Origin of the sequence: Sulfuricurvum sp. PD_MW2, assembly GCF_002633015.1 — a bacterium.
Taxonomy (GTDB): Bacteria; Campylobacterota; Campylobacteria; order Campylobacterales; family Sulfurimonadaceae; genus Sulfuricurvum.
In genome coordinates, this window is record NZ_NSIU01000003.1 from 1 (window position 1) to 57,671 (window position 57,671).

General features: G+C 42.2%; 52 protein-coding genes and 1 tRNA gene (1 of these 53 running past the window's edge). 18 read left to right on the forward strand and 35 right to left on the reverse strand.

Going from position 1 to position 57,671, the window contains the following annotated elements; translation table 11 throughout:
• Positions 1–289: 289 nt before the first annotated feature.
• The gene (locus CJD30_RS02565; protein ID WP_294916009.1) at positions 290–694 is read right to left on the reverse strand and encodes a hypothetical protein; all 405 of its coding nucleotides are present in this window, start codon (positions 692–694) and stop codon (positions 290–292) included.
• Between the two features lie 194 nt (positions 695–888).
• Here CJD30_RS02565 and CJD30_RS02570 point away from each other — a divergent pair, with 194 nt between their 5' ends.
• From CJD30_RS02570 to CJD30_RS02585, 4 genes are all read left to right on the forward strand, one after another.
• Positions 889–2,958, forward strand: coding sequence for a TonB-dependent receptor (locus CJD30_RS02570; RefSeq protein ID WP_294916011.1), 2,070 nt, complete (start codon positions 889–891; stop codon positions 2,956–2,958).
• Positions 2,959–3,072: 114 nt separating this feature from the next.
• Positions 3,073–4,503 carry a HAMP domain-containing sensor histidine kinase gene (locus CJD30_RS02575; protein WP_294916013.1) on the forward strand — a complete coding sequence of 477 codons (1,431 nt, stop codon included), beginning with the start codon at positions 3,073–3,075 and terminating at the stop codon, positions 4,501–4,503.
• A gap of 8 nt (positions 4,504–4,511) precedes the next feature.
• Positions 4,512–5,027 (forward strand): YfiR/HmsC family protein, encoded by a 516-nt coding sequence (locus CJD30_RS02580; protein ID WP_294916015.1) that lies wholly within the window; start codon positions 4,512–4,514, stop codon positions 5,025–5,027.
• Between the two features lie 49 nt (positions 5,028–5,076).
• Positions 5,077–5,337: a hypothetical protein gene (locus tag CJD30_RS02585; RefSeq protein WP_294916017.1), complete on the forward strand. Its 261-nt coding sequence runs from the start codon at positions 5,077–5,079 to the stop codon at positions 5,335–5,337.
• 2 nt (positions 5,338–5,339) lie between these two features.
• On the opposite strand, the gene CJD30_RS02590 is transcribed toward CJD30_RS02585, so the two are convergent.
• Both CJD30_RS02590 and CJD30_RS02595 read right to left on the reverse strand, forming a co-directional pair.
• Complete coding sequence (locus tag CJD30_RS02590; protein WP_294916019.1) at positions 5,340–5,561, reverse strand: hypothetical protein; 222 nt, start codon at positions 5,559–5,561, stop codon at positions 5,340–5,342.
• Positions 5,562–5,590: 29 nt separating this feature from the next.
• Positions 5,591–6,235 (reverse strand): ParA family protein, encoded by a 645-nt coding sequence (locus CJD30_RS02595; RefSeq protein ID WP_294916021.1) that lies wholly within the window; start codon positions 6,233–6,235, stop codon positions 5,591–5,593.
• Between the two features lie 133 nt (positions 6,236–6,368).
• Here CJD30_RS02595 and CJD30_RS02600 point away from each other — a divergent pair, with 133 nt between their 5' ends.
• Entirely contained in the window at positions 6,369–6,770 is a 402-nt protein-coding gene (locus tag CJD30_RS02600) for a hypothetical protein (protein ID WP_294916024.1), read from the forward strand.
• Between the two features lie 2 nt (positions 6,771–6,772).
• The gene (locus tag CJD30_RS02605) at positions 6,773–7,075 is read left to right on the forward strand and encodes a hypothetical protein (RefSeq protein ID WP_294916026.1); all 303 of its coding nucleotides are present in this window, start codon (positions 6,773–6,775) and stop codon (positions 7,073–7,075) included.
• 28 nt (positions 7,076–7,103) lie between these two features.
• On the opposite strand, the gene CJD30_RS02610 is transcribed toward CJD30_RS02605, so the two are convergent.
• Both CJD30_RS02610 and CJD30_RS02615 read right to left on the reverse strand, forming a co-directional pair.
• On the reverse strand, positions 7,104–8,171 hold the full coding sequence (locus CJD30_RS02610) for an AI-2E family transporter (protein WP_294916028.1): 1,068 nt from the start codon (positions 8,169–8,171) through the stop codon (positions 7,104–7,106).
• Positions 8,172–8,181: 10 nt separating this feature from the next.
• On the reverse strand, positions 8,182–9,945 hold the full coding sequence (locus CJD30_RS02615; protein WP_294916038.1) for an ABC transporter ATP-binding protein: 1,764 nt from the start codon (positions 9,943–9,945) through the stop codon (positions 8,182–8,184).
• Positions 9,946–10,000: 55 nt separating this feature from the next.
• Here CJD30_RS02615 and CJD30_RS02620 point away from each other — a divergent pair, with 55 nt between their 5' ends.
• The 4 genes from CJD30_RS02620 to fetB all read left to right on the forward strand — a co-directional run bounded on the left by CJD30_RS02620 (position 10,001) and on the right by fetB (position 14,162).
• Positions 10,001–10,333: a hypothetical protein gene (locus tag CJD30_RS02620; protein ID WP_294916040.1), complete on the forward strand. Its 333-nt coding sequence runs from the start codon at positions 10,001–10,003 to the stop codon at positions 10,331–10,333.
• Positions 10,334–10,389: 56 nt separating this feature from the next.
• Positions 10,390–12,612: a 5-methyltetrahydropteroyltriglutamate--homocysteine S-methyltransferase gene (gene metE, locus CJD30_RS02625; RefSeq protein WP_294916042.1), complete on the forward strand. Its 2,223-nt coding sequence runs from the start codon at positions 10,390–10,392 to the stop codon at positions 12,610–12,612.
• Between the two features lie 150 nt (positions 12,613–12,762).
• On the forward strand, positions 12,763–13,359 hold the full coding sequence (locus CJD30_RS02630; RefSeq protein WP_294916044.1) for a peroxiredoxin: 597 nt from the start codon (positions 12,763–12,765) through the stop codon (positions 13,357–13,359).
• Between the two features lie 59 nt (positions 13,360–13,418).
• Entirely contained in the window at positions 13,419–14,162 is a 744-nt protein-coding gene (fetB, locus tag CJD30_RS02635; protein ID WP_294916046.1) for an iron export ABC transporter permease subunit FetB, read from the forward strand.
• On the opposite strand, the gene CJD30_RS02640 is transcribed toward fetB, so the two are convergent.
• Genes CJD30_RS02640 through CJD30_RS02655 form a run of 4 tightly spaced genes read right to left on the reverse strand, consistent with a single transcriptional unit; the run spans position 14,146 to position 18,689 of the window.
• On the reverse strand, positions 14,146–15,384 hold the full coding sequence (locus CJD30_RS02640) for a DEAD/DEAH box helicase (protein ID WP_294916048.1): 1,239 nt from the start codon (positions 15,382–15,384) through the stop codon (positions 14,146–14,148). The two genes, fetB and CJD30_RS02640, sit on opposite strands and share 17 nt — an antisense overlap.
• Complete coding sequence (locus CJD30_RS02645; protein WP_294916050.1) at positions 15,377–16,453, reverse strand: VWA-like domain-containing protein; 1,077 nt, start codon at positions 16,451–16,453, stop codon at positions 15,377–15,379. Before CJD30_RS02645 ends, CJD30_RS02640 begins: the two co-directional genes overlap by 8 nt.
• Positions 16,450–17,442, reverse strand: coding sequence for a MoxR family ATPase (locus CJD30_RS02650; protein WP_294916052.1), 993 nt, complete (start codon positions 17,440–17,442; stop codon positions 16,450–16,452). The genes CJD30_RS02645 and CJD30_RS02650 overlap by 4 nt, the downstream gene beginning before the upstream one ends.
• Positions 17,442–18,689, reverse strand: a complete 1,248-nt coding sequence (locus CJD30_RS02655) for a hypothetical protein (protein ID WP_294916053.1) — start codon at positions 18,687–18,689, stop codon at positions 17,442–17,444. Before CJD30_RS02655 ends, CJD30_RS02650 begins: the two co-directional genes overlap by 1 nt.
• A gap of 78 nt (positions 18,690–18,767) precedes the next feature.
• On the opposite strand from CJD30_RS02655, the gene CJD30_RS02660 reads away from it, so the two are divergent.
• Positions 18,768–19,028: a hypothetical protein gene (locus CJD30_RS02660; protein ID WP_294916054.1), complete on the forward strand. Its 261-nt coding sequence runs from the start codon at positions 18,768–18,770 to the stop codon at positions 19,026–19,028.
• On the opposite strand, the gene CJD30_RS02665 is transcribed toward CJD30_RS02660, so the two are convergent.
• The 14 genes from CJD30_RS02665 to CJD30_RS02730 form a co-directional block, all read right to left on the reverse strand.
• Positions 19,025–19,765, reverse strand: coding sequence for an exonuclease domain-containing protein (locus CJD30_RS02665; protein ID WP_294916056.1), 741 nt, complete (start codon positions 19,763–19,765; stop codon positions 19,025–19,027). The two genes, CJD30_RS02660 and CJD30_RS02665, sit on opposite strands and share 4 nt — an antisense overlap.
• Complete coding sequence (locus CJD30_RS02670) at positions 19,765–20,109, reverse strand: hypothetical protein (protein ID WP_294916058.1); 345 nt, start codon at positions 20,107–20,109, stop codon at positions 19,765–19,767. The genes CJD30_RS02665 and CJD30_RS02670 overlap by 1 nt, the downstream gene beginning before the upstream one ends.
• A gap of 108 nt (positions 20,110–20,217) precedes the next feature.
• Positions 20,218–20,302 (reverse strand) — tRNA-Leu (locus CJD30_RS02675).
• A gap of 49 nt (positions 20,303–20,351) precedes the next feature.
• Positions 20,352–20,729 carry a F0F1 ATP synthase subunit C gene (locus CJD30_RS02680; RefSeq protein ID WP_294916059.1) on the reverse strand — a complete coding sequence of 126 codons (378 nt, stop codon included), beginning with the start codon at positions 20,727–20,729 and terminating at the stop codon, positions 20,352–20,354.
• A 93-nt stretch (positions 20,730–20,822) separates the two neighbouring features.
• Positions 20,823–23,000, reverse strand: a complete 2,178-nt coding sequence (locus CJD30_RS02685; protein ID WP_294916061.1) for a polyribonucleotide nucleotidyltransferase — start codon at positions 22,998–23,000, stop codon at positions 20,823–20,825.
• Positions 23,001–23,014: 14 nt separating this feature from the next.
• Positions 23,015–24,412 carry an MlaD family protein gene (locus tag CJD30_RS02690; RefSeq protein WP_294916063.1) on the reverse strand — a complete coding sequence of 466 codons (1,398 nt, stop codon included), beginning with the start codon at positions 24,410–24,412 and terminating at the stop codon, positions 23,015–23,017.
• A gap of 10 nt (positions 24,413–24,422) precedes the next feature.
• On the reverse strand, positions 24,423–26,564 hold the full coding sequence (gene lptD / locus CJD30_RS02695; RefSeq protein WP_294916065.1) for an LPS assembly protein LptD: 2,142 nt from the start codon (positions 26,562–26,564) through the stop codon (positions 24,423–24,425).
• Positions 26,557–27,006 (reverse strand): RDD family protein, encoded by a 450-nt coding sequence (locus CJD30_RS02700; RefSeq protein ID WP_294916067.1) that lies wholly within the window; start codon positions 27,004–27,006, stop codon positions 26,557–26,559. Before CJD30_RS02700 ends, lptD begins: the two co-directional genes overlap by 8 nt.
• Entirely contained in the window at positions 27,006–28,274 is a 1,269-nt protein-coding gene (purD, locus tag CJD30_RS02705) for a phosphoribosylamine--glycine ligase (RefSeq protein ID WP_294916069.1), read from the reverse strand. Before purD ends, CJD30_RS02700 begins: the two co-directional genes overlap by 1 nt.
• A 365-nt stretch (positions 28,275–28,639) precedes the next feature.
• Positions 28,640–29,290: a uroporphyrinogen-III synthase gene (locus CJD30_RS02710; protein ID WP_294916071.1), complete on the reverse strand. Its 651-nt coding sequence runs from the start codon at positions 29,288–29,290 to the stop codon at positions 28,640–28,642.
• 10 nt (positions 29,291–29,300) lie between these two features.
• Positions 29,301–30,845: a glutamine-hydrolyzing GMP synthase gene (gene guaA, locus CJD30_RS02715; protein WP_294916073.1), complete on the reverse strand. Its 1,545-nt coding sequence runs from the start codon at positions 30,843–30,845 to the stop codon at positions 29,301–29,303.
• 81 nt (positions 30,846–30,926) lie between these two features.
• Positions 30,927–32,243 (reverse strand): sodium:proton antiporter NhaD, encoded by a 1,317-nt coding sequence (gene nhaD, locus CJD30_RS02720; protein WP_294916075.1) that lies wholly within the window; start codon positions 32,241–32,243, stop codon positions 30,927–30,929.
• Between the two features lie 2 nt (positions 32,244–32,245).
• Positions 32,246–33,697: an L-aspartate oxidase gene (gene nadB / locus CJD30_RS02725; RefSeq protein ID WP_294916077.1), complete on the reverse strand. Its 1,452-nt coding sequence runs from the start codon at positions 33,695–33,697 to the stop codon at positions 32,246–32,248.
• Positions 33,687–33,812, reverse strand: coding sequence for a hypothetical protein (locus CJD30_RS02730; RefSeq protein WP_294916079.1), 126 nt, complete (start codon positions 33,810–33,812; stop codon positions 33,687–33,689). The genes nadB and CJD30_RS02730 overlap by 11 nt, the downstream gene beginning before the upstream one ends.
• A gap of 71 nt (positions 33,813–33,883) precedes the next feature.
• Here CJD30_RS02730 and uvrC point away from each other — a divergent pair, with 71 nt between their 5' ends.
• The 5 genes from uvrC (at position 33,884) to CJD30_RS02755 (ending at position 41,530) form a co-directional block, all read left to right on the forward strand.
• Positions 33,884–35,692, forward strand: coding sequence for an excinuclease ABC subunit UvrC (gene uvrC / locus CJD30_RS02735; protein ID WP_294916081.1), 1,809 nt, complete (start codon positions 33,884–33,886; stop codon positions 35,690–35,692).
• 67 nt (positions 35,693–35,759) lie between these two features.
• Positions 35,760–36,176 (forward strand): PAS domain-containing protein, encoded by a 417-nt coding sequence (locus CJD30_RS02740; protein WP_294916083.1) that lies wholly within the window; start codon positions 35,760–35,762, stop codon positions 36,174–36,176.
• A 9-nt stretch (positions 36,177–36,185) separates the two neighbouring features.
• Positions 36,186–37,832, forward strand: a complete 1,647-nt coding sequence (locus tag CJD30_RS02745) for a hypothetical protein (protein WP_294916086.1) — start codon at positions 36,186–36,188, stop codon at positions 37,830–37,832.
• A gap of 13 nt (positions 37,833–37,845) precedes the next feature.
• Positions 37,846–41,133, forward strand: coding sequence for an ATP-binding protein (locus tag CJD30_RS02750; RefSeq protein WP_294916087.1), 3,288 nt, complete (start codon positions 37,846–37,848; stop codon positions 41,131–41,133).
• 19 nt (positions 41,134–41,152) lie between these two features.
• A complete protein-coding gene (locus tag CJD30_RS02755; protein ID WP_294916089.1) occupies positions 41,153–41,530 on the forward strand; it encodes a response regulator in 378 nt (125 codons plus the stop codon).
• A gap of 51 nt (positions 41,531–41,581) precedes the next feature.
• On the opposite strand, the gene CJD30_RS02760 is transcribed toward CJD30_RS02755, so the two are convergent.
• The 4 genes from CJD30_RS02760 to CJD30_RS02775 are packed head-to-tail and all read right to left on the reverse strand — an operon-like array spanning position 41,582 to position 48,210.
• A complete protein-coding gene (locus CJD30_RS02760; protein ID WP_294916090.1) occupies positions 41,582–42,037 on the reverse strand; it encodes a type II secretion system protein in 456 nt (151 codons plus the stop codon).
• Complete coding sequence (locus CJD30_RS02765; RefSeq protein WP_294916091.1) at positions 42,024–42,959, reverse strand: type II secretion system protein; 936 nt, start codon at positions 42,957–42,959, stop codon at positions 42,024–42,026. Before CJD30_RS02765 ends, CJD30_RS02760 begins: the two co-directional genes overlap by 14 nt.
• Positions 42,956–43,600, reverse strand: coding sequence for a hypothetical protein (locus tag CJD30_RS02770; RefSeq protein WP_294916092.1), 645 nt, complete (start codon positions 43,598–43,600; stop codon positions 42,956–42,958). Before CJD30_RS02770 ends, CJD30_RS02765 begins: the two co-directional genes overlap by 4 nt.
• Positions 43,601–43,632: 32 nt before the next feature.
• Positions 43,633–48,210: a hypothetical protein gene (locus CJD30_RS02775; RefSeq protein WP_294916093.1), complete on the reverse strand. Its 4,578-nt coding sequence runs from the start codon at positions 48,208–48,210 to the stop codon at positions 43,633–43,635.
• A gap of 284 nt (positions 48,211–48,494) precedes the next feature.
• Between CJD30_RS02775 and raiA the strand changes: the two genes are divergently transcribed.
• Positions 48,495–49,031 carry a ribosome-associated translation inhibitor RaiA gene (gene raiA / locus CJD30_RS02780; RefSeq protein ID WP_294916094.1) on the forward strand — a complete coding sequence of 179 codons (537 nt, stop codon included), beginning with the start codon at positions 48,495–48,497 and terminating at the stop codon, positions 49,029–49,031.
• Here raiA and recG read toward each other — a convergent pair.
• The 8 genes from recG to CJD30_RS02820 all read right to left on the reverse strand — a co-directional run bounded on the left by recG (position 49,028) and on the right by CJD30_RS02820 (position 56,684).
• The gene (gene recG / locus CJD30_RS02785; RefSeq protein WP_294916095.1) at positions 49,028–50,812 is read right to left on the reverse strand and encodes an ATP-dependent DNA helicase RecG; all 1,785 of its coding nucleotides are present in this window, start codon (positions 50,810–50,812) and stop codon (positions 49,028–49,030) included. The two genes, raiA and recG, sit on opposite strands and share 4 nt — an antisense overlap.
• A 96-nt stretch (positions 50,813–50,908) precedes the next feature.
• Positions 50,909–52,195, reverse strand: a complete 1,287-nt coding sequence (locus CJD30_RS02790; protein ID WP_294916096.1) for a pitrilysin family protein — start codon at positions 52,193–52,195, stop codon at positions 50,909–50,911.
• On the reverse strand, positions 52,192–53,238 hold the full coding sequence (locus tag CJD30_RS02795; RefSeq protein WP_294916097.1) for a dehypoxanthine futalosine cyclase: 1,047 nt from the start codon (positions 53,236–53,238) through the stop codon (positions 52,192–52,194). Before CJD30_RS02795 ends, CJD30_RS02790 begins: the two co-directional genes overlap by 4 nt.
• Positions 53,239–53,244: 6 nt before the next feature.
• Positions 53,245–53,643 carry a transcription antitermination factor NusB gene (gene nusB, locus CJD30_RS02800; protein ID WP_294916098.1) on the reverse strand — a complete coding sequence of 133 codons (399 nt, stop codon included), beginning with the start codon at positions 53,641–53,643 and terminating at the stop codon, positions 53,245–53,247.
• Positions 53,643–54,110, reverse strand: a complete 468-nt coding sequence (ribH, locus tag CJD30_RS02805; RefSeq protein WP_294916099.1) for a 6,7-dimethyl-8-ribityllumazine synthase — start codon at positions 54,108–54,110, stop codon at positions 53,643–53,645. The genes nusB and ribH overlap by 1 nt, the downstream gene beginning before the upstream one ends.
• A gap of 2 nt (positions 54,111–54,112) precedes the next feature.
• The gene (gene kdsA / locus CJD30_RS02810; RefSeq protein ID WP_294916100.1) at positions 54,113–54,913 is read right to left on the reverse strand and encodes a 3-deoxy-8-phosphooctulonate synthase; all 801 of its coding nucleotides are present in this window, start codon (positions 54,911–54,913) and stop codon (positions 54,113–54,115) included.
• A gap of 36 nt (positions 54,914–54,949) precedes the next feature.
• On the reverse strand, positions 54,950–56,113 hold the full coding sequence (locus tag CJD30_RS02815) for an aminoacetone oxidase family FAD-binding enzyme (protein ID WP_294916101.1): 1,164 nt from the start codon (positions 56,111–56,113) through the stop codon (positions 54,950–54,952).
• A gap of 1 nt (position 56,114) precedes the next feature.
• A complete protein-coding gene (locus tag CJD30_RS02820; protein ID WP_294916102.1) occupies positions 56,115–56,684 on the reverse strand; it encodes a hypothetical protein in 570 nt (189 codons plus the stop codon).
• Between the two features lie 63 nt (positions 56,685–56,747).
• Here CJD30_RS02820 and rimO point away from each other — a divergent pair, with 63 nt between their 5' ends.
• Positions 56,748–57,671 carry the 5' portion of a 30S ribosomal protein S12 methylthiotransferase RimO gene (gene rimO, locus CJD30_RS02825; protein ID WP_294916103.1) on the forward strand. Its footprint extends 393 nt past the window's final position, so the window shows 924 of its 1,317 coding nt (coding positions 1–924); its start codon is at positions 56,748–56,750; its stop codon lies off the right edge, out of view.

A 57,671-nucleotide genomic window follows, 5' to 3' on the forward strand; every position in this document is an offset into this window, starting at 1 on the left:
AAAAAATAAGATTGAAGATTCAATCTGTGAACATATTCAAAAAGCACTCGCAAAACTAGAATTTGAATTTGACAAATAACATTTAAAAAAATAATATTATAAATTTAACCTCAATGGAGAAGAAAATGATTTATATAAAGTCCTATTTTACACGATTCTTCTCTCAATATGCTTTTGAAAAAGAGGATAGCCGCTATCCGAAATTAGCCACCACCTTTTAAAAATCCCGCCCATTCAACAATCAAGTGCAACAACGTATATTTTTTGTACACTACACTCGTTTGTCTGTCTAAGCATAAACAGACAATAAAAATTGTGATCGTAAATTAAACTGTATTTGTGCCGTATCATGCGTTTTCAAGATTAAATTTTTGTTTGACTTAATATCGTTTTGTATCTTTGCAATCGACTCTTTCACACCGCTTTGATCATGTTTATCAATAGCGTTTGATAAATCAGAAATATTTTCTTTGAGCTCGGATTGTACTTTACTCAATCTATTGTTTCGTGTACCTTTTGTATCCATCAATGATTCTGTCTGTTTTAAAAGCTCTTTTGCTCCTGCAAAATCTTTTTTATCTATCGCTTTTTTTATGCTGTCCATAGTGTTCAAAAGCTTATCTTTGTCTTCTTGATAGGGGTTTGTTGTGTTTGTGCTGTAGCTTGATGTTATTCTCATTATTGCTTCTTTCATGAAAATTGTTTTTATCCAAATAAAAAGCAACCATCATTCCATATCGTGCTAAGTTCGATGATTACTTAAATTCCCATTTGCTTTTCACTCGCATTATCAGAACGTAAAATATATTCTTAAAAACGCCGTTTATGCTATCATTGTCGATTATATTCGATCAAGCATATCACTCATTTTTTCAAGGCGGAGTAAGATTGAGACCTTTATCACTTCTATGTATCTCACTGTTACTCGGACATACCCTTGTTCATGCCGAAAGTAATGATGATCTGGATAAAATGCTTGAAGAAGCAACCACTATCGCTACCAAAACAAAACTCAATGCCGATTATGTCCCCGGAACCGTGACCGTCATCAGCGGTGAAAAATTAAAATCACTGGGTATCAACAATCTCGCCGAACAAAATGCCTTCGATATGATCGTAGGATTTGATTCATCTACCCTCTCTTTGCGAGGTGCCGGATCAATCTATGGTTCACAAGGGAACAAAATCAAATGGATGATCAACGACAAACCCATCAGTTCAGAGTTGTGGGGTATGCCGAAACTGGGGGTTGGGCAAATCGTTTTTCCGATCCCGACGGACGCGATAGATCGAATTGAAATAGTCAGGGGACCTGGCTCAGCAATTTATGGCGGGAATGCTATTTACGGTGTTGTTAATATTATTACAAAAAAAGAGTCTGGTACACTATTTTCCACACTGTCTCAGACAGAAAGCAATAAATACGGCAGAGGTATAGGTGCCTACGGAACTTTAGAAAAAAAAGATTTGGAAATCTCTGCTATTGTTTCGGTAGAAAAACATGATGGATGGGATTTGATAGCTCAAAGCCAATCACGCCATCAATCCGGAAATCTTCCCAACGCGACTGAAAATAATCTTTTTATGGGTGATGCGAGCTACAAAAATTTCGATTTTTGGTTTTATCGATTGCAGCCAAGAAATGATTATTCCCGTGTACTATGGGATCCGACCAACTATCTGCCTCAAGACAATACCAACCCGGTTCAATCCAATACCTACACCATGCTCGGTGTCCAAGGGAAATTTGATTTACCTTCAAATGTTTTACTCACAGCAAAAGCAGGTCTCAACCGTTATGAGAATTTTGCCAACGTAATGTTTTATCCAGCTTCAATTTTAGGCAATAATCCAAATCATTTGAACGGTATGCGTACAATCAACTATATCGAAAGCACGAAGTACGCAGAGGCGACTCTTGAAACAACCATAGGTTCAAATCGTATATTAGGTGGGGGCTATGCAGGATTTTTGTCGGTTGATCAAGACGATGTTATACAAACATGGAGCGGCGCAAATTATCATCCTGGAAGATTCATCAGCCTATTAACAACCAATAATCCCAAAAGAGTCAACAAAGCCCTCTATCTGCAAGACGAAATACAACTGGATGATTCATGCACCGCTACTTTGGGAACGCGATACGATACCTATGACGATGGCCGCCATGCCCTTTCCCCTAGAATTGCATTTGTCTATTTGTATGATGAATTCAATATTTTCAAATCTCAATATTCACGCGCTTTCAGACCGCCTAGTTTCTCGGAACAATATTCTCCAAACAACCAAGCTACACATCCCCCTTATGAGTCTGAAACTGCCGATACGGTCGAATTGTCTTATATTTTCAAGACAAAGACCTCTTCGTTTAAAACAACCGCATTTCATTCCAGAACCTCTAATATGATCACGTATCATGACTTTACCTATGAAACGATCAATCTTGCAAGTCCAACTACAGTGGAAGGACTTGAAATTGAGGTTACGAAAAGCACAGAGAGTGTCAACTTCGGTGCAAATGCTGCTTTTTATAAGTCTCATCGAGGTGAAGTTAAACTTGTTCGGGGGATCTCTATGAACTATGATCCCAGTGAATTTGGATTGTCTGCAAAGTTTTTAGCCAATGTATTTGCTACGATCAACACGGATACCAATTACCCTACAACGTTTTGGTATCACTATACCGGCAGTAAAAATCGAGTTAACAATGCCCTCTTGGATGCCAATGGAAATGTTATCAGTATCTATAGCACCAATGGGTCTACCCCTGTACAAGATTATTTAAATATTACCCAAAAAGTAAACGGCATAACCAAAAATCTTGATTTGGTGTTCGGTGTTAAAAACGTTTTTGGAAAAACATTGAGAACATTATACTTTCCATTAAACCCACCTGATACTACTGATGTTCCATATATGGGACAAACATTTTGGGTTAACGCAGTGTATACATTTTAATTCTTTTAAAGAATAGACAAATATACTTTAACTTTAAGATAAAAAACACAATTTAATTAAGAATTAACAAATTATCATATATTATTATTTTATGTTACTAAGCATTGGATTATGATGACACATTCATTAATCGGTAAATTTGCATGGGTCTTTTGGCTTCTCTATGTTGCTGTCATTGCTCCCATCTTTATTTTTATCCATTTCAACGTATCATCAGTGCTTATCGAAAGCGAAAAAGCAAAGATTGAACTTATAAGCCAAACGCTCAAACCGATTATCTCAACCTACCTTACGTTTGATCAGCAAGATATGCTCAGCGATACGATGCGTACCTTCTTTCAAAATCCAAACATTGTAGATGTCAGCTTAACCGATCCGAAAAATCATGTTATATTTGAGCAGCATTACCCCCATTCCAAGCTCAACGATACAACTTCTTTTTCGACACCGATAGTTGATTCTATTACGCATCAACAACAAGCTACCCTATCTATCAGTTATTCCAACAACTTTGTCCATGAACTCCAATATAAACTCTTAGTACAACTGATGGTTTTATCGTTGTTTGCATTGATGATTTTTTTCATCACCTACTGGTATTTTAGAAATCAATTTTTTGTTCTTCGTCTTTTATCAAACTGGATGGGGAACTACAGCGTTGATCAAAGTTCAGAACCGTTCAAAAGTGATAACACGAATACGGAAATTGTTACTATTACCTCATCTGCCAATAAAATGGTAGAAACTATTGATAACTACCGTTGTCAAATGGAACAAATAAATAATGAACTCGAAAATCGTGTGGAGCGTGAAATAGTACAACGACGAGAAAAAGAGCAGCTCTTGATCCACCAATCCCGTCTAGCCGCCATGGGTGAAATGATAGAAAGCATCGCTCATCAATGGCGCCAACCTCTCAATATCATCGGATTAGCGGTTGCCGATATGAGTATGAAACGTGCATTAGGGATATTGGATGATCCGGAAATAGAAAAAAATACAGCAATTATTGATAATAATCTTGCTTTTATGTCCAATACCATCGATGATTTCCGCAATTTTTTCAATACGGAAAAAGAGTCACTCTATTTTCCACCGATACAACCTATCCACGATATTTTCGCTCTTCTGGATGAACAGCTCCGGTATGCCAATATCTCCTATCAAATCAAAGAATCGTGTGACAAAGAGATCTTTGGGGTTGCCAATGAGTTCAAACAAGTTATTTTGAATATTTTGAATAATGCGCAAGAAGCGATTAAAAGCCACGATCGATCTTCGCAAGGCTTTATTGAAGTTACCTTACGCTGCGATACGGACAATTTTTACATCGATATCAGTGACTCAGGCGGCGGTGTTCCGGTAGAAATTTCGGAGCGGATTTTTGAGCCTTATTTTACGACAAAACTCCACAATAAAGGGACGGGAATTGGACTTTATATGTCCAAAGTTATCATTGAACAACATTTTGAAGGGCATCTCAACGTAAGCAATACCGAATTTGGTGCTTGTTTTACACTGAGTATCCCATTGAGACACCAATGAAAACGCTAATGTATCTTTTCATTCCGTTTTTGTTATACGCCAGTCCGTTCGATTCTAATTTACTTCAAATCGGAGCTAAAATATTCCCCAAAGTGACCTTGATGGAAAAAGGGACAAAAGAGCGGATTCAAACCAATGTCAATCTGTTGATTGTTACGACCAACGCCTACAAATCTGACGCTCAGCGCCTCTCAGATATCATTGATGCACAGTACGATGGTACTCTTAGCAATCATTCTTTAAATCTCTCCATCGTTTCACCCAAAGAGGCGTTAGAGCAAAAAAACGTACACGGATTCATACTGCTTATAGATCCGAATGATCCAGTCTTACTAACACTTTTAGAACATGCTCAACGCAATAAAGTTCTAACGTTTAGCTTTGACCCTGAATTGCTCCAAAAAGGGGTGGCAATTTCACTGTATATTGGGCGAAGTGTTAAGCCTTATATCAATCTTTCAATCCTTAAACAAACTCCTTTTACATTTGAGTACGGATTTCTCAAACTTTCTCAACCTTATTAAGCGTTCTCGCGTTATTCTTTCAGCACTTTAATCTTAGTACGGAAATATCATGAACTATTTCACTTGTTTGTGTTGTGTCGTATTGTGCGTTTCTCATGTTTGTGCCCAAGAGAATGACAAAAAATGGATACCCATACAATCGATCACTCTAAACCAAGCTGCTATTGAGAAAAATCAATCAAAACCACTCAACAATAAAATGCCGCAGAACCTTCAAGTGATTAAAAACCTTCTCGATCATGTTGCAAAACATGAAATATCTGAACAAAAATCCAAAAATTGGTATTCGTTCGAACCATCCGATGAATAAGTTTAGATCAATCCATCTTTCTGCATCCGCTCTTGCAGTGCGATCAATATATACGCACTCACTGTTCCTCCATGAAATTCGCGAATTTTTTCTTCCCATAACGTGGGAATCGTAATCAGCTTTTTCTTTTTCTCTTTATCGTTTTTCTGACTCTCTTCGCGTTCGCTCATTGCAGCAGAACTTTTTACTTTTTCAATATTTTGTAGAAAACTTTTTTTTGCCATTTTATATCCTTTATATATATTTTAAATATTTATTTTATATTTAAAATAGTACGTACTTCAGCAAAAAGATCATCCATCTCTTGATCGGCTTTGCTAAAAATCCGGTACTCTTTGATACTTTTTCCCTCACCGACGGAGTGTGCGATATCGACACGTTGACGCAGTATGGAAACCATCAATTCGAAATGATCCGACATACAAATAAAATCTACCAAATCCCCAAACCGTTTCATTGCAGGATTGATATCATTGAACAATACATGCGTTTTTATCACTTCGCCTTGTATGTCTGAGAGACTTTTGAGTATCTCTTCGTATTTTTGCAAACCCATAAGATCAAACGGTTTATCGCTGACAGGAGTAATGAGTAAATCAGAAGCGATGATTGCAACACGATTGTGTGCACTATCGAATCCTCCGGAATCTATAATCGTCAAAGAATCAGGGGTATCAAGCGCTGCATATTCCGCAAACTCCTCAGCAGAATTGAAATGAAGCATTTGTATCGGTGTCAAATTATTCTCTTGACGCAGTGCATTTGTAACTGTCAAAGAGCGCTGTGTATCCAAATCAATCACCCGCGTATCCATGATTGAGGAGAAATGGACAGCCAAATTCCACGCAACCGTGGATTTTCCGACTCCCCCCTTTTGGTGAGAAAGAGTAACAATCATACATATTCCTTTGATATTATTTCAATATATAAAGTATATATTTTATAGACTTAAAGTATATATACTGCAATTTATTAAAAGAAATATACTTTTTCGCTGAAGCGATGTATAATTATCTATCAGGAGGATAAGAATGGGAGATATAGGATTACTCACAATTTTTGTCGGCATCATTGCAATATGTATGGTGATGATTACCGCTGTTATCCTTTTTATCGGGATACAATCGTTTAAAACCATGCAAAAAATACAAGATTTTATCAACCATGTAGAAAATGAGCTTAGTTTCCTCTCAACAAAAGGGGCCATGACACTCCATCAGATCAATGAGTTGCTCGTCCATCTCAAAGATGAAACCAAAGAGCTCAGCGATAAATCGAAACTCTCGCTGCATGAGTTACACGATTTGATCTCATTTCTCCACGATGAGACAAAAACACTTGCCCTTAAAGCATCCAACGGGATTGCAAAAGTGACCATCGGATCACTCGCAATCGGAGCGATATCCCAATATCTCAAGAAAAAAAAGGAGTAAAAATGAATCAGAACAATACACTGAGTTTTATACTAGGTGCTGCTATCGGAGCGGCAGCCGGTTATTATCTCTTTAAACACCAAGATGAGATCGTAGACAAAATCCACGAACTAGAAGAGCATTTAAATATTGACCATAATGTTCTGATCGACAAAGCCAAAACGAAACTCGATTCTTTGACACAAAGTGTTCAATCAACCATAGAACGCTATACCCATAACGATGAACCGAACACTGAGCTTCAAGAGATTATGGCAGAATTGGCTAAATTACGAGAAGAGGTCAAATCACTCCAAACATCCTAATCACCCTTGCAAGGGGAAAATTCTCCCCTTACGCATAAAAGAGTCGATTATTTTTTCTCAACAAACGAAGTGTCGTAAAAGCAAAAGCAACAATCGCAGGACCGAAAATAAATCCCCAAAAGCCGAAGGTTGCCAAGCCTCCTACAATGGCAAAAAAGATCAAAAACTCATTCATTTTCTGTTTTTCATCGCTCAAAGCACGATTCACATAATTCAAAATAATCAACTTCACAATATTGTCGATAAAAAATGCCATCATCGCCCAAGAATACAGTGCAATAATCAATGCATTGCCTATGTGCCCAGCAAAATATTCATGACCCGCAACGGGTACCCAAATAAGTGCTGTTCCAAATACCGGAATGATTGAAGTTACAGCTGTCATAAAACCTAGAACAAAAGGGTTGTATCCCTCAAAAAAAGCGATAAATACCCCAAAAGCGACTCCTTGGGCAATCATCACTCCCATCAAGGTATAAAAGACTACAGCGGTTGTTGACATCATATCGCTAAAAAACTGCCGTTTAATCGATCGGGCAAGTGGAACAATCGGTAGGACAAACAAAAGCATACTTCGACCGTACCACGTTAGAAAAAAGAAAAAAACAACAATCATGCTCATCTCGGCAATCATTGACATAAATGTTTTCAAACCGCTTCCAAGCCATGCGGCAAGCGTTGCAATAATTTCATCTTTATGCGATTTGGCAACTGCGATGGCATTTTCCAAAGGTTCTTTCAACCATGAAAGGTAACTTGGAAGATGCGCTGATAACGTATCAATATGGGTACCGAAGAGTTTAATGACTCTCACGCTATCAGATGGATGACTAAACAGATTAAATAAGAAAATAGCAATCGGCAACAATAAAATCAACGAAAGTGCCGTTGTCACTACAGTAGCGGATACAAGTGACGAGATTGAATGAAATTTCGGAAACGTACGTATTTTCATCTCCAGAACACGATGCAAAGGAGACGTTACAATCGCCAATAAAAAAGCGACAAAAAAGCTTTTCAAAAATGGGAAAAACAGCCAAAATACCAAAGCGATAGCGGTAAATATCATACTGCGAACAAAAAGTTTATTTTCCAACACCTCTCCTTTAATGCTGATCGTTGACAAAACGGTTAAATTTACCATCCATTTTTTCAAGGTTTTCTCGTGTTCCCTCTTCTAAAATCACGCCGTTTTCCAGCACATAGATATAATCTGCACGTGTAACGGTACTGAGCCTATGTGCAATGATAATAACGGTTTTATCCTGTAAAAAGCCTTCCAATGCATTGAACAATGCACTTTCAGTATGGACATCTAATGCCGAAGTTGATTCGTCAAAAATTACCACTTTAGGATTCGCCAATACCATCCGTGCAATACTGAGCCTCTGACGCTGTCCTCCCGAAAGGCGGATGCCGAATTTTCCAACCTGCGTATCCAACCCCTGCGGAAGGGTAAATACAAACTCTGAAAGTTGCGCTATTCGTAATGCATTCAGAATTTTATCATCGTCTATAGTATCCCCCATAGTGAGATTGAATCGGAGCGTATCATTAAACATCAACGGTTGCTGCAACACCACAAACACTTCAGAACGGATTGTTGCAAAACCGATTTTATCCGCACTTACGCCATTATAAAAAATCGTACCGGAAGTGGGTAAATAAAAGCCGACCAATAATTGAGATAATGTACTTTTACCGCTTCCGCTCGCTCCGATAATCGCTACCGTACTGCCTGAGGCAATATTGAGATTAATCCCTCGCAAAACCGGTTCTTTCTCATCGTATCCAAAAACCAAATTTTTGGTCTGTATGGATAGGGCTCTCGTATGTGAAAGCGCTTTGGACGATGAAACCTCTCTTGGCTCCGTCGGAAGAGATAAAAGCTCATTCAAGCGTGAAAGGGCATTTTTCGCGTTGGCAAAACTATACTGAAGCGATAACAGATCCTGTACCGGAGTCATCATAAACCATAAATAGCCGAAAATTCCGAACATTACCCCGATAGATAGATCCGAATAAAGGACCATTACCAATCCAAGAGCACGAAAGATCTCAAATCCGCTCAAAAACAGCGTGTATGAATAGCGTTCCCCCATCAGAGCTTTAATGCCGTATTCGCTCGCACTTTGGCGCAAACGTTTAGACTGCTCAATAGCACTCTGAATAAAACGTTCCTCTTTGTTACTGGCACGGATTTGTCCGAACAGATCACACATCTGTGTCAAAGTATCGGAGAGTTCGCCGATGGTTCGATTTTGCTCTTTTTTCAGTGCTCCGACCCGAGTCGATATTTTTCGGGTTACAATCATAATAATCGGTTGAAAGATAAGGATCAAAATCCCAAAGAGAGGGTTTATCCAGATTAAGACGATGGCAACACCGATAAGCGTTGTGATGGAAACAATCAGTTTACTCAGCGCACTTCCTAAAAACTGCTCAATCGTATCGATATCGGTAATAAGGTGGATGATTACTTTACCGCTCCCCAACCGCTCATACGACGACATCGATACATGTTTGAGGTGCTCAAGTGCACGGACACGAATTGTAAAACTCAGTTCTTGCGAGAGGGTAATAAAAAACTTTTGTGAGACAACGCTGAGAATGAAAAAAATAAATCTCAGTGCGATGGTTACGACCAACACAATCCCGATATAAACAAGAGGTTCGTGATATGAAATCCATCCGTCTATCGTTTCGGTGATTTTTCCCCCTTTTTTGAGCAGTACCTCATCAACCATCAAAGGGATAAGCAAAGGGATAGGGATTGAAATCAATGTTGCCATAATGGCGATTATATTCCCAAAAAAGAGAGAACGTTTATAGCGAAGCATCATGTGTAAAAGAAGTTTAAAGGTAATCATGACGTAATTATACCTATATTTTTGTGTATAATTACGTCAAAAAAAAGAGGCTGCTATGGCAAAAGGGTTTGGCGGAAAGTATTTTTCGCTTCAAGCGATTACCGCAACAGTGAATGCAATAACATTGCACAACCATGCAGTTCGTACCTACTCATGCCATACTTATCGCTCTTTCTCCAGCGATGAAAGCATTGATGAGAGTCCTCCCAATGAACTCGATCAACTTTTAGAAGCGATTGAACCGTTTACGCCGAAAGTCTCTCGCTGCCAGTGTCATTGTAACTGTTTCTTCCGACGCCGCACCCGCTGTGCCCTTTATGTAGCTTCATTCGTACCAAAACTCCGTTTTTTATTCCGCTATTTTCACACCGATACCTCTCCGCCATAACTGTCGTCATAGCTCTATTCTCACCATTTCTAAAACAAAAATAAAAAGGAAAAAAAATGACAAACCCTACAGTAGTGCTCGGATTTCCCCGTATCGGAGAAAAAAGAGAGTTAAAAATCGCGTTGGAAAATTATTGGAAAGGCCTTATAAGCTTGAGTGAATTGCAACATATTGCCTCTGGATTACGGTTACGGCATTGGGAATTACAACGTGATTCAGGGATTAAAACGGTTAGCATCAACGATTTTAGTTTATATGACAATATGCTTGATCTTATGGTTATTTTAGGTGCCGAACCGGAACGTTTCAGTGATATATTTGATCCTATTCGCCGCTATTTTACGATGGCACGAGGAGATTCAATCCATACCGCAATGGAAATGACGAAATGGTTTAATACGAATTACCATTATCTTGTTCCCGAATTGCATGCACAATTTACCTTCAAGGCGATCAATCCGACCAAGATTATTCAGGAATATCATGAAGCTAAAGCGCATGGATTCGAAGGGGTAATTCATCTGATCGGGCCAATGACATTTTTAGCCCTTTCAAAATGCACCGAAACGATACGTCAGGCGTTATTTGACAAAGTTTTAGCCCAATACAGCACATTGCTTGAAACATTGAATACACTGGGGGCTTCTATAATTATCCATGAACCTTCTCTCGTTTGCGATCCTAATCCTTCTGATTTGTCTCTTTTGAAAATCACGTATGATCGGTTGGGTTCTTTGACAAAAATATGGGTAGCAACTTATTTTGAACATTCTCAAGAAGCCACAGCAGTTTTGGTGACTACTCCGATTGTCGGATTGGCACTCGATTTTGTCCACGGAGATGCAAATCTGCAATCGCTTGAATCGATCGCGAAAAGCAATAAATGTCTCGCTATCGGGATAATTGATGGGCGTAACGTTTGGAAAAACAATCTCTCTCAATCCCTGGAAACTCTATACGAAATTGCCACTTTCATCCCAAAAGAACGTCTGAGCATCACTACATCTTGCTCACTTTTGCATATCCCTTATTCCCTTAAATATGAAACGACGCTCTCCGAAGAGGTAAAATTGCTTTTGTCCTTTGCCGAAGAGAAACTCATCGAACTCAACGTGCTATCACACGCCTTTTTTAAAGACAAACCCCTGAACATCGAAACCATCGATACAAATCGTATCGATACAGCCGTCCGACAGCGTATCGATGCAATCACACCGATGGATTACAAACGCCCCTATCCTTTTGCTCTTCGGCAACAATCGGCACACGATCTATTTGATCTGCCAATTTTACCCACCACAACCATCGGATCATTTCCACAAACTGAAGATATCCGAAAAATTCGTCAAAAGTTTAAAAAAGGGATGCTTTCAGAGGAAACCTACAACGACTTCATGAAAAAAGCTATCCAAGAGTGTATCGAGTTCCAGCTCTCCATCGACATCGACGTTCTTGTTCACGGCGAATTCGAACGCAACGATATGGTCGAATATTTCGGTGAACAATTAAAAGGATTTGCTTTCACTGCTAATGGATGGGTGCAAAGTTATGGAAGCCGATGTGTAAAGCCTCCCCTTTTGTACGCCGATGTAAGCCGTCCAAAAGCGATGACCCTCAAATGGAGCGCGTATGCGCAAAGTTTAAGCAATAGACCTGTAAAAGGGATGCTAACGGGACCGGTTACTATTCTTAACTGGAGTTTTGTCCGTGATGATCAGCCTCGTTCGGACACCGCCAAACAAATTGCACTTGCTATCCGAGACGAGGTTAATGATCTTCAGCAAGAAGGGATCAAAATGATCCAAGTGGATGAAGCGGCATTCAAAGAGGGGTATCCTTTACGCCAAAATAAGCGTGCCGATTACGAGCAATGGGCATTGGAAAGTTTTCTGCTCTCAACAGCTGTAGCTGAGCGAGATACACAAATCCATACCCATATGTGCTACAGCGAATTTACCGATATCATAAAAACGATCGAAGCAATGGATGCCGATGTCATATCCATCGAAACATCACGCAGCGGAAACCGTCTGCTAAAGATATTTGCAGAAGTAGGCTATACACAAGAAGTAGGACCGGGTGTTTATGATATTCATTCACCACGCATCCCCGATATTGAAGAGATGGAACGCCAAATTTATGCATTGCTCGAAGTACTTCCGGCTCATCAACTCTGGATCAACCCCGATTGCGGCTTAAAAACACGAGGATGGAGTGAAACCAAAGAGGCTCTGAGCAACATGGTGATTGCTACAAAAAAAATACGCCAAAAAATTTAATCCCTTTCCCCTTTTGGGGAAGTGGCTCATTTCTAAATAATAAAAATTTTCCTTTAGAAAGAAAAGTTACTTCAATGCAATTTAGTTGTATTAAAGTTTGTGTGTTACAATTTCTCTACTTTAACATTCAAAACCATACAAGGAAATACCATGCTCGTTACAAAAAAAGCCCCTGATTTTACGGCAACAACTGTTCTTGGGAACAACCAAATCGTTGATAACTTCAACCTCTATGAAAACCTTGGTGAAAAAGGTGCCGTACTTTTCTTCTATCCATTGGACTTTACGTTTGTTTGTCCATCTGAGTTGATCGCATTCGATCACCGTCTTGATGCGTTCACAGAGCGCGGAATCAATGTTATCGGTGTATCCGTTGACTCACAATTCAGCCACTTTGCATGGAAAAATACTCCGGTAAACCAAGGCGGTATCGGTCAAGTTCGTTATCCGTTGGTAGCAGACCTTAACAAACAAATTTCACGCGATTACGACGTATTGTTCGGTGAATCGGTTGCCCTTCGCGGATCATTCTTGATCGACAAAGACGGAACAGTTCGTCACGCAGTCATCAATGACCTTCCACTCGGACGTAACATCGATGAGATGCTTCGTATGATCGATGCGATGTTGTTCACCAACGAGCACGGTGAAGTGTGTCCTGCAGGTTGGGCAAAAGGGGATGCAGGTATGAAAGCAAGCACTGAAGGTGTAGCTGAATACCTTGCTTCACACGCAGAAAAATTATAATTCTTTTCTCCTTTCGGGGAGAAGCCTCTTCTTAATCAAAAATACTCTATCCTTTCTCTATGCAATACTCTTTTTTAGCCTCGTACCTACTTATTATTTTTGCCCTGTGGTATTCACGGCGTGAACAATTTGGGCTTGAAAAAATGATCTTGACCAACTCCATACTGGCAATGGTTCAGCTAGGAGTGTTGGGGTATGCCCTCGTCTATCTTTTCAAAATGGAGCACCCATCACTCCTCTTTTTTGTACTGCTGGGAATGATCACCTTCGGAGCCCATACTGCCAAAAAGCGCTCTCCGTTGGGTGAGCACAGTTTCAAAATTGCTTTTTTCACCATCGGTGCTTCTTCGGGAATTGTTTTTCTCTCGATGATGGCATTCGGAGTGATTCACATGGTACCCCATGAGATGATCCCTATCGGGGGGATGATCATCGGCAATGCACTCAACGTCTATACCCAAAGCACCGAACGGTTCCGCGCCGAAGTGAAAAATACAATAGAGACGATCGAGGGGATGGTGGCACTGGGTGCACCTCTCAAAGAAGCTTTGAGTTTTGCGTCCAAAGCTTCTGTCAAAGCATCTATGATTCCGACACTCAATATGCTCCAAACAGTCGGAATCATCCATATCCCCGGAATTACGACGGGAATGCTCCTCGCCGGAGCCGATCCGCTGAGCGCAATCTCCTATCAACTTGCCGTGATGTATATGATGGTCGCCGTAGCACTCCTAGCAGCAGTATTTAGCACAATGTTTTCGTACCGTGTTATCATCGGAGCGGCGTTTACAACCTCTCGCTAAAATATTTTGCCTTTGGGTGCACGAAACAAAGCTTTTCCCACCCTCTGTGAGGCTTAATCAGTGTCACACGGTGTGCTGATACGGAGCGTGAAAGTGCAACGTAAAACTGTGACGGTGCAAAAATCTCATTCGTTTCGATGACATAATCGGCCAAACTCATCCCCTGAGATTTATGGATCGTAATCGCAAATGCGAGGGTAAGAGGAAACTGGCTGAGAGTGATGAGCTTTTCTTCTATAGTGGATGAGCCTTTTTCAATCCATCGTGTTTTGATTGTATCGACCCGCTCCACTTTCACACTTGCACCGCCCTCTTTTTTAACCCAAATCACATCTTCTTCGATAGAAGTGATCACTCCCCGCTCACCATTGTAGTAATTCCAAGCATTTCGGGTAAAGAGAATCGGAGCTCCCACTTTCAAAGTCAAAACACCCTCAATGCGGCTCTCAATCATAAACCGCTCAACATCCCGATCCTGCATCTTTTTATCGTGGATCGTAACGTAGGTCTCTACCTCCATCATCTCGCCGTGCAGATGTTCTAACTGTGCGCGATTATGGTTCTGGGCGCTGATATTTTTCCCAAACAACAGTGTCATCGTCGACATATCCTCGTTCAGCGGTTTAACCAACGCTTCGAGTGCCTCGTGTGCCGCTTCATCGAGACGGGCATGACGCACTTTCTCCAACAGGCTCAAAAACTCCGCTTCATGGGTACGATACGACCCTTCCAAATGGAGCGTCTCAAATCCAAGCCTCTCCCATGAGGGTGATTCAAAAGCAAAATAGATAGGTTCATTCCCTCGCGTCACCGGGGGAAGCTGCAAAAAATCTCCCACCACGATGAGTCGTCCGCCAAACTCCGCTTGCAACAGCCGAAGCCGGATCATATCGAGGAGTTGCGCACCCACCATCGAAATTTCATCGATCACGATTAGCTGCATCGATCGGATCAATTTGATGATCTTTTTGGCAGGTTCGAGTTTGCCGTTGCGCTCCAGTTCTTCTTGAGAATTGGCAATCCCAAGATCGAAAAAACTGTGCAGTGTCTGCCCCCCGATCAGTGTTGCCGCCATCCCCGTAGAGGCGAGACGGGCAACACTTTTCCCTTCTTTTTGATACCTATCGATAATGGCACGGGTAAGCGTCGTTTTTCCCGATCCCGCACCTCCTGTGATAAAGAGGTTGGAGTTTTCTAAAATACTCAATGCCGTTTCAATCATGTTGATCCTTGAGCGCTATCACTCTTCCAAACGGTGAAGCTACCGTATTTGGTGTCACCCAAATCACTTCGTATGATGGTTCGCTATGGGGGAATTTTCCCTCCAAATCGGTAAAATACAAAAGAGATTTTGGAAGACTCGGAAGCGATTCGATCCATTCAAATACGGGACTAAAATCGGTTCCCCCTCCACCGCTAAGGGAATATAGCATAGTCTCTCCGTTTTCAAAATGGTAGGTACTTCGTATCCGATCATCACACACGACCAGATCAATGCTGTAGGAACCAAAGGTCTCAATGATGGATTCCACCTCCGCTATAAAAAGAGTGAGCAGTGATTCATCTACCGATCCGGAACTGTCAATCGCAATAGCGAGTTCAAGACGGCGTGAGTGGACTCCCGGCAAATAGATCCCTTCATAGAGAAGCTTTTTTGAGGGAGGTATGAGAGTATAATCGCTGATATAGTACCCTCCGATCACATCACGAAGCTCGCTTCTCCAATCAATCTGATTTTTTGCTTGTAGTCCAAAGTGTCGACAAAACGACTCAGAAGAAGGATCATTTTGTTCCATCGCTTCATGTACACGCCGTTCCCTCTGCGCACGGGAAAGCTTTTCATCCAACCCATCACCTTCTCTGCGATCATCCGCATCCCGATCATTTTGTTCTTGATCCAAAAACTCTTGGGATAACTCGTTATAAATCTCTTCAGCACTGAGATTTCCAAACCGCTTATCATAGGTAATTTTCGGCGGAGGGGTAAATCCACTATCAATCAAAAGGGCATTGATCGCGTAATCACATGCCATATCCCATAACCATGGGCTTCGATTTCCCCGTCGAAGAGTATGGGAGAGTGCTTCATGCAATGTACCGTTGCACAAAACAAACATCCGCTCCTCCAGACTCAGTGATTCGATATACCCCTCACGATACTCTATTGTGTTTTCCCGTACAGCAAAACTCTCGATGTTATCATTGATCACACTCTCCATCCCCGAAGCAATCGTCCCAAAAAATGGGTAATCAAGTAAAAGTTTGGCTTTGAGAGGAGAAAAATCGATCATAACAGATACGCGTACGCCTCAACCCATTCGCCAAAAGCATCGAGATGCTCCATTACAACACCTTGTCGCTGCAGATCTTGTACAATCATCACGGCAAACTCATTTTTCAAATGTAGACTATACCGTAACACATTACTCACCGCTTCATCGCTCGGAGCAAGAAGCAATCGTGACACCAATGCCGACGATAGGGCATAGAGTGTTGAGAGATCTTCACTCACTTCATTATTCTCACCACGTAAAATCGCCTCAATATCCGGGAGTTTGTCCATCACCTGCACAAACCCCAGGAAATCAACTGCCGCATCGCGTCCTACCGCACCACTGATTGCTTCAAGCCAAAGTTTTTTTGGCAAAGGGCTCTTCAATATCGTATGTACCGCTTCCCAACTTCGCGGGGTAGGGAAACTTCTCTCATTTTTGAGCGGATCGAACCCAAACAGTGCACTGTTGTTAAAAGCGATATAGGCTATAACGCGGGGATCGATGCCCCATCCTATTGCCCAAGTACGCCAATCATCCGCACTCACCTCCATTTCGATATGGACAAATCGATTGGCAAGCGGTGAGGGGAGCCGATAAACAACTCCACGATCTCCCTCACGGTTCCCTGCCGCAACAATCGCCCATCCCTCAGGCAATTCATATTCTCCGACACGACGATCCAAAATCAGCTGATATGCCGATGCCTGAACAGCTGGAGCGGCAGAATTGAGTTCATCAAGGAACAAGATCCCCTCACCTTCGCGCGGTAAAAATGAGGGCGGTGCCCACAATGCGCTGTGAGAATCTCTCTCATAAAATGGTATCCCTTTGAGATCGGTCGGATCCATCAACGAAAGGCGCAAATCGATACATTCGATCTCTTTTTCACGAGCCAACTGTTTAATAATCGACGATTTTCCTATCCCCGGTGCACCCCATAAAAAGGTGGGAATTTTGGAATCAATCAACGATCTCATCGTCTCTATCGTATCTTTTGGCTGCATCAATGCCATCCTATGTTGTGGGTTTGTATGTGTTTTCCAAAAGCGGGATTGGTTTTTACAGAGCGTTCAAAGCGTCGATCCAGAGAGAGTTGATAGAGCAGATAGATCGGAGTAGCGGTATTGGCCGCCAATGCTTCTAACACCTTATATTCTTGGCTTGCATAGAGTATTTCAAGTTTTTCCGGGGACAAAGAGGAATTTGATCCCAACGCGACTCGATGCTTTCCGCTCTCAAAAATTACCTCGAGAATTTCCTCGTGCGTCTTTGGATTAGCGGCAAGTGATTCGATTATAGCCTCTTCACCCAATGCAAAAAGACGCTGCTGCATAGAAATACTGCAGCTTTGATTGCTCGCTAAATACTCTCCGTAAGCTTCTATCAATCTCTCAAAACGCTCCTCACTCATAATCGCATTTGCCGCAATCAACTGAGGAAAATCTCGTTCCAGAGAATCGGTCCCTTGTTGAGAGAGAGTTTTATTTTGTGCAAGAATAGTGTTAATCTCTTCACTTTTTAATGCCAACAACTCCTCTTCCAACGATAATGGCTCACGGTGTGCTAACAGCGTCGCTCTCTCTTCAATCAACTTTCGCAAAATAACCTCAGACGTTTGAGGATGGAGTGCTATCGCATCCAATACTCCCGAAAGCGATCTATTCGATCGATCCCTCAAAACTTTTGCAATCGGTTCCAAACAGGCAATCGCATCGATCAATTCGGTTGTTCCGTACCGCTCGATCAAATGGGCTAAGCCACTCATCGCATATTGGACGTTGTGATTACGCTCTAACTCTTTGTAAAAACGTCCGATGATCGATGCTGTTACGTCTCGATTGGTATCCGTATCAAATAACCCCTCATTCTGCCAATCGTACAATGCGAGCAGTTTAAAATAGAGTTCATTCGTAATGTAGGGATTTTGTAAAAAATCGACAAGGCGCTCTTGGTTTCGGGAGAGTTTCAAGCTCATTAGCAAACGATTTGGCTCAATACTTTGACACAACCATCGCTCGATTTCGGAAAGCTCCACAATGGGGGCATCTTGTGTTTCATAGAGATGTTCTGCTTCAGACTGCTCATATGGATTCATCATCCGCCCTTCGATAATCAATGCTACGGTGGAATCATACACGGAAACTCGAGTCACATTATGGACTCTCAAGAGTGCATCAAACTCATCACTTTGCAATGCACGCGTTTTCCCCAACAATAAAACCGATTTACCGCTTAAGTCATTATAGTTCATAAGGCGCATTATAATCCATCAGCCTAAAAAAATTCAGCAACGCTATAATGTCATCAATAGTTTAAAAGGATTTTAACGATGGACGAACTTTATGAGGGCATTGCCGCCTACGATGCCGGAGACTATACAAAAGCGTATCAGATTCTTTACCCCTTGGCCGCATATAAGCGTAATTCGGAAGCACAATTTCACATGGGGATGATCTATTTTTACGGAGAAGGGGTAGAAAAAGATATCGATCAAGCAATGGAGTGGTGGAAAAAAGCGATGCGTAACGGCCATGTCGACGCCGCCTATCGTCTCAGCGAAATCGCGACATCGACAAAAACAACGTTTTAGCCTAACACTTTAGAGATGCTGTAGCGCATATCTTCATCCAGACTCTCCATATTGCCCAACATCCAGCTCAAATACCCTTTATCGGTTTCGGCAATCTCTTGAAGCGTTTTCCCTTTGTATTTGCCAAATTTGAGCGGCCGTATATAAAACACAGGGGTTTGGGTTAATTCGACCATTTTATCAATCGGATTTACTCCTTCATATCGCTCCTGCAACCGCTTACGCAGCTCGGTGAGAAAGAGCTTTAGTACCAAAACATCGCCGATTGCATCGTGTGCTTTGACCTCTATTCCCAATGCATCAGCTTCTGCTTGCTCGATTTTGTACAATCCCAATCGGTAGCGAAAATACTGCAGTCGGTGCGACTCTTCATCATCAAACAAATGGCGTGCACAGCGAAGGGTATCAATAAGACGCATTTGAGAGGTAAAGTTCTCTTTAGAGAGCATCCCTAAATCAAACGGTGCATTATGGATGATGAGAACATTATCAGGGGCGTTGAGCTCGCACAGTGTTTGAAACGCAGTTGTTTCGATACACGGCGCTAATCCCTCAATCATTTCAGGAGTAATACCGTGTACCTCCATCGCCCCATAGCTGATCGGAACAGGAGCACTGCACATGTCGTTATAAACATCGACTTGTTTGCCATCGAGTACCATGTATCCGAGTTGGATGACACGATCCTCTTCTCCCGCACCCGTTGTCTCCGTATCAAGGAGTATATATTTAGCCATTAATACTGATCGTCTTCATCGTCGAGATCGAACTCATCGTAATCGTCCTCGTCCTCGTCTTCTTCCTCATCATAATAGTCATCTTCATCGTCGCCTTCGCGCATCGATGTGAGTTCGGTATATAGCTGTTCAGCCTCTTCCTCATCAATCTCTCCGCTGTTCAGTTCTTTTAAAAGATCTTTGTATTCATCACGCAACGCTTGCATATCTTCAAGCTGTGCACGCTCTTCAGGTGAGGCATCTTTTTGAGACGCTATCGATTCAAAAATATCATCGATGTGCTCTTCGACATCGGGAATCAGTTCGTTTTGGATCAAATGTTTTAGTTGTGTTATATAGGCCATAGGTAATCCTTTTGTTTATATATTCGCATTATACTTCAAAAGTGTGACAAAAATGCAAGAGTAAAATCAAAAGTTTTTTGGGGGGTTAGCAAGAAGAATAAAAGGAAATGGTGCGATCGGCGAGACTCGAACTCGCACACCTGTTGGCACTACCCCCTCAAGATAGCGTGTCTACCAATTCCACCACGATCGCAAAAAAAAGAAAGTTCTCAGCCGAAGCTGAGAGAGGAAAGGGTTGAACCTTACGCAGCCAAATATGGGTTAGCGTAAAGAGCGATCAAAGCGATAACAAGTGTATAGATAACTTGAGCTTCGATCATCGCAAGAGCGATGAACATAGTTGTCATCAATTTACCGCCAAGACCTGGGTTACGAGCTGTACCAGCGATAGTTGCAGCAGCAGTGCTACCCATACCGATAGCTCCACCAAGAGCTGCAAGACCAAGACCAACACCAGCAGCGATCATAGAATACGCTTTCAATGTTTGGTTAGCAACGTCTGCAGATGCAGCAGCCGCAACAGGTGCAGCTTCAGCAGCCGCTTCAACAACTGCTACCGCTTCGTCAGCACCGAATACAGATGCAACGAGAGCAAGCAAAAGAAAAAATACTTTTTTCATGAGTAATCTCCGTATGTAAATCAAAGTCCGTTCGGATACGTTTCCCTACTTATCACTTTGTGGATGGAATTATAGTGATCATGAGCTAAAAAATTACTTAGCTCTACCTAATCCGATCTTGTTCCCTTTGAATTCGACGATCTCTACCATCAGTTCGTCCTCTTCACTAATTACATCGCTTACACGACTGATATGACCATCCGAGAGTTTGGAAATATGTATCAATCCGTCAACTCCACCCGGCAATTCGATGAATGCTCCGAAATCGACAATCTTTTTCACTTTACCTTTGACGACGTCGCCCACTTTGTATTCCACTTTTTCGACCGGAGTAGCCCCGCTGACAATCCCTTCGATATGATCACGAGCACCGCGTAAGCCGTCACGATTTTTACCGGTCAGTTTAACAGAACCTTTTTTCTTGTCAATATCGATTGTAACGTCAAAGCGCTCTATAATGTCCCGAATTGTTTTCCCAGCTTGACCGATAATATCACCGATAAAGCTCGGATCGATATGGAACAAATCGGTACTCGGTAAAGTTCCCTCGTTCAGTTCGATGTGGTCTTCCGCGCCGATCATAATATCGATGATATGTGCACGTGCCTCTGCTGCTTGATACAACGCTTCTTTGAGAACATCCAAATGGATCCCGCCGAGTTTAATATCCATCTGCATTGCAGTGATCCCCTCTTTGGAACCCGCAACTTTGAAATCCAAATCGCCATCATGATCTTCAAGCCCCATAATGTCGGTCAAAATTGCATGACGATCTCCCTCGGAAACCATCCCCATGGCCACACCCGCTATCGGATCTGCCATTTCGACATCACCGGCACGCAATGCCATATATCCGCCACACACGGTAGCCATCGACGAGGAGCCGTTTGATTCAAGTACTTCTGAAACAAGGCGGATAGTTTGTCCGTTGCGAACGCAAGCGCCTTCTAAAGCCCGCTTTGCTAAATTGCCGTGTCCCAATTCACGACGGCGCGGTGCGCCTATCGGAGAAGGTTCTCCTACACTGAATCCCGGAAAGTTATAATGAACCATAAACGCTTCGTTTTGCGTTCCGCTGTCGGTAAGATTTTCGAACATTTGGGCATCTTTAGCCCCTCCCAACGTCAATACAACCAACGCTTGCGTTTGTCCGCGGGTAAACAATGCAGACGCATGGGCATTTGGCAATACGTTTGTCTCAATCGAAATCGGACGCACCTCTTTGAGACCCCGTCCATCCGCACGTACTTTTTCATCTAAAATTTGGGCACGCACCATAGAGCGTTTCACCGACTCAATCGCTTTTTTGAGCTCATGTTCATCCCATTGCGGTTTTTCTTTCATAATGTTTTTACGAATGGTACGAAGAGCGGTGGAACGCTCTGTTTTTGCCATTTGGTTAATACCCCGCTTTAAATCATCGCTGTGATTTTCACGAACATACGCAACCATCTCTGCATTAATTTCGCTTACAAGTGTTTGGAGTTCAAATGGTGATTTAGCATACGTTTTAAAAGCATTTTCATAAGCACTGTTGGCTTCATACAACGCTTCTTGCGCAGACGCAAGAACAGTGATAAGCTCATCTTCACCCATAGCATTGGAGATACGAACCGGTAATGATGCCATGCTCGTTGCTGAATCAATCATCGGATCGAGTGTCATAGAATCAACCATCTCGACTTCATCCGTTCCAAGAGTCTGCATTTCGATCATCAACATATCGTCTTTGCTTCCTGCCAAATACAAATCCAGTGTGCTGTTTTGCAATTGAGTGAGGGTTGGATTGAAAACGATCTCTCCATCGATTTGACCGATACGGACTGCACTGACGGAATTAAAAATATCCACATCTGAGACATACAAGGCTGCCGATGCCGCGTTGAGCGCTAGTACTTGTAAGTCGGCTTCTTTATCGGCACTGAGAACCATAACCGTGATTTGGATCGGATTGGCGAATCCTTTTGGAAACAAAGGGCGGAGCGAACGATCTACAATACGTGAAGTCAGTGTTTCAAAATCGCTCGGTTTCGTTTCACGTTTGATAAATCCTCCCGGAAATTTGCCTGCTGCATAACTTTTCTCAACGTATTGAACCGTTAAAGGCAAAAAATCTTCATCGACAAAATCGGTCTCATCAACAACGACTGTCGCCAATATAACAGTATTTCCGCATTTGAGCCATGCAGCTCCGTTTGCCTGAGCTGCCACTTGATTAAACGCGTACGCTTCCGTTTTGTTTTGTAAGGCTAATTCAACATTGTATTTCATTCATTCTCCATTTTTTATCGCTTCATCGAAGAAGCACCACCAATAACATATTTCAAATCGCTGTCAATAAATCGCAATCCAAGACCTAAGAAAATATTTTGGGATTCAGGGTTAAGGAAATTATCCCATCCGCCATACAGTTCGAGATGCTTTAACATCTGATAGCGCACTTGTGCTTTGAGATGTGCATGCGTTCCTCGAACGTCATTAACCGCATTGAAATCAAAGGCATCTGCACTAAATTTCAATTTATCATGATTCATAAAATAATCAATCCCGATACCACCGGTCGATTCAATTGCCCCAAAGCGGAGCAATGTATCATCAAATCGTTTTCCATACTGCAACGAGTAATAGGTTTTCCCTTTTTGATGTTTGACAGGAAGCGTCGGTTTGGAATAATCATCCGTACTGATGAGATCAAACATATAATAGGTTTCCGGATTCGGGAGATAATTGACTCCAAGATAGACTTTTCCGTATTGATCGCGCATCATATAATCGGTATGCATCGCCACTTGCAATTCGCTTGTGGTCAAACTGCCCAACATTGAATCGAGTTTTCCGAATGCTTCTTCACCGCTTTTGAAAAATGATCCGGCATTGGCAATCGTGTCTTTGAGTGATGATCTATTTTCCGTTAAAATAACACTGACGTTATCTTCAATTTTTGTGAATTTATCCACCGCTTCAGGAAGTTTATGCTCCAAAGATCCGCTAATATTATCCATCCGTGTGGTCAATGAATTGATCCGTGCCATAATCTCCGGCAAATCTTTATTAACGGTATCGGCAGTTTGACTAAACCCTGCCGACATCGCCCGAAAATTGGCGATTGCTGCATGAAGATCAGCTCTGTTTTCAACAATCACACCATCGAGATTTACGCCGACATTTCGGAACGCGATAATCGCATCTTGGATCGCTTTTCGATGTTCTTCATCCAATGTCGATCTAAAATCACGCAAAAGCAATTCCAGCTCTTTGGCTGCTGCATTGACCGAATCACTGGTTTGATCAAAAGATGCATACCGCTTTGACTGAGAAAGGACTTCGCCATTTTGCATATAGGCACTTGAATCCCCGACCACGATATTAATCACTTTCGAGCCTAAGAGGGATTCTTGAGCCACAATAACCGATGAATCATTCGGAATTTTGACCCCTTTGTCAATCATAAGGCTCAGTTTGACTCTTTTCCCCTCGATGCTCAGATCATTCACATCTCCGATCGTTACACCGTTCATAAGTACATGGGTATGTTTTTCTATCCCGGAAGCGTCTTCAATATACGCTTCTATCAAATACCCCTCTTTGCCCCATTTTCCGAGCGAAGTTACCTGAGTAGAAAGAAACAGCAAAGCACCCAATGCCATGACAACAAAAAGACCGATTTTCGCTTCCAGCTTCATCCGTTTCCCCCTAATTTCCGGCGAATTTATAGTTAAATTCTGATCCACCGATCGGTTTTAATATAATCGAAATAAAAATAAATGAATCATCGACCGTATTACTTGTATTGGTATTGGTCAAAACCGGACGACGGTTTTGTACAAAACGTACCCCTAAATCAAAACAGCGTTGAGAATACAGAAGGCCTATCTCACCACGCTTCAAAAGTGATTCATGATAATCATACGCGATATTGGCAAAATATTTATAGAACCGATTATAGCGATATGATGCGTCTGCAGTCCAATAGGATGCATAAACGGGGATATTATTTCTAAGCTGGTCACTGTAATAATGTCCAATGCCGGCTGCGACTGTTTCACTATTATAGCGTAACGTATTTTGTTCTTTTGTAATTCGGTTACGATCATGATTAAATGCTGTTTGATTGTACAATGAAACGGCTTTAGTGATTTGCCATTCTAACTCATTTTGCAATTCACCGTAATAGCTTCCTTGATCATCATAACGAAAATTCTGCGACAATCGATCTACCACCAATTGACTACCATTTCTAAATAAATAGTTATTTAGCCCTAGTGAGAGGGTATCACTTGGGGATGAAAGGGTATAAAATTCACACGCCGGATTTGTATTACCCGCGACACATTCTTGATTCGAATGGTAAGTTTGATAGTACCCGCTGTAATAACGGCTTCCGGCAGAGGTATAGCTTGCAAAAGGGTTCAATACATGGGTTAAATTTGAATCATATGATTTTACCAATGTCGACCCTATATTAAATGTATGATCAAGCTGCGCATATTTACCCTGATCATACATACTCCCCGTTTCATCCGGACGTCCATTTGCATAAAATCCTATTACTTTGGCGGAAGCATTCGATGTATAGCTCACATCGATATAGTCATCCCACAGAGAGGTTTGGAGGGTAAGAGGAATATTAAAATTCCCCTCTATTGCCCTTTTTCCATTCGGGCGATAATAGTGCGTTGCCGTTGCATCGCCGCTTACAAGGAGATAATCATCAAAATATGTTTTTAGATAGCGATGATAATGGAGCGTTGGAAGCGTTTGGATCGTTTCTCCATTATTGTTGATATTGAGGTATTGATAATGTTTAAAGTACGTTCCGTAATAATTATCTTCATTGCTGTAATAAAAATTGATTCGTGATAATATCTGATTTGCTGTTACATTTTTTGTTTCATCACTCTGTTGAAGATTCAGATAGTCGACATCATTCATCCATCTGCCATCGGCATAAAGCCCGGATTGACCCTCTAAATTGAGATGAAACCACTCTTGCAAAGGGGCTTTATGACGGTATTTAACATCATACCCATAATGCTTATTGTGGGCTAAATCATGCTCTTGGGCATATGCATTTTGCTCTTTAAAATATCCGAAACGGAATGAACCTTGAGACGATGCCGTATCAACAAAACGAAAATCTCCATACATCCCCGAACCGCGAGAAGTACGAATTTGAGGTCGAAGTTCCAAATCCCACCAATTATGTGGAGCAAAATAAATTGGTTGAAGATAATGAAACCCTTCCGATCCAGAAATTCCTATAAGAGGCATCAATAATCCACTTCGACGCGTTGTATCGGTAGGATAGCCAAAATAAGGGAGATAGAATACAGGAATATCTTCAATTTCTAAACGGGCATTATACAAATTCACCCACATTTTATCCGTATTGTAATCGCCTGTGCTAAAGCGGATTTTCCATAAGGGATCTGCCGAATCACACCCTGAGACCATTCCGCTTTTCAAATCAATATCGTGCTGACATGCCTGTGCCTCGGCACTGCTCATCCATAAACCATTTTGTTGATCTATTCCATAATAGGGAGCAGAATAACGCGTCTCATCAATAAAATTGATTCGTGAGTAGTTACTCATCGTATGGTATTGGCCACCTTTAAAAACATTGACTTTACCTGTCGCTTCCATAATACTGGTATTGCGATCATACGTCAATTGATCGGCGCTAATGATTTGATCTTGATACAAGGCAACCGGATTTCCTGTTGCAGTAGCAATCGAACCGTTTGCATCCACATTAGTTCCATACAACTCGACACGATCTTCACCCAAAAGAACTGTCGCTGTAATCAAACTAATCCAATAAAATTTACCCATTGACGACTAAAGTCCTTCCCGTTCGATCATGCCAGCTTCGACGATATGGATCGAGCATTGCCCAAATAAACCCAAGATAAAAAAGAATCTCGCTAACGACACGGAAAACGCTACGGTTGAAAGCACTTAAAAATCCAGGATTAGAGAGAGTTGTGATTTCAATTACACGGATTTTCATTACAATCTTTCCGATTGTCGCACCGTATTGCATCGTAAAAAAAGTTTGATAGACGATTTTGATACTCATGTACTCAAGTAAAAAGCTATTGGTCAGAGCAATCATATTCTCTAATGTGGTGGCCTTAAGCATCGAATCCCATAAAATAATCATCATGATGACCGACAAAAGAATTTCATCGATTCCGAATGCAGCTGCCCGCTGCCGTATGGAAGAGAGTTCCAAATGCTCTCGTTCTAGAAGGGAATCGAGTTTTTCATCCATCAGCGAAGCGCCTGATACGCGATATCACCGCGCAATTTTTTGCCTGCAAAGTGAACTTGTCCACACAGCATGTAGGCACGATCCCGCGCTTCTTTGATGCTCTCACCGACTCCGACGCATACCAATACACGTCCGCCGGTAGCGTAAATTTTATCGTCTTCTTTAGTAACACCCGCATAAGAGATATGCGTGTTTTGTGAAATCTCATCATGATGGATTTCATCGACAATGATTTCAGCCGGTTCAGAATTATCATACGGGTAATTTCGGCTTGCCATCACCACACCAACAGCATATTTGTTATGAAATTCAACGTTCAGTGCATCCAGTTGTTTGGTAGCCGCTTTATAGAAAAGCTCACTTGCCGGTGTTTTCAATAACGGCATCAAAATTTCACACTCCGGATCTCCAAAGCGGACGTTAAATTCCAAGGTAATCGGCTCACCGTTAACGATCATCAAACCGATAAAGAGAACCCCCTCAAACGGCGCTCCCTCTTGCTGCATCCCATCCAATGTCGGTCGAACAATACGATCTTTTACTTTTTCGTAAATCACATCGTCTACCAGTGGAGTCGGTGCATATGCCCCCATTCCTCCGGTATTCGGACCTTCATCATTGTCCAACAGTCGTTTGTGATCTTGAGCAGCAGGAAGAAGAATAAAGTCTTTACCATCACACAAAGCGAACATCGAAAGCTCGTATCCATCCAAAAACTCTTCCACAACAACACGTTTGCCGGCATCACCGAACGATTTTCCGCTGAGCATTTCTGAAACGGCAACTTTCGCTTCTTCATGACTCATAGCAATAATAACACCCTTACCTGCACACAAACCGTCAGCTTTGACAACAATCGGAGCGCTCAACGATTCGATAAACTTGAACGCATCACCGATGTGATCGGTTTCGATGTAGCGTGCCGTTGGGATACCGTACTTCGCCAAAAAGTTTTTCATATAGACTTTTGAGCCTTCCAGTTGCGCAGCTGCTTTGCTTGGACCGAAGATCACCAACCCTTTAGCTTTGAACACATCCACGACACCATCACTAAGAGGTCCTTCCGGTCCGACAATGGTCAAATCAATTTTTTGATCAACTGCGAACTGAGCAAGTTCTTCGTAATTTTTAATCGCAACGTTGTCCCCCAACATTTCAGTAGCCCCATTACCCGGTGCAAAGAAGAGTTGACTTACTGCAGGATCTTGTTTTAATACCCGCCCGATTGAAAATTCGCGTCCGCCGCTACCGATTACCATTACTCGCATAAATCACCTTGAAAAAATTTAATTATCTTATCTGAAATACGCTAACGCTTTTCAAAAAAAATAATTCTGCTTCGCCAGAAGCTAGCTTTAGTAGCCCAAGCGGCTAGCGTAGATGGAGGGATTGTATTCCTCTATCGTCAAATTATTAATAAAGCCCGGGCGGGCGTTTCGCAGTAGCTTTGGTTCTCAAAGCCGAATAAAGCCGCTCGAGCGTCATTACTCGGCGGCAATCTCTCACGCGTACGCGTTCAAGCGAGACCACCGGCACCGAATGACGTCTACGGGTGCGGCTTGTTGAATATGTAGAACCCTCAAAATGCGATTAGTCGCTTCACCCAGAGAATATAATTATATCCTCAAAATGCTTAAAAGGATAACGTTGAATGGGCAATTTTTTGTGCCAATTCCACCGCTGAAGCGACACTGTTTTGGGGACTTATCAAGACCTCTTTAGCATCGGCAAAAGCATCTCTTGTTGTTTTACCGATGGCCACGACAGTATGAGTCGGCAGGATCGAATACCATTTACAAAAACATGTTATCGATGAAGGAGAGGTAAATACCAATATTGCGTTCGCTTCTATCGAAACCCCATGTGCTTCTTCATTGCAGGTCGTCTCATAGACAATCGCTTCATCAATATGTATCCCATCCTCTCGAGCCGTCTCAACCCAATCGGTCGCAATCACTTTCGGACGAAGATAAAGCCATCTTTGATTTAGTGCAAATGATTTTAACACTTTTGGAAGAGAGGTACCGTATCCATCCCCAATTTCGACACGACCTGCACCTCCTTTTCGAGCCGCATCTGCCGTCCCTTCCGATACACACACGCATGTTAGTCGTTCCCAGTCAAAGGTATAATGTTCAAGTGCCAAAACAGCTTGTTTAGACGTAAGAATGATTCCATTGTATTTCGTAAAATCAATATCAGGTTGTAAAAAAGAGATGGTTAAGATAGGGATATGAATGACTCCCGGATGGGGAGTTTTTGAGATCAGATAGATCGGGCGCAAAGGGTGCGCCTTATTCCCATTCGATCGTTGCAGGCGGTTTAGAACTGATATCGTACACGACGCGGTTGATACCGTCCACTTCGTTAATGATACGACGACTGATACGTTCCAACAATGTGTGCGGAAGATGGGCAAATGTTGCCGTCATACCGTCCACCGCTTCAACAACACGGACACATACGGTATTGTCATACGTACGGTTATCTCCCATAACACCGACCGATTTAACGTTCAACAAAACGGCAAACGCCTGCCATGTTTTGGTGTAATATCCGCTCGCTTTGAGCTCGTCAAGCAAAATAGCATCCGCTTCACGCAGCAAATCGAGATCCGGTTTGTTCACTTCACCCATGATACGGATTCCAAGACCCGGCCCAGGGAACGGATGACGATTCACCAATGATTCCGGAAGACCAAGTTCGATCCCGAGTTTACGCACTTCGTCTTTGAACAAATCACGCAACGGCTCGATCAGTTCAAAATCCATCCAATCCGGCAATCCTCCGACATTGTGGTGACTTTTAATCGTTACCGACGGACCGTTGACCGAAACCGATTCGATAACGTCAGGATACAATGTCCCTTGCGCAAGGAATTTAATACCGTCATGTTTTTTTGCTTCCGCTTCGAACACTTCGATAAACGTATGTCCGATAATTTTGCGTTTTGTTTCCGGATCGGTTACCCCTGCAAGTTTCCCGAGGAAATTGTCCGCTGCATCCGCAACGATGAGAGGTACTTTGAGATGCACTTTGAAAATATTTTCAACCGACTCACGTTCCCCTTTTCGGAGCAATCCATTATCAACGAAAACAGGAATCAGCTGATTGCCGATCGCTTCGTACAACAATGCCGCAACAACCGAAGAGTCAACTCCGCCGCTAAGGGCACAAAGAACCTTCCCCTCACCCACTTGTGCGCGGATTTTGAGTATTTGTTCTTTGAGGAAGTGCCCCATATCCCATTTTTCGGTAATGCCGCAGATTTTACGGGCAAAGTTGCGGAGCATCAAATACCCCTCTTCGGAATGATTTACCTCAGGGTGATACTGCATCGCATAGACTTGGCGTGATTCGTCGGCGATAGCCGCATACGGAGAATTCGGCGAATAAGCAATCGGTACAAAACCTTCCGGCAATACGTCTACTTTATCCGAATGGCTCATCCAAACAACACGCTCGTCTTCGCACCCTTCAAACAGCACAGAGTGTTGTGTCATATCGATGGTCAGTTCCGCTTTGCCGTATTCGTGATGATCGCTTCGAACAACGCTTCCGCCGAAATCGACAGCGATGCGCTGCATACCGTAACAGATACCAAGTACTGGGATACCGAGTGTATACACCCCTTGATCAACAGTGTACGCATCTTTGTTGTACACGGATGAAGGTCCGCCGCTAAGGATAATTCCTTTTGGATTTTTAGCTTTGATGGCATCGATTTTAGTGTGGTACGGAAGTACTTCACAATACACTTTATCTTCACGCAGTCGTCGTGCAATCAACTGAGTATACTGTGAGCCAAAATCTAGAACGATAATATTGACATCTTTCACGCTTGAGCCTTTGGGGTTGAATGATTAGGAGGGAATAAATACCCTTTGCTTATGAAAGGATACTCAAAAGATATTTAGGAGTTAATAAAGTCCTAAAACCACAAACTGAAAATACCAAACACACAATGACACAATATACCCGATGAGTACCGTCCAGGCAAGCTTCAAATGAGATGAAAACGTATAAATTCCATGCATTTTACCCATTACTCCGACACCAGCCGCACTACCGAAACTAATGAGCGAACCGCCAATTCCTGCAGTCATGGTTACTAACATCCACTGTGCCTGATCAATCGCAGGAGAAGCTTTAAGTACTGCTGACATTACGGGAACATTATCGACAACAGCCGATAAAAATCCGACCCCGATATTGACAATCGTAGGATCAAATATTTCATAAAGCTTAGCGGCATAAATCAAAAATCCTGCAAAATGAAGTGCGCCTACTGCTGCGAGAATACCAAAGAAAAAAAGCAGCGTATTATTTTCAATTTTACTCATTGACTCAAATATACTGACCTCTATATTGTGTTTTTTCTTCAAAAAATACATATATAGTTGCAAAATAGAGAGTCCAAAAAGCATGCCCCACATTGGAGGCAAATGGATAAATTGCTTACCGATTACGGCAAAAGCTATCGTAAGGGCACCAAAAGCAATGATTACTTTGCCTCCTTTTAATATCTTAATTTTCTCTGCTTCTTCAGGATTCCCATCTTTGTTTGGATCAGCATCGGGTACATATCGGCTGAGAAGATAGGCTGTAACAAGCCATCCTAAAAATGAAGCTGGAAATAGATAAAGAAACTCACCAAACGTCCCTTTCCCCGCAGCCCAAACCATCAACGTCGTTATATCTCCAAAAGGGCTCCATGCACCCCCAGCATTTGCTGCCACGACAACATTAATCGCACTTGGAACTAAAAACGGTTTCGTTTTTGAATCAATCGTTAGCAATACTGTCGAAAGAATAAGTGCCGTTGTAAGGTTATCGGCAACCGGAGAGATAAAAAAAGCCAATACTCCGGTAATCCAAAAAAGTTCCCGATAACTATATCCCTTTGCAATCAATTTAGCTCGTAATGCAGTAAACACTCCCCGTTCAATCAATGCTTCGATGTAAGTCATCGCAACAAACAAAAAGAAAAATATTTCTGCTATTTCTAAAATCAGATGTTCAATCGCTTCTTCGAAAGGGGTAACATCATACCCTCGGACAACATAATACGATCCGATCATCACAAACATGAGTGTTCCCATAAAGAGGGCAGGTTTGGCTTTGTCTATATGGTATTTTTCTTCTGTAGCGATAAAGTAATACCCAACGATAAACAGCGTTAGTAATAGCCATCCAAAAGGAGTCGAGCTCAATGTCACCTGCTCAACAGGATACATGTTCAAGATGCCTCATCGGATGTAATGTAATGAACTCCAATCGATTCTGAGCGCTTTTGTGCCGAAGTAACAATACTTCGTGCCGTCAGCAGGCGCAAGCGCAATAATCTTCCCACAGCAGATGCAAGCATTTTTTCTATCGCTTCCAACGCCATAGCCAACCCTTGCGGAGTACGCTTTATAGAGACATTTTCCCACATAATCCGGCGTAGTTCATCTTTTTTCTCTTTGTCACCGTCCAGTTCTAAAGGCTCATCACTTAAGCTAAACGTCTCACGGCACCCTTTTGAAGTATTTGCCAAAATAGATTCGGCCGCTTTTTTGGCAAATACCAACCCTTCTAGCAATGAGTTACTTGCCAAGCGATTCGCTCCGTGCACACCTGTAGATGCAGCTTCACCCGCTGCATAGAGCCCTTTGACTCCAGGGATACTGGCATCAAGATTGGTTTTAATCCCTCCAACGGCATAATGGAATGCAGGCGAGATAGGAACCCTCTCTTTTGGAAGATGAAATCCCAAATCATTGAGCGATTTGTAAATATTCGGAAAACGTTCTTTGAAATATTCACTCTCAAAATGTTCGCACGAGAGATAGACCCCTTTTTGGGTACGTTGACGATAATCAAAAATGGCACGGCTCACAATATCACGCGGTGCCAACTCTCCACGAGGATCGTATTCAAACAAAAAGCGATAGCCGTTTTCATCGACGACATGAGCCCCTTCTCCGCGCAATGCTTCAGAGAGAAGCTGTTTACGTGCCCAATTATTGGCTACAAATACCGTCGGATGAAATTGCATCATCTCCATCGATTCAAGTTCAATCCCTTTTTCGATGCAAATGCCGTGCAACTCTCCACTGATCGTAAACGCATTGGTATGATATTCATACAACGAACCGACCCCTCCGCTGGCGATCACAACGTTATCGGCCAAAATCGTTTTCCGCTCTCCTCGCGTAACCACTTCCACACCACAACATCGGTCTTTTTCGATCAATAAATCGATTACCGTCGTATTACTCAGCATCGGATGGGGATTTTGACCCAACAAAAAGAAGTGGAGATAGCGTCCTGTCGCATCTCCGCCTGCATGCAAAATTCGGCTCCGTGAATGCGCCGCTTCTTTTGTATAGAGTAGATTCCCCTCTTCGTCACAATCAAACTCAAATCCGCGCGCTATCAAATCACGTATTACGCTTTGCGAATTTTCACTCATGAGTTTCACAGCCGTCTCATTACACATCCCTGCCCCTGCATCCAGGGTATCTTGAACGTGAGAGGGGATGTCATCATCGTTGTATGCTGTTGTTACCCCGCCTTGCGCATAATAGGTATTGCATTCCCACGGATTGGATTTATTGATAATCAATACTTTTAAATGTTTCGGCAAAGCGATTGCAGTGTAAAGACCGGCTATCCCCGAACCAATGATAACAACATCATAACGCAACGGATGATTCCTTGGCAGGGATAGGTTTCTCGTAGTACGGGGGAGCTTTGTATCCGCATCCGCTCGCAAACATTATGATTGCGGCAATGACGCTCAATGCAAATATTTTTGACATTGTTCTCCCTATTTTCTTTAATGACGGATGTTATAATAGCTACCATAAATTATTCATTAAGAGTTTTAGCGATGATTGAGCAAATCCGTTCCCTTCCGCACCAAGCGGGGATCTATCAATATTTAGACGACGCGGGGAGAATCCTCTACATCGGCAAAGCGAAAGATCTCTCCAAACGGGTTAAAAGCTATTTCAATCTTACCCCGCACCTTTCTCCCAAAACATCCTTATCCTTACGTATTCAGAAGATGCTTTCCGAAACCGTGGGACTCCATTACATCATCGTTGAAAATGAACACGATGCCCTGATTCTCGAAAACTCGCTCATCAAACAGCTCAAACCAAAATACAATATTCTCTTACGCGATGACAAAACATACCCTTATCTCTATATCGATATGGAAGAGACATATCCCCGTTTCGAACTCACCCGGAAGGTCATCAAGGGAAAAGGGATCCGATATTTTGGCCCATTCTCGGTTGGGGCACGAGACATTCTCGACTCGCTGTACGAACTGCTAAAGTTGGTTCAAAAAAAAAGTTGCCTCAAAGGGAAAAAAAGCTGTCTTTTTTACCAAACGAAACAGTGCTTGGCTCCGTGTGAGTTTCCTATTGCACGAGATAGCTATCTGCCAATGGTACATCAAGGGATCGAATGGATTCAAAATAAACGGCTTCTCATAAAAGAGTTGAGTGCAAAAATGGAATTTTATTCCGAATCTCTCCGCTTTGAAGAAGCGATGGCGTTACGAGACCGTATTGATCGCATTTCAAAAAGTGAAATCACGTCTCAAATCGATTTGGCATCAACGGAAAACTATGACGTGTTCGCTATTGTGGCGAGTGAATCGCGTGCTTGCATCCTGCGTCTCTTTATCCGAGAGGGAAAAGTCGCTTCCAGCACACACGATTTTGTCCCGATCACCCCTTATTTTTCACTCGATGAAGCATACGAACGGACTTTGATCGGATTTTACGGAAACGAAAAACCTCCTATAATCGCCCCTATCATTACCGCGCACTCGTTTGAATCAAGCGAGTGGGTTTTAGAACACCTCAGTCAGCTCTTCGGGAAAAAAGCAGTTCTTGAAGTACCGCAGAGGGGTGCAAAAAAAGAGCTGATCGATCTTGCGTTAACAAATGCTCATGAGTTGCTCCGAGCTCCGCAACCTACCAAAGAGGTACTATTGGATCAAGTCCGAGAGTTATTCGAACTCGATACCCTTCCGCATCGGATTGAAGTATTTGATAACTCTCATCACGGCGGAATTGGAACAGTCGGGGCAATGATTACCTATGAAAACGGTCATTTTGATAAAAAAGGGTACCGTACCTACCATCTCCAAAGCCGCGATGAATACTCCCAAATGTCCGAGATGCTTCGTCGCCGAATTGAAGGATTCGAATCAAATCCTCCCCCCGATTTATGGGTCATTGATGGCGGTTCAACGCTGCGGACACTGGCAATCGATCTCCTAACTTCTTATGGAATTTATCTCGATGTCATCGCCATCAGTAAAGAGAAAATCGACGCGAAATCGCATCGGGCAAAAGGTTCAGCCCGCGATATCCTCCATACACAAAATTCCCTTTTCCGATTGGAACCTACCGACAAACGTCTTCAATTTATCCAAATGCTGCGCGATGAAGCACATCGAAGTGCAATAACATTTCACAAAAAAACAAAATTAAAAATGGATCAGGAGTCAAAACTACTGAGCGTGCACGGTATCAGTCAAGCAAAAATACACAAGCTCATCGACTATTTCGGAACATTTGAATCGATAGCAAAGAGCGATTTTCAGACACTTGTAGAGCTTGTCGGACAAAAAGATGCCGAAAACATACAAAAGCATTATAGAGGAGATGGTTCTAAGTAATCTTTTATGGAGTTTATGCCATATTCCACAGATTATGTTTTCAACAGTTTTTTAGCAAAGGGGTCACATGATACAAAAACCTACTCCGGTGGATGAAGAATACGAATTCGAAGGACGTGCCATAGTAAGCGAAACCGACCTAAAAGGGACCATTACCTTTGCTAACCGAAAATTTTGCGAAATCTCCGGTTATAGTGTCGATGAACTAATCGGAGAACCGCATAACATTATCCGCCACCCCGACATGCCCAAAGCCGCATTTGCTCAAATGTGGCAAACCATCCAATCAGGAACACTCTGGCACGGTTTAGTCAAAAATCTACGAAAAGACGGCCGTTACTACTGGGTCGATACCGAAGTGACCCCAACCTATGATGAAAATGGGAAAGTAAAAGGGTATATGGCTGCACGTAAACCTGCTTCGCGCAAAAACATAGAAGAAACCGCAGAGCTTTACCGCAAAATGCTTGAGCAAGAACAATAAGGGGCATAAGTGCTATTTTATAATCACAAACAAGAATTTATCGGGATTGACGAAGAGGGACTAAAACTCTTGAACTATCCCTCCATTGAAGATCTCTTAAGTGTTTGCAATGACGTTGCTGATCTTTTTGCCAAAGAACCCGGATATATTCACAATTTCAAAAGTTTCGGATGGATTGACTTTCTTTTGCATGCCGATTCGGATGCACGCTCTGCAATCGTTCACGGAAACGGCCGAACATTCTCGTGCACCCTTCATGTCCATAGCCTCTTTTTAGCCGAAAATCCTTCTCAAAACGGCTATATCATCGAGATGACACATATCCAATCCTTGAGTGGAGAAGAGATTAAGCCTCACCATATTGCAGAGAATCTTAAACAAGAGGTCAAACCAGCACCGATTCAAACACCATCTTATACAGAAAGTTCACCATCCATTTTACCGAGCTATGAGCATATTATCCCGACAACACTTAGCGAACCAGATGTACTGGATGTTCCCGCTTTCAATGAATCAGGTCTCAACGATGAACCATTAGATAATTTGTATGCAAACCTTACATCGCCGCTGAGTGATGAAGAACTTCACTATGAATTTACCCCTGAAGCTTCTTTACCGATAAAAGAACCGGCACCGGTACAAGAAATTCAACCTGAGCCAAAAGTTGATCTTCCGATGCTGGGAGATGTTAAGTACAGTAACGCAGAAAAAGCATTTATCAATACGTTAAAAGTTGATAAATCTTATCGTTTTGACCCGAATGTAGCTGCAAAAGAGTTGGGATTACCGGTTGATCTCATACAAGAGTTTATCGGTGATTTTATTCAACAATCCCATGAATTCAAAGAAGAGTTATTCGAAGCAGTCCTCAAAGGGGATATCAACAATCTAAAAATATTATCCCACAAGCTCAAAGGGGTTGCTGCAAATCTGCGTATTGAAGATGCTTTCGAAACACTCAGCATCATCAATACTTCGTCTGATCCGGTCGAAATTGAAGCAAACCTCAAATATTTTTACAGCATTATCAATAAACTGGAAGGGAAAGAGTTATTGCTCAGCAATACTCAACTTATCGAAGAAATAACCCCAAGTATTCCAGCAAATGATGATCTGTATGCCTTTTCCCCAAAAGATGCAGAAGAACCTCTTTTCCCTGAAGAGAAATCATCGACATCTGCTTTGAATACCTCATTACGTGATGATGACATCTATTCATTTGCACTCAAAGACAATGATTCGCTCATCGTTCATGAAGAAGAGCTTTCCCCTACTATTAATCTTGATGAAGATCTCACATCAACCTCCTTTGATAATCAACCGGCATTCTCCAGTACTGTTTCTGAGCCAATGCAACCTCTAAACTACAACAAAACGGTTGTAGCGGGTGAGCTTGGTATCGAACAGAGTTTCTTCAATGAGCTTGTCGAGGAATACAAACACGATGCTATGCGCGCTGCAAAAGAGATCAGTGCTTCAATCAGTGCTTTTGACACTCACGCTTGGAAAAAAACTGCCTCCCAGCTCAAAGGGATTAGTGATAATTTACGCCTTAGTGAGATTTCTGAAGAACTGGCTATATTATCACAGACTAACGATGCACAAGAAGCGAACAAAGCATCCAAAAGACTCAACAATTTTCTTGAGCAATTATAAATAGGGAGACATTATGCAATTAGGACTTCGAAACCGACTTCGTGTTATCAGTCTCTTACCGATTCTGATATTATTTACCCTTGCGAGTTATTACGTTTACCACTCTTATACAAGCTACAAAGGAGCCGGTCAACTCCAAGTACGATTGGAAGGGAACAAACAGCTTAACGACTTGATTAACAACCTCTCCCGTGAACGTGGAATGACTGTAATGTATATGGGGAATGCTTCTCCTGCCACCTTGAAATCTCTTCAAGCACAGCGTGCTATTGTTGATCAAAAAATCGATGCATATCAAAAACATCTTTCCAGTATTGAACAAATTAGCCCTGAAGAGGCGAAAAAAGCAACTGCACTTTCTAAATTAATCGGTGATTTAGAAAAAAACATTCTCATCTCTCGCCCCTTAGTCGATAAAGGGACAGCCCATTTCAACTATATCTTTAGTGATTTGTACGGGAAAACCGAAGAACGTTTGATTAACGAACTTGCTGATCTTGCTTCTTTGAATTTTGATGAAGAAGTGAATTCCCTCTCTTATGCTTATCTCTCATTGGTTCGTGCAAATGAGTTCAGCAGTATCGAACGTGACTACATTACCTATGTACTTTCACGCGCAACACCGTTATCAGAAGAAGAATTAAACAAATGGCTCTCCCTCATTGCAAAAGCCGATACCTTCAATCTCGAAGGGATGAATAACAAATCGATTCAATCACAACTCCAATCCACACTTTACAGTGAAGACAATACGGAGCTATTTTTAGACATCACTACCGAACGAACGGCTATTTTGCAAAAAAGTACAACCGGAGCCTATGAGACTCAATCGGGCATCTGGTTCGCAATGATTTCCGAAAAAGTCGATGCGATCAATGAAGCGGAAAAAGTACTTATCAGCGCGATGGATGAACGGGCATCTGTTGTCAAAAACCAAGCGGTACAAGTGCTTATGATTGCTGTTTCTATCTGGATTCTAGGTGTTTTGGTTGCAATTTTGGGTTATTTTTTCTCCGCAGAGATTACTACCAACATTAAAAATCTTGAATCCGTATTGCGCCGTGTTGCCGAAGACACCCATGACAGTGAAGCCGAAATACTCAGCCATACCATTAATCTCGATACCGCTGCCGGAACTGCACAGGCGTATGCTCTCTTGGAACGTATTATCGAACAAACGATTAACGATAAACAATTCGCGATGGAAGCTTCCGAGGCCAAATCGATGTTTTTGGCCAATATGTCCCATGAGATCCGAACACCGCTCAATGGTATCGTAGGTTTTACCGAACTGCTTAAAGATACGGAACTTCACGATGAACAGCGTGAATTCATCGATATTATTGAAAAAAGTTCAGAGAATCTTCTCGAAATTATCAATAATATTCTCGACCTTTCAAAAATCGAAAGTAATAAACTGGAAATTGAAGAGATTGTATTTAATCCGATCGATGAATTTGAAAGTGCCGTCGAAGTGTATGCCGTCCGTGCCTCTGAAAAGCATATCGACCTTGCTTGTTACATTGATCCGAGTCTTGAACGACCGCTCAAAGGGGATCCGACCAAAATCAAAGAGGTTATTATCAACCTTCTCTCCAACGCCGTCAAATTTACAAACAGCGGAGGAGCAATCAGCGTCGATATCCGTCGTGTCGAGTCGGAAACACTTAACCGTGCATGCGTCCGTTTTCAAGTCAAAGATAACGGAATCGGGGTTACAAGTGAACAACGTTCACGAATTTTTGAAGCCTTTTCACAAGCCGATACCTCTATTACACGTAAATACGGCGGAACAGGACTTGGGCTTACCATTTCAAGCCGTTTTGTCGAATTGATGGGAAGCAAACTCGATCTTGAAAGTGAACCTGGTAATGGAACCACGTTCTTCTTTACTCTTGAGTTTGAAGAGATTGAGACGCTCAATGAATCTCTCAAAGGCTCTTTCTCCAATATTAATGCCGTTATTTTGGAAAGCCACTCCAAGAAAAAACTCCAAAATACCTACCTTAAAGAGTATCTAGATTATTTTGGTGTGAGCTATACAACCTTCCATGAGCTTGATGAACTAAAAATCTTAGAGCGGCAAGTCAACTACGATTTGCTCTTTATCGATAACGATTACTCAAGCGATGAAGACCTTTTGGCATATTCATCCTCCCAAGAGCAATTGGTACTGATTACAAAATCGTTTTATATGAAAAAAATCGACTCTATGGGAATCGATATTTTCAAAGTTCTCTACGAACCGCTCAATAGTTCTAAAATTCGTTCAACGTTGGATGCTTATGACGCAGAAGCATTCAGCAATCGAAAAGTAAAACTTTCACGCCGCAAAAAATTCGATGAGAAAAACTCCCGCTTTGCTGCGACCGCACTCGTTGCCGAAGACAATGTAATTAATCAAAAGCTGATTCGTCGAACGTTAGAGGATTTAGGACTTGAAATCACTATCGCCAATAACGGTCTTGAAGCATTTGAAAAACGTAAAAACGGCAATTTCGACATCATCTTTATGGATATTCAAATGCCAGTACTAGACGGTATCGAAGCAACCCAAGAAATTTTGGATTTTGAAGAGGACTATGGACAAACCCATATCCCGATTATCGCTTTGACGGCAAATGCCCTTAAAGGGGATCGAGAACGATTTATGTCTGCAGGAATGGATGAATATACCACAAAACCATTGGTGAGAAGTGAAATTATTACATTGCTTAATAACTTTCTCTCTCACAAAATTATAGAGATCAATACCATCCCAAAATCAGCCGAAGATATCGTTCATATTTCTCAAGAAACTTCTCCTGCGAGTGAAATAGGTGATATAGCGGAACATACTATTGAAGAAGAAACTATTCTCCCTGTCGAAGAACCTGTTCATAAAGATGAACCGATCATAGGAATGAATGAAACTGAAAGCCTGAGCATAGAAACTCACCCCGTCTCAGCTTATGATGCCGATATTTTAATAGCCAAACAAAATATGCTGGAATTAAAACTCTTTACCCGTATTTTGGATGATCTTGGTTATACCTATAAAACAGCCACTTCAACCGAAGCATTAAGTAATGAACTGCGCGATCATCACTATAAACTCGCTTTATTTGATAAAACACTCAATGGGTTAAACCTCAAGGATCTCTATGATATAATCCATAATACTAAGAGCGAAACATCGTTAGTGATGCTGATCGATCCAAGCGCTCCGGAAAATAGTGAAGATGCTATGTATGTTCATGAGATCATCAAAAACATCATCAATAAAGATTTATTACGTCTTGTTTTTGAAAAATTTATCTAAAGAAATGGGGAAATTTTAAATGGATGAGAAAAAGCTCAAAGTCCTTGCTGTTGATGATGATATGATCAACCTCAAGCTACTAAAAACCATGCTAATGAAAACTCCCCATGTCTCTTCTGTCGTAGAGGCTAAAAATGGAGCTGATGCCATCGGTGTATTGAAAGCTCAAAATGACATTGATATTATTCTTTTGGATATTATCATGCCTGTAATGGGCGGAATTGAAATGCTCAAAGTGATCCGCGCCGATGAATCACTGCGACAACTCCCCGTTATCGTACTTACCACCGATGAAACAAAAAAAGGTGAAGCATTGGAGTGCGGTGCTAACGGTTTTTTAATGAAACCGGTTCGTGAAAAAGATGTTGTTGCCAAAATAACTCAATTGGCGCTTTAATATTCTTTCTCTCCTTGATTGCCCTTAAAGGCAATCAAGCTATTTTTTCTCTTACAATTTTTCCCACGAACGTTTATGAACTTGGATAGATTCTGTTGATAAATTATGATCTCTCACCGTTGCATCGATTAATACCGTAGTATCATTGCCTGTATTCTCTGCAACCCATGCACATCCTGCGGCATGTGCTCCTCTAAAACTGTAAACCAATGAAACGCTAATATCAAACATTTCGTTTCCAGCTACTGCACCATTAGAGTTATAAACAGTAATATTGAGCTGGTTCAAACACGATCCTCCGGATGTATCGATCCCCTGTGCTCTCATAAGGGCATATTCTGTTGCACTTTGTGCCAACAATTCTGCCTGGCTTCTAAGATAACCATTTGAAATAGATTTGCTTCCGATTGCAGAATTTGATAATAGCAATGTGCCGCCTAATGCGATTAGGACTACTACAAATATGGCCAAGATCATCGCAAATCCTTTACGATTAGTAGCGAACATGTACCATCCTTTCACGGCATATTTGATTTGTCGAAATGCTAGAATCACTTAAGTTTTCATCCAAACCTTCCATGCATATCTTTAATGTATAAATATTTCCGACATTAGAATTCATCTTTGTATTCGAACTATCGTATAAAATCGTAAAGTGGGTCACTTTGTTCCCCAAAAGATGTGGTGTAAAAGAACTGTATCGCTCATTGTTCCATGGCTGAAAACCACTGTACATATTAAACTCGCCATTTTTGGCACGAAATGCGTATGCCGTCCGCATGACATAGGCACGCTTAGCATTTCCGTTAATATTCAATACTCCGTTCAACGTTAAATTGTGATCTCCGTTAATCTGCGCAACTGTACGATACACATCATTTGTATTCGAAGCGTTTGCCCACCCAAAACGAGTACATTCATTCGTTCCCTCAGCAATCCCTTCGCTTCGAAAAATTGCAGTAGGATTATTAACATCCACCAATGGACTCATACTATTGAGTGCGGTAAAATTGCTATCCAAAGAGATTAATCTATTTCCTATGCTTGTTACATCGCTTGACCATGCAGGCAATAATCGATTTGCACCACTATTCCAATATCCCCTTTGTCCATCTGTATCTACAGCAATAAACGCAATTGTATAGTCTTTATCGGTATCGGTATTGGTCGGGATTCCATAACACCCTGTGGCATCGTTTTCATCCAAACGGATAATTGAAGAGGATACTCCGTTTTCAAAGTACTTCGAAATTTGCTCTAGCATATGATCGGCTTCAGCCACTCGTTTAGTATATTCTCCAGTTTGATAAATGCCGTTATAGTATTGACGAACTGCTTCCAATGCCAACCCGCCGACAATACCTAAAATCACGATAACGAACAGCACTTCAATCATTGTAAATGCTTTATTGTGTTTAAGCGTTTTCATTCTGCAAACTTCCCGACATTCGATTTGAAAAACGTGAATGTCATATCGACATTTGGATTATTTGCGTTATTGACTCTGGCTACAATCCGTTTTAAATGGGTCTGATTTCCGGATGCAGCTGGATTCATGTTCGTCGACGAGCCCAACGTCCATGTTGCAGTTGCAACACCGTTTGCATTGGGGCCTGTCGCCAAACCAGCGTTCACATAGCTAACGCTGTAGATAATCGGAACAGTATACACCGTTCCACTTGTTGCATTGATCTCAAGATTATACGCATTGTTATGCAATTGTTCAATTCCGCGACTCAAGTTTAAGTCCCCGTTTGCAGGTGCAGCTCCCATCCTTGGAACATTCGAAGAACATGGTATGCTGGAGTTTGGATTGCGTCGATAGAATGTCCCGCTAACGTTTCGATCGCATTGCATATCCCCCGCAATCTGCAATGGATAGAAGCTAGGTTCGCTTGAATTTTGATCCCATCGAGCCTGAGATACTTTAGTAATTTCTCCCATCATCCTCTTTAGAATATCTTCATCAATCATCATCCCTTTTGAAGCGTTATTCGCTATATTCATCATGGATGGAATCGTGATAACACTGATTGCAATAATAACAATTGCAAAGATAAGCTCAATCATGGCCATAGCCCTACGCATTGCTATACTTCTCATTATCGTGTCGCCGGCGTGTAATCATACTGTACACGTGTTTTTGACGTCGCTTTGTTAATTTTATTACTGCGCAGTTCCACTTCGGTAGCACTTCCTGCACGACCAATATCCGGTACGATATTGATATTAAAACACGGGTGGGTTTGACAGTTCAGATTTGTTGAAGATGGATCAATATAATCAAGTGCATTCACACCATACCACAGCCACGGATCAGTATTGATATGAGCTTTCCCACTATATGGGATATTTCCGGAACCTATTTTAGTAAAGCTGTAGGTTTCCATCCCTTGATTCGGCGGATTCATCATATCACTGTTAACTGGAAGCGCCAATGTATTGGGTGAAATAATTGTCACATCACTGTTTCCATCATTGTTATCATCATGCAATCTGTTAATGAACCACAACGGTGCATTTCGACTCGGAGCCAATACATTGCCTGCAAGCATAGGCACTTGATATACCTCATACCATCCATTTGCAGTAAAATCAACATTTCCGAATACCCGCACATCAAGCGGATTAATACGTCCATACGCATAAGTAACATTAAAATCCATCGTTTTTGCACCCAAGGCTTGATGGGTAGCGCTCAAATCTGCCTGCATCTTACACTCGGTGGTCGAAAGACATTTGACATCAAATTCTGAGAACTGCGCGGTAATAGGCGTTAATGGCACCGTTACATTACGATCGTAGTTCAACCGGCTTACCGTATACAAAGAACCCGCAGTACTTTTTGTAAAATTTGTATCTGCAATGGATGTCAATTTCATGACTAACCCAGAGGTATTAATATTTGTAGCATTGCTATCATAAATTAGATTCGTTGTATTCGTATCTGAGCTATTATAATCTCTGAAACGGATTTGGTATTTAGCCCCTTGCGGATGCGTTAAATTATTCTTACTGATCATCGACAAATTCAAATCTTTGGCATAGCAATTTTTTACAAAATTTGAGTTGACAAGATTGTCATATCCCGCTGCTTTGATATTGCCGGTTGCGCGCAAGGACATATCCATACTGTCATCTCTGCTGATTTTTGACATATAAGAAAATCCTTTTCCACCTGATGCAATCGTAGTAGGAAGAATACCGGTACCAAAACCGATAGTACTCATATCAAATTTATACGGATGAAATGTCAACAGATAATCTCTGTATTTAAGACCGGTATCAACATTGTCATGGGTACTGCTGATATCGCATCCAACCAGATTACCTAACGTTGTTCCGGCTAATGTTACAGCAGATGACTGCATAGGAACATCATGACTGTTTAGTCCGCACTCTGCACCGGAGAGAAAATGGGTGCCGCTCTGATGCAATTGCTTCATAGAATCCCAATCCACAGCCGTCCATGTTTTGTCGATAACATTCAAACGGTATTCACCCACTTGAGACAAATTCGCTTCCGAATTAACCGTACCGTTTATCACATTTATATTTTGAGGTTTACTGTTGATATCGTTGCACCCAGTTTTTGTACTGGAAGGTTCCCAGACGAGGGTAATATTATAATCTTGTCCTCCCGTTCCGAAGTATCGAGTATACCCTGGGCTTGCGGCATTTCCAAGATGATTTGTTGCATTGATATCAACTCCATACGTATATCCGCTAGCGACATCGATTCTTCCTGTGTTAGGAACCAATACACCGTTATAGCCTGGAGCAAAAACTTGTGCTACTGTATGATTGGTTTGATTCATATCTTTTAACGTTACGGTATAGCTTTCTGGACGAATCGCAAAATTATCTCTGGAACACAAAACTTGCGTTCTCGCTCCATATAAACACTCCAGACAGATAGCAACATCTCTGTATGTACTGTGATTTCCATTATCTGAACATGCAACCGATGTTAAATTAGTCGTTCCGCTATTGTTTGGATTGATAACATATTGCTGACAGTGCGGATATACTTGATGAACATTTGAAAAGTTATCGATACGAATCCCCTGACTGGTTTGCTGAATATGAATCAGTGAGTCGTTTTGATCAGCTAAAGTATTAAAAGTTACCCTAAAAGCTGCATTCGGTGTTGCCGTTTTGAAAAAATCTGATGCCAACGTAATAGGTGATGGTTGCCCTGTAATAACATCTGATACCATACCGTTGTTAATCGCATTTTGGATGGTTGCAGCATTAAAACTAACCTGAGAAACATTATTCTCAAAGCTCATCCATACACGCGGGCTAATAGCACTCGATGGTTCTCGACATGCCGCGTCAACATCATGGAAGGGACTCGCATCTATCATCTCTACTGCAACTATCGTTGTAACAGCTTTTGGCTTATCCAGATTTGCAGGTTCAAAAGATGCAATACGAAAATTCCCCGGGCGTTTTACCACTTGTGTGGTCAAATCGTAATATTTTTTTCCGCTGGTATTATTTGCATTGGTAGCACTGTCATACAGTCCTGCATCAACAACACTAAATATCCCCCATTCAGGAGTGTAACTGAAGTTCTCTCCCGAACACATTGGCAACCCTGTTCCACCGATCGTAGCGCTATAAGGGAGTGTCAAACTTGTCCCGTTTGCTAAGGGAATGACTAAATCATACGAAAAACTTCCCCGTATCGGTGCTCTAATACTTCCAATGCGTTGCGGAATTAATGAATAATAGGTATATGCATACCCTTTTCCTCCGATATTTCCAAGAGGTATATTATTAATGTTCGTATCACTGACACTAACAGGCCATGCTGCATCTGTTTTATAGGTAGGAGTATACTGATTAGGATATGTTACTCCGACACTGTCTCGTTTATATATTACTTGAGTACTGTTGATATCTGAGATATTGAGAAATACATTGTTAGCACTCACATCCGAATTTTCCTGATTACGGATATATAACCTCACAGCGATATCCGATGTATTAGGTAATACACCAGTGATATACGGCATTGCTGTTCCATTGTTTTCTTCCGTAAACGGAAGTCCGTTTTGTTCATATCCATAGTCATAACAAAAAGATGGTGTATACAAATCGGTCGAAAATGCGATAACCCCTGGAGTTGATTGATCTCCATTGCTATTACTGAATGTAGCTTCCAATTTCAACGATGTTGTACTCTGATTGTTTTTCATATAACTTGAAACATTAAACGTATCCAAGTCCATTCCAGGATAATAGCTGATTGCACTATTAATAGGGCTACCATCAATTGAAACGGATCCGTTAAATGGATTATTTGCAGGATTCAAGGTATTTGAGACGGTTTGATACGCATTTCCAGCATTTGCATTTTGAATATAGAATGCGTCTCTTTGAATAAGCTTTTCTCCTCCTGAAGCATAAAAAAGCATTTCAGCATTCACAGTACCTGATTTTGGCGTTAAAAAACCACTGATAGGAATGACAACATTCGATGTTTCATATCCGGTTACAGGTAGTGGAATCATTGCATCGAAACCATTGAATACATTGATATTTTTCAACTTAGTACCCGATGGCATGCTTGCCGCATCGTATTTGTATACAACAATTAAAGACCAGTTCCCCCAAAAACCAAATTTAATCCCATCATATTCGGCACCAGGTCCTACATATAAATATGAATACCAATCTTGTCCGCTGTTAGCTTTAATATTTCCAACAGTAAATGACTGTGATGTTCCATTAACCAAATGCGATTTTACGAGGGATGTAACATCTTTGTACCCTTGATAAAAAGAGCGAAATCCGCCGTCTTGACCTGTTCCATCTCCCCAAAAATCATGGTACCAGACTCTGTCTGCACTTAGGTCTTGAGTTGTCCCATCAGGAAGACGAAAAGATACATTGCCTCTCTCCTGAACTTTCGTTGATGACGTGTAATGTGCCGCATCTTGATCCGCAATATGCCCTTGCCAGTATAACCCTGCCCATTGTATTTCTACACCGGTAATATTGGCCGGCAAAGTCAAAATAGACGATGCTGAATTTAATGTCATCGACCCTTCGTTTTTATAGATTACATTAGAATCATATAAATAACCATTGTAATTATTGTTACATCCACCAGAACCATTATTCTGGCATAAAACAGAATTACCGGTAGACGTAAAATCCCCAAACAGCTTTAGTCCGTCATTTCCAAATACAGGGCTAAAGGGATTTTCATGCAAAAGGGCATGCCCTTTGACTGGTTTATTAGCACTAAACGTGTATGAAGTGTCTTGATTCGAAGCACCGCCGACCAAATAAAGATAATATGTAGTTCCTGCAGTAACATTAATTGTTGCAGATTGGGAAGAGCCACCTGCCATTACTCCTGAAGTCCATACAGATGTTGCGCTACATGTTGCATCACTGTATAAAGTAGCAGTTAATTGACGGTTTGATGAATTATTTGTAACAGATAGATTAATTTGTCCACCGACTGGATTTGTAATCGTATAATAATCGGCATCGTCGCTCTGAACAGTACCTGAATGATTATTATAAGTTGATCCACTTGTTGCATTCCATGTCCCCATAGAACTAGCAGGTGTAGGACAAACGCCCCAGCTTTGAACGGATAAGGCTATCAACCATCCACATACAGCTATCCATCTCAAAAAAAGTTTATTGATAATCATTTTATCCCCCGTTCAGTTCTAAGGCAGAAAAAATAGAGCTCTGAAGTAATCTTTTAAATCTGATTTCGCCTAAGCAGTTAGTATCGACCATTACCTAGTTTTCTAAAATATACTAATCGATAAAGCGCCATTCTTTGATTGTAGTCCTATGTCGATTAAACATTGATTAAAATGTGTTAATAATTATTTTTGAACGCAGTTTCAAAAAAAAATTTATACTTGACGTTTGTTTTTTGTGTGTTATAATCAAATTTTCTTCAATCTTACACTAAGGTGGTACCATTATGAATATCTCTCTCGTCGGACGCCATATCGAGCTCAGCGATGCCATTAAAGATCATCTGATGCACTCTATCGACACACTTGAAAAATATCATCTTGATCTCATCAGTGTAAACGCTGTTGCAAGTTCAAATGAGCGCAAAAAAGGCGTAAGTATTGAGTTTACTATCAATGTTGCCGGAAAAAATACTATCGTTATTACCCAACGTGACGATGATCTCTATGCCGCTATCGACATCGCGATTGATCGTGCCCAAAAAGCGCTCCGCCGTCTCCATGACCGATTATCCGATCATAAAAACGAGGGATTGAACGAAGCAAAATTGGCTGCAGCACAAAAAGTGAATCTTCACGAAGCAGAAGAAGCGATGGAAGATGAAATCGTCCCTGCCGAACCAATTCTTTTCAAGCCTCAAGAGGTTGCCGAAGTGCTAGAAAAGCTCAAAGAGAGCGGAAAAATATTTGAAGTTTTTTATGATAATGATGGAAAAATGCGCGTTTTGTACAAACGTACCGATGGAAAATTTGGATTGTATTAATCTTTAGAGAGGTCAAGATACTCCTTGACCTCGGTCACGATAGCCTCATCCTCTGCAATATCCGCCCAACGAAATTTTTTACCGCTTTGGATACTCCCTTCCAACAAATCTCCACTGGAACGGAATTTTAAATCAAGCGCCGCAATTTCAAATCCACTCATACATCGGGTAAATGACTCCAAACGCTCATTTTTTCCGCTTTTGTTGCTGTAGAGATAACAATAGCCTTGCAATCCTGTCCGACTGACACGACCACGTAGTTGATGAAGGGTCGAAAGCCCCAACCTCTCGGCTCCGACAATGACGACCGTAGAGAGACGCGGTAAAGAGATACCCACTTCAACCACCGTTGTAGCAAGCAAAATATTTCCGCTTTCTCGAAATGTCATCAAAACGGCCTCTTTTTCCTTGTCCTTCCCGTGCGTCACATACACATTTTCAAAATTTTTTTCCCAGTATCCCCGTGCTTCATCGATGCTTTGATAGTTGATCGTCTCACTTTGTTCTACCAACGGGTAGACAATCAATACCTGATGATCTTGAGCAATCTCGGATCGAATATGCTCTAGCAATTTCGGAAAATCGCCTTTTCCGATAATACAGGTATCAATATTTTTCGTAAAAGGGGTTTGGACAATCAAGCTTACATCGATATGTGCCGAATCGATCATTGCCTGAGTCCGCGGGATCGGAGTGGCGGAGAATTGGAGGTAATGGGGAGAGGTATCATTTTCCGTGAGTTTGGTGAGGGCATGGCGTTGAGCAGTACCAAACCGGTGTTGTTCATCCACCATCACGAGTCCCGCTTCGGGAAGTGGGCGATGAAGTAGTGCATGGGTTCCAATGATAAAATCATACTCCTCTAAAGAGCCCTTTTTTGTTGCATTGGTAACAAGAACAATACGCAAATGGGGTAGAAATTTTTGAGCTTCTTCGTAGAGTTGTGCGGCAAGAATCGTCGTCGGAGCCATCAAAATGGAGCGATGCGGACGCATCAAAACAACCGAAGCTAAAATCACCATCGTCTTCCCTGATCCAACATCTCCCACAATCATACGCCGTGATGCGCACTCTCCTCTAAGATCCTTCTCGATCTCAGAAATCGCATTTTGTTGATCAGTCGTAAGGGCAAAAGGAAGTGTTTTCATCCATGCATGAACATCCCCAGAAGCACGGTATGAGGTTTTATGGTAACGCCGTTTGAGTCTGAGACGGCGCATATACTCATATAATTCTGCAAATTTAAGAGCATGCAGCTGCGATTCATTAAGCGGTGTCGGAAGCTCAGGAAAATGGAGCATATAAAGTTCACTGGCAATACGTTCGGGAAGCCTATCGCCGATAAGATTTTCAACACTAATATACTTTTCAACCAAGCGACGCATCACATCGGCACGAAGCGGCGTTTTATAGATGGGTACGATCGAACCAACCGCACCAATCTTCATGGGATGAACAATACTCCATTTTCCCGCTTCCCACTGTGCTTTACCGCTAAAAAATGCCCGCTCCCCGCGAGGAAACTGATGTATCATATAGGGTTTTGGATGAAAAATGACCCCCTCAATCACACACTCTAAATTATGGGCAAAAAAGGTAACTTTGAGGGTTTTCGGGGTTCGGATGACGTGTTCAACAGTCGCATCTATAACACAAGATGCGTTATGAAACAATTCGTGGCTTAGGCGGCGATCTTCAAATGAATGGGGAGTAATAAGGGAGAGGGCAGTAACACTACCGACCCCTAAACGGTGAAATTTATCAGAATCTTCTGCAAACATGGGAGATCACTTTAAGCACGGTTTACTGTGCGTGGGCTTCCCGCCGAGGGAAACGCAGCGTTAGCGCAGCCTAAAGGGGCTTTGCTCCTTGGGCGTTTATTTTGTCACTATCGCATAACTAAGATCGCGGATTTCGCCGTGGCGTTTGATAAAATCGTTGAGTTCATCCAAGCTCAGCGTACGGATAAGCTCTAATTCTTGGAGAGAGTATCCCAAAGGTTTGCCTTGGTAGTATTCGCTGAACGTCCGACCCAACCGCTGAGAAAGGGTTTCGACACGCAACGGTTCGGAGCCGAGCAAAAACTTGCGGGCCTGATCGAGTTCACTCTGAGTTACCCCATCACGGACAAACGAGTCGATCACTTCGACGACCGTTTTTTTCGCCTCAGCCTGCGATTCGAGTTTCGTTTGAAGATAGCCGCTGAAATAGGTATTGGTTTTAGCGACACTGAGTCGTGAATATGCCGAGTATGCCAAGCCTCGTTTTACACGGATCTCTTCCATCAAGCGGCTTCCGAATCCGCTGCTCCCTAAAATGAACATTGCGACACGTGCTTTGTAAAACTCGCTATCACCCTCTTTCATCTCAAACGGTGCACCGAAATAAAGATACGCCTGTTCGGTTTGCGGACGTTTTAGGATAGATTCTTTGGGAGTTTTACGAGGTTCATAATGACGTTCTTGCCCCATTTTTCCTTTCTCGAACGTAGACAAAAATGCTTGAACTTTGGCTTTGGCATCGCTCATCGATATATCACCGCCCATGACGACAAGTGCATTCGAGAGAACCAAATGATCTTTTTTAAATCCACTCACATCGCTCAGACGGATTGCTTTGATACTCTCTTTGGTTCCGATGTTAGATACTGCCATCGGGGTTCCCTCGAATAGTACCGCTTTAAGTTCATCCGAAGCAACCGTATCAAAATCGGCCTCTTTGCGGGCGATGTCACTCAGTGCCATCGTTTTCACTTTTTCCAGTGTTTTATCGGTGAAGTTCGGTTCACGCAGTTGCTCACTTAAAAGAGTAATCCCTGTATCAAACTCCTCTTTGAGCGATCCCAATTCGATAACGAATGTCTCGTTTCCTGCCGTAGAACTCAATTGAATTGCACGAGCATCCAACGCATCGGCAAAACCGACCGAACCACGTTTCAAAGAGCCCTCATTTAACATTTTGGCACTCATACGCGCCAATCCGTAATGTTTTCCCTCATCAATACTGCCGCTGTGGGTAAATACAATTTGCATCGATACAATCGGAAGACGTTTGTCTTGCTCAAAAATAAAAGGGACTTTGATCCCGTGAATCTCAATAAAATCCAATGTACTTGCCATAAGTGCTTGCCCTACTAATAAAATCGCTACGAAAAAACGTATCACTCGAATGTCTCTAATATTTCGTACGCCGTATTTCGAATGGCGGGAGTTTCCCCGACATCACGAATCAGCTGAATCATCTCATCTTTCGCCATGCGAAAACCTGCACCCGCACTGCGTACTACATTCTCTTCCATCATTGTTGAGCCTAGATCATTGGCTCCGAAAAGAAGTGCCATTTGACCGATGTACGGTCCTTGGGTTACCCATGAACTTTGGATATTGGGGAAATTATCCAGATACAAACGCGCTACCGCCAAAAGACGCAGATAACGATTGGAAGATTGTTTTTCAATCTCAGGATGCTCGATCATCAATTGGGTATTTTGTCCCTGAAACGACCACATGATAAAGGCCCGAAATCCATGTGTTTCATCCTGAAGATTACGGATCAAATCCCAGTGCTCAATGATCTCTTCATCCGTCTCGACGGTACCGTACATCATCGTAGCCGTAGACATAATCCCTAATTTATGCGCTTGACGATGAACATCGATCCAATCGAGCGAATCCATTTTTTTCGGAGCGATGATATCGCGAACCCGATCACTCAAAATCTCTGCCCCTGCGCCCGGAATCGAGGCGAGCCCTTTGGCTTTTAAACGAGACAAGCACTCTTGGATCGAGATATGGGAAACTTTGGCGATAAAATCGAGCTCGATGGAAGAAAATCCGTGAATTGTGATCGTCGGATATTTCGTATGGATGTGTTCTACCAGATCTTCATACCATTCAATTTTGAGTTTAGGGTGAACTCCCCCTTGAAATAAAATCTGGGTTCCGCCGATTTCGAGAAGTTCATCGATTTTTTGATCGATCTCTTCAAAGGTGAGTACATAGGCGTCTTCATCTTTACCGTGGCGGTAAAATGCACAAAACTTGCAATCAACCCAACAGACATTGGTGTAATTGATATTACGATCTACGACAAAGGTCGTAATCCCATAGGGATGAAGCTCTTTTTTACGCGCAGTCGCCATTTTCCCAAGTTCTTTGAGATCAGCATTGCGGATCAGTTCTAGTGCTTGTTCTTTACTAAGGCGCATTGTGGTTTATTTATCTTTCGAAATAGCGTCGAGGACACCGTTGATAAATTTTGGAGATTGTTCGCTTCCAAATGCTTTGGCTACTTCGATTGCTTCGTTGATAATAACGGCAGAATCGAGTTCTCCGAACATGATCTCATACGCTCCCAAACGAAGCGTCGCGCGCTCAATCGATCCAAGACGGTCAAAATCCCAATCTTTGAGATGTTTGACAATCGCTTCGTCGATTTTTTCAAGCTGCTCTGTCACCCCTTTGAACAAATCCAGAGCAAAATCACGCTGTTTGTTACGGATCTTTTTCTCTTCGAGAATCTCATCGCTGAAATCGGCGATACTTTGGTTCCCCAAATCATACGCGTACAAAAGACTTACAACTGCCATACGGGCTTGATGACGTGTTGCCATTAGTTGATCGCCTCATAAAGATCTAACATCTCGATCACAACCGTCATCGCTTCGAACCCTTTGTTCCCTGCTTTGGTTCCGGCACGCTCAATCGCCTGCTCGATTGTATCGGTAGTCAACAATCCAAACGATACCGGTTTTTTGTGTTTTAAACTCACCGTTGCAATCCCTTTGGTCGCTTCTGCAGAGACATAATCAAAATGCGGAGTTGAACCGCGAATAACCGCACCGAGAGCACATACGGCATCGTATTTGCCGCTGCTAAGCAACTGCTCTATGACCATCGGCAATTCAAATGCTCCAGGAGCCAAAACATGGGTTAGATCTGCATCGTCTCCGCCGTGACGTGCGAATGCATCTTTTGCCCCTTCTACCAAACGATCCACAACGAAATGGTTCCAACGGGTACTAACGATAGCAACTTTTTTACCCGGAATAACGCGGAGCTTACCTTCAATCAAATTCATCTTCAATTTCCTTTTAATGTATCAAGTTTTAAAAGCGTCTCGCTAAGCGCTTCAAGTTGTTCTAATTTTAACATATTCGGTCCGTCACTCAAAGCGCAAATCGGATCAAAATGGGTTTCAAAGAAAAATCCGTCCACCCCTACGGCAGCGGCAGCACGCGCAAGGTGAGGGACCATCGAGCTGTCCCCTCCCGTTTTACCCGTCCCCGTCCCCGGCATCTGTACCGAGTGCGTCGCATCGAAAATGACGGGAGCGTACTCGCGCATAATGACCAATGAGCGCATATCAACTACCAAATTCCCGTATCCGAAAGAGGAACCCCGCTCACACAGTAGTACTCCGTGTTTTTGGGAAGCTTCATAACTCACCTCATCGCATCCGCGGGTTTTGAGGACTTTTCCTACCGAAAAGCGCATATCGGCAGGGGTCATAAATTGCCCTTTTTTGATGTTTACAATCTTGTCCGTTTTTGCTGCTGCAACCAAAAGATCGGTTTGGCGGCACAAAAATGCCGGAATTTGAATCATATCGACCACTTCCGCTGCAACAGGAACTTGGTAACTCTCATGCACGTCGGTGACGATTTTGTAGCCGAAATCATCTTTTACTTTTTGCAGGATCCGAAGTCCCTCTTCAATCCCAGGTCCGCGATAGCTCTCCAATGAGGTGCGGTTGGCTTTGTCAAAACTCGATTTAAAATAAAAATCAAAGCGTGGGTCATTTTGGTAACGTTCCAAGCTTTTGGCGATTTTGAAAATCGACTCTTCGCTCTCGATGACACATGGTCCGGCAAGTAGGATCATTGATAGACTCCTATTAAGTTAATGTTCATATTGTACTCATTTTGGTTTAAAAGAGGTTGAGCAAATCGACAAAGCCGCAACCACCGCAGAAGCAAACGCCCACTGGAAGTTGTATCCCCCAAGTTCCCCCGTTACATCAACGACTTCACCGATAAAATAGAGCCCTTTGATACGCGTGCACTCCATCGTAAAGGGATCAATCTCCTCGCACGCGACTCCGCCGCGACACGCTTCGGCTTTGGAGAGACCAAACGTCCCTGACGGAGCCATTGCATAGTTTTGAATGCTCGAAAGTTTTTCCCATTCTTTGGGGTTCAAACGGTTACACGCTTTATCCTCCAATTCTATCGCTTCTAAAAAAGCTTTCAACAACCGTTTGGGCAAAGGGAGTGCCGTAGAGATACTTTTTTTCTCATATTTCAGAGTATTTAGATCAAAATCGGGGAGAAAATCGATCACGATCTCCCCTTTGAACCAATAGAGCGATGCTGATAGGACAACCAGTCCGCTGATCCCCTTATGGGCAAAGAGCAAATCCTCATCAAGCGTTTTCCCCGCGACATGAATCCGCGCTCTGCAGCTGATCCCGCTAAGCTCTTTCATCCAAAATTCTTTGGGTTGCAAGGTCAACCCGACCAATGCAGGGGAAAACGGTACCGTTTTGATCCCATAGTTTTGGGCAATTTTGAGCCCAATGTCACTCGCACCGAGTTCTTTATAACTCGCTCCTCCGGTTGCGACAACCACATTTCTGGCGCTGAATTTCCCTTTATCCGTGGTAACGACAAAAGGAGACTCTCCCTCTAGTGTGAGGATTTTATGTCCCAAAAGCAAATCACATCCGCTGGTTTTTCCTACCAAAATAGAGATCACTTCATCAGAGCTTTTCGGGCAAAAATAGTACCTCTCTTTGCGTATCACGGGACGCAAACCGCCCTCTCGAAAATACTCCAAAAGAGCCTTTTGTGGAAATGCTGATAAGACGTGTTTTATAAGGCTTTGATCCCCTAGATAATGGCTCTCATCGACCTCTACATTAGTGAGGTTGCATTTCCCACCACCGCTGGCTTTGAGTTTGAGCGCAGGGCGACTATTCCCCTCGATGATAGCGATAGAGAGAGTACTTTTTTGACGCAGCTGTGCCGCACACATCAATCCGCCTGCGCCTCCTCCGAGGATAATAACATCGTAGTGTTTCATTCTAACGCTTAATGAGCCGAAGTGCCAAACCGAGACTTAGCAATGAAACAGCAATGATATGCGTGCTCTCCAACATACGGTAGCCGAGCAGAAGGTGGACAATGACCAATACGACTCCAATATAGAGAATTTTATACCACGACTTAACTTGCGAAGCAATGGAGAGTACCATCAATGCCCCCAAGCCGACACTCAAAAAAAGATGATCGATGAATAATTTTCCAATATGGCCAAGAGCAAATTGGTGGGATGCAAAAAATAACACCATATGCAACGTTGCGTATGCAAGAGCAAAAGCACCGAGCAGTTTTTTAAACTCCACCAGATCAAATCGAACATACGTACGAAGCGGCTGAACCCAAAATGCGAGGATAAAAATCCATAACGCACTCAACCCTGCGATTTTTGAGAGATAGTAGGGTTTATTCTTCACTACCGGGAATGTAAATCCAAACGCATTTTGCAACCATTGTACGAATGCATCAAACCACTCAATCCCAAAACCGTAGAGGAAAAAAACACTCATGGAGATCATCGGGATCAAAGATAAAAAGATTATTAGATATTTCATGATGAAAGTGTAGCCAAAAAATGATTGGCTATAATATCACTATAACTATTTTCAAGGCTAAAAATGTCCAAAAAACTTCATATTGTCTCCTTAGGCTGCACCAAAAATCTTGTCGATACCGAAGTGATGCTTGGACGACTCAAAGATTTTGAAATGACCGATGCGAGCGATGAAGCGGACGTCATCATCGTCAATACCTGCGGATTTATCGATGCCGCGAAACAAGAATCTCTCAATACGGTACTCAACCTCGATGCGGGACGCAAAAAAGACTCAGTTCTCGTCATGGCAGGGTGTCTCTCGGAGCGCTATAAAGAAGAGCTGTCCAAAGAACTCAAAGAGGTAGATATTTTTACCGGTGTAGGCGACTACGATAAAATCGATGAGCTTTTGGCAGCAAAACAAAGCCGTTTCACTCCGGAGGTGTACCTCATCGATGGTGCTGAGCGGGTCGTAACGGGTTCCACATACCATGCCTACGTCAAACTCTCGGAAGGGTGTAATCAGCAGTGCAGTTTCTGCGCCATCCCTTCTTTCAAAGGGAAACTCCATTCCCGTGATCTAGAGAGTATCGCCCATGAAGTTGAAGGATTGGTTGCAAAAGGATATTATGATTTTAGCTTCGTCTCCCAAGATTCAAGCTCCTATCTACGCGATCAAAATACCACCGATGGGCTTATCCACCTCATCAAACGGATCGAACTGATCGACGGGGTCAAAAGTGCCCGTATTTTGTATCTTTATCCTTCTACTACATCACTCAAGCTGATCAAAGCAATCGGTGATTCCAAAGTATTTCACAACTATTTCGATATGCCGATCCAACATATCAATGATGAGATGCTCCGTATCATGAAACGGGGATTCGGAAAAGAAAAAACTCTCGAACTTCTGAATGCTATGAAAGCATTGCCATCTTCCTTTATCCGTACCAGTTTCATCGTCGGCCATCCGCAAGAGAGCGATGCCATGTTTGAAGAGATGGCA

Excerpts from the sequence above, each read along its gene's own strand:
- fetB (WP_294916046.1), top strand. The coding sequence starts at position 13,419 with ATGCAATACTCTTTTTTAGCCTCGTACCTACTTATTATTTTTGCCCTG.
- raiA (WP_294916094.1), top strand. The coding sequence starts at position 48,495 with ATGAATATCTCTCTCGTCGGACGCCATATCGAGCTCAGCGATGCCATT.
- CJD30_RS02645 (WP_294916050.1), bottom strand. The coding sequence starts at position 16,453 with ATGATCGATTTTTCTCCTCTCAAAGCCAAACTTTTACTTGATTACCCA.
- CJD30_RS02740 (WP_294916083.1), top strand. The coding sequence starts at position 35,760 with ATGATACAAAAACCTACTCCGGTGGATGAAGAATACGAATTCGAAGGA.
- CJD30_RS02820 (WP_294916102.1), bottom strand. The coding sequence starts at position 56,684 with ATGAAATATCTAATAATCTTTTTATCTTTGATCCCGATGATCTCCATG.
- CJD30_RS02770 (WP_294916092.1), bottom strand. The coding sequence starts at position 43,600 with ATGATTGAGCTTATCTTTGCAATTGTTATTATTGCAATCAGTGTTATC.
- CJD30_RS02565 (WP_294916009.1), bottom strand. The coding sequence starts at position 694 with ATGAAAGAAGCAATAATGAGAATAACATCAAGCTACAGCACAAACACA.
- CJD30_RS02795 (WP_294916097.1), bottom strand. The coding sequence starts at position 53,238 with ATGCGCCTTAGTAAAGAACAAGCACTAGAACTGATCCGCAATGCTGAT.
- recG (WP_294916095.1), bottom strand. The coding sequence starts at position 50,812 with ATGTTTGCAGAAGATTCTGATAAATTTCACCGTTTAGGGGTCGGTAGT.
- metE (WP_294916042.1), top strand. The coding sequence starts at position 10,390 with ATGACAAACCCTACAGTAGTGCTCGGATTTCCCCGTATCGGAGAAAAA.
- CJD30_RS02755 (WP_294916089.1), top strand. The coding sequence starts at position 41,153 with ATGGATGAGAAAAAGCTCAAAGTCCTTGCTGTTGATGATGATATGATC.
- CJD30_RS02730 (WP_294916079.1), bottom strand. The coding sequence starts at position 33,812 with ATGTCAAAAATATTTGCATTGAGCGTCATTGCCGCAATCATAATGTTT.
- CJD30_RS02750 (WP_294916087.1), top strand. The coding sequence starts at position 37,846 with ATGCAATTAGGACTTCGAAACCGACTTCGTGTTATCAGTCTCTTACCG.
- CJD30_RS02690 (WP_294916063.1), bottom strand. The coding sequence starts at position 24,412 with ATGAAGCTGGAAGCGAAAATCGGTCTTTTTGTTGTCATGGCATTGGGT.
- CJD30_RS02630 (WP_294916044.1), top strand. The coding sequence starts at position 12,763 with ATGCTCGTTACAAAAAAAGCCCCTGATTTTACGGCAACAACTGTTCTT.
- CJD30_RS02775 (WP_294916093.1), bottom strand. The coding sequence starts at position 48,210 with ATGATTATCAATAAACTTTTTTTGAGATGGATAGCTGTATGTGGATGG.
- CJD30_RS02650 (WP_294916052.1), bottom strand. The coding sequence starts at position 17,442 with ATGCAGCCAAAAGATACGATAGAGACGATGAGATCGTTGATTGATTCC.
- CJD30_RS02660 (WP_294916054.1), top strand. The coding sequence starts at position 18,768 with ATGGACGAACTTTATGAGGGCATTGCCGCCTACGATGCCGGAGACTAT.
- purD (WP_294916069.1), bottom strand. The coding sequence starts at position 28,274 with ATGCGAGTAATGGTAATCGGTAGCGGCGGACGCGAATTTTCAATCGGG.
- ribH (WP_294916099.1), bottom strand. The coding sequence starts at position 54,110 with ATGAATTTGATTGAAGGTAAGCTCCGCGTTATTCCGGGTAAAAAAGTT.
- nhaD (WP_294916075.1), bottom strand. The coding sequence starts at position 32,243 with ATGTATCCTGTTGAGCAGGTGACATTGAGCTCGACTCCTTTTGGATGG.
- CJD30_RS02585 (WP_294916017.1), top strand. The coding sequence starts at position 5,077 with ATGAACTATTTCACTTGTTTGTGTTGTGTCGTATTGTGCGTTTCTCAT.
- CJD30_RS02655 (WP_294916053.1), bottom strand. The coding sequence starts at position 18,689 with ATGAACTATAATGACTTAAGCGGTAAATCGGTTTTATTGTTGGGGAAA.
- CJD30_RS02640 (WP_294916048.1), bottom strand. The coding sequence starts at position 15,384 with ATGATTGAAACGGCATTGAGTATTTTAGAAAACTCCAACCTCTTTATC.
- CJD30_RS02760 (WP_294916090.1), bottom strand. The coding sequence starts at position 42,037 with ATGTTCGCTACTAATCGTAAAGGATTTGCGATGATCTTGGCCATATTT.
- CJD30_RS02600 (WP_294916024.1), top strand. The coding sequence starts at position 6,369 with ATGGGAGATATAGGATTACTCACAATTTTTGTCGGCATCATTGCAATA.
- CJD30_RS02580 (WP_294916015.1), top strand. The coding sequence starts at position 4,512 with ATGTATCTTTTCATTCCGTTTTTGTTATACGCCAGTCCGTTCGATTCT.
- CJD30_RS02665 (WP_294916056.1), bottom strand. The coding sequence starts at position 19,765 with ATGGCTAAATATATACTCCTTGATACGGAGACAACGGGTGCGGGAGAA.
- CJD30_RS02590 (WP_294916019.1), bottom strand. The coding sequence starts at position 5,561 with ATGGCAAAAAAAAGTTTTCTACAAAATATTGAAAAAGTAAAAAGTTCT.
- CJD30_RS02575 (WP_294916013.1), top strand. The coding sequence starts at position 3,073 with ATGACACATTCATTAATCGGTAAATTTGCATGGGTCTTTTGGCTTCTC.
- CJD30_RS02615 (WP_294916038.1), bottom strand. The coding sequence starts at position 9,945 with ATGATTACCTTTAAACTTCTTTTACACATGATGCTTCGCTATAAACGT.
- CJD30_RS02700 (WP_294916067.1), bottom strand. The coding sequence starts at position 27,006 with ATGGATGAAAAACTCGATTCCCTTCTAGAACGAGAGCATTTGGAACTC.
- CJD30_RS02595 (WP_294916021.1), bottom strand. The coding sequence starts at position 6,235 with ATGATTGTTACTCTTTCTCACCAAAAGGGGGGAGTCGGAAAATCCACG.
- CJD30_RS02620 (WP_294916040.1), top strand. The coding sequence starts at position 10,001 with ATGGCAAAAGGGTTTGGCGGAAAGTATTTTTCGCTTCAAGCGATTACC.
- CJD30_RS02670 (WP_294916058.1), bottom strand. The coding sequence starts at position 20,109 with ATGGCCTATATAACACAACTAAAACATTTGATCCAAAACGAACTGATT.
- kdsA (WP_294916100.1), bottom strand. The coding sequence starts at position 54,913 with ATGATCCTACTTGCCGGACCATGTGTCATCGAGAGCGAAGAGTCGATT.
- nusB (WP_294916098.1), bottom strand. The coding sequence starts at position 53,643 with ATGGCAACACGTCATCAAGCCCGTATGGCAGTTGTAAGTCTTTTGTAC.
- lptD (WP_294916065.1), bottom strand. The coding sequence starts at position 26,564 with ATGGGTAAATTTTATTGGATTAGTTTGATTACAGCGACAGTTCTTTTG.
- CJD30_RS02685 (WP_294916061.1), bottom strand. The coding sequence starts at position 23,000 with ATGAAATACAATGTTGAATTAGCCTTACAAAACAAAACGGAAGCGTAC.
- CJD30_RS02605 (WP_294916026.1), top strand. The coding sequence starts at position 6,773 with ATGAATCAGAACAATACACTGAGTTTTATACTAGGTGCTGCTATCGGA.
- uvrC (WP_294916081.1), top strand. The coding sequence starts at position 33,884 with ATGATTGAGCAAATCCGTTCCCTTCCGCACCAAGCGGGGATCTATCAA.
- CJD30_RS02765 (WP_294916091.1), bottom strand. The coding sequence starts at position 42,959 with ATGAAAACGCTTAAACACAATAAAGCATTTACAATGATTGAAGTGCTG.
- CJD30_RS02815 (WP_294916101.1), bottom strand. The coding sequence starts at position 56,113 with ATGAAACACTACGATGTTATTATCCTCGGAGGAGGCGCAGGCGGATTG.
- CJD30_RS02680 (WP_294916059.1), bottom strand. The coding sequence starts at position 20,729 with ATGAAAAAAGTATTTTTTCTTTTGCTTGCTCTCGTTGCATCTGTATTC.